The organism is Nocardia concava NBRC 100430 (genome assembly GCF_000308815.1).
Classification (GTDB): Bacteria; Actinomycetota; Actinomycetes; order Mycobacteriales; family Mycobacteriaceae; genus Nocardia; species Nocardia concava.
This window is the reverse complement of record NZ_BAFX01000198.1, coordinates 1-56,133: the sequence shown is the minus strand read 5'-3', so window position 1 is coordinate 56,133 and position 56,133 is coordinate 1. Positions and strand designations below refer to the sequence as shown.

The following is a 56,133-nucleotide window of genomic DNA, read 5'->3' as shown; positions in this document are numbered from 1 at the left end:
GTCAGGAACCAGCCGATCGTCATCACCGGGACGACGACCACGACCATCGCGATCAGTGCGCCACGCTGGGTGTCGTCCTTGCCGAAGGCCATCAACCCGAGCACGCCCACCAGGAAGAGCAGTGCCGCCCAGTTGGTGTAGGGCGCGCCCGGCATCCGGAACTTCGGTCGTACGGCCTTGCCTTCGCGGGCCCAGCGCCACAGCTTCAGCTGGCAGATCAGGATGGCCGCCCAGGCCGTGATGGTGCCCAGCGCCGACATGTTCAGCACGATCTCGAAGGCCTTCGCCGGGACGAGCGCGTTGAGACCGACACCGCCCAGGGCGACGGTCGCGGTGGCGAGAATTCCCACGTACGGCACGCCGCCGCGGCTCATCCGGGCCGCCACGGACGGCGCGCTGCCGTTGACGGCCATCGAGCGCAGGATGCGCCCGGTCGAGTACAGCCCGGCGTTGAGGCTGGAGAAGGCGGCGGTCAGCACGATCAGGTTCATCACCGAGCCCGCGCCGTTGATGCCGAGCTTGCTGAAGAACGTCACGAACGGACTGGTGCCGGCCTTGAAGGCGGTGTACGGCAACAGCATCGACAGCAGCACCAGCGAGCCGACGTAGAACAGCGCGATGCGGGCGATGACGGAGTTGATCGCCCGGGGCATGATCTTCTCCGGATTCTCGGCCTCGCCCGCCGCCGTGCCGACGAGTTCCACTGCCGCATAAGCGAATACGACACCGGTAGTGGTCAAGACCAAGGGCAGTGTCCCGGTCGGGAACAATCCGCCGTGGCTGGAGATCACGCTCGGCCCGGTGACCTCACCCGCGACCTTGAACCGGCCGAGCAGGAAGACCAGACCGACGACCAGGAAGCTGACCAACGCCACCACCTTGATCAGGGCGGCCCAGAACTCCATCTCACCGAACCACTTGACCGACACCATGTTCAGCGCGACCACGAACAACAGCGCGATCAGCGCGATCGTCCATTGCGGAATCACCTTCGTCGCGCCCCAGTAGTGCACATACGTGGCGATGGCGGTGATGTCGACGATGCCGGTCATACACCAGTGGAAGAAGTACATCCAGCCGACGCCGAAGGCCAGCTTCTCCCCGTAGAACTCACGGGAGTAGGAGACGAACGATCCCGACGACGGCCGGTGCATCACCAGTTCGCCGAGCGCGCGCAGGATGAAGAACACGAATATCCCGCACACCGCGTAAGCGATGAACAGCCCCGGCCCGGCGACCTTGAGCCGTCCGGCGGCGCCGAGGAACAGCCCGGTGCCGATCGCGCCGCCGATGGCGATCATCTGCAACTGCCGCGGGCGCAGGGCCTTGTGATAGCCCGCATCCTCAGCCTCGATGCCGAGCGCGGACGCCGGCGCGTCCGTCCGGCTTTCAACGGTGGCCATAGTGGAGACCTCTCATGTGCTGGAAGATGGTGTCCTCGATCACACCATCGTGCGGTGAACCATATACATCGTTTGATGGCACATGCAATGCTGTGATGACAGGTTTACGAACCTGAAACTTGGCAACGCGAGGCAAGCCATGCGGGACGCGAAGCATCCACGGTCGGATGTGGTTTCCTGGAGGCGTGGCCGAGACGGAATTCACGATCGACGAGCTGGCGCGCGAGACCGGCATGACGGTGCGCAGCCTGCGCGCCTACCACGAGCGCGGAGTGCTGCCGCCGCCATACCTGAAGGGCCGCACCGGTTTCTACAGCCAGGAGCATGTGAACCGGCTGCAGATGATCAGCCGCCTGCTCGACCGCGGCATCAAACTGCACGGCATCCGCGAATTGCTCGAGGCCTGGGATCGCGGCGAGGACCTCGGCGATGTGCTCGGAGTAGAGGAGACGCCCGAACCCGGCGCCGAGCAGACCGCCCGCCTGGCCGGCCGCGAAGGCACTCCGGCCCGGCGCATTCCGGCCACCCACCTGGCCGAACGCTACAGCGAGGTGCCCAACGGCCTGGCCCGCATCGTCGCCGCCGGCCTCTACGAGCCCGTCGACGTGGCCACCTACCGGGAACGCAATCCGCGCCTGGTCGCGCTGACCGAACAACTCGTCGGCGCGGGGGTCCCGCGCGCCCGCGCACTCGACGAGGTCGAGCGGATGCGCGCGGCCTGCGAGCACATCGCCCGCCGGTTCGCCGACCTGGCGGAATCGACACCGGTGGCGATCCGAGCCCTGCCGGGCCAGGCCGCGGCCGAACTGGTCGACGAATTCATCACGCGATATCTGGATTCGGCCCCGCGCTAGCTGTCACGATCCTATGAGTCACCACATGTTTATAGACCATCAAATGGTGGCACATAAGTCAATGGCACCTACGATCTTCACCTCAACCCGCGATCGGGTTCCGGGTCGGCACCGTTCGCCAACTGGGTCTGCGGCCGTTGGTGATCCATCGCAGTAGCCACTCGGCGGGGCCGTATCGATACCGGCGCAACCAGATCGCGCTCGCGCAGAGTTGCAGCGCGAAGATCAACACCGCCAGGGCCATGGTCTGCACCGGCGACAGGCTGCCCGCCGCCCCGAATCCGATCCCGGTGAAAATCAGCAGGCCGAGGGCGGATTGGGCCAGGTAATTGGTCAAGGCGATGCGCCCGGCGGGTGCGAGTGCCGAGCGGACCCAGGTGGTGCGCGGGCTGTGCATCACCCGCAGGAGTGTCGCGATATAGGCGGCGGTGAGCAGCGGTGCGGTGGCGACGCTGACCGCGACGGCGAGGGCGTGCCCGGTCCCGCCGCCGAGGGCGTACACCGTGCTGCCCGTCAACCCGATCGGGAAGCCGAACCATTGGATGCGCCGCAGGACCGGTTCATCGCCGCGCACACCCACGAGTAGCCGACGGCGGCCCGCGACCAGACCGAGCAGGAACATGGCCAGCGCGGTCGGGCCCTGCAAGGTGACGGCTTGGAGAATCAGCAGCGACAGTCCGTCGAGGTGCTGGCCGACGATCTCGCCCCAGCCGCCCAGCATCGCCGCGGTCGACTGTTCGGCATTGGCGACCGCGGTCTCGTGCGCGGGCAGTACGGCCGCCGGGTCCAGGAACAATCCGCTCAGCAGCAGACTCGCCAGCACGACGCCGTACAGCACGGCGGCCACCCGCAACGCCGTTCGGTCCCGGCAGCGCCGCATCCAGAACAGCACCAGGCAGGCGAGCGCATAGGTGGTCAGCACATCCCCCGCGTACAGAAACACGATATGCAGCACGCCGATTGCGAACAGACCCGCGATCCGGCGCAGCATGCGCGGTGCGAAAGCGGCCCCGGCCGCGGCCGCGGAGTCCATCTGCAACGTGAAGCTGTAGCCGAAGAGGAACGAGAACAGCAGATAGAACTTCATATCGACGAACACCGACGACAAGCCGCGCACGATCTCGTCGAAGGTCGAGGTGTAGGCCGGGTCGACGACCAGATTGCCCGGGTATCCGGAGCTCATGAAGGTGATGTTGACGAGGAAGATGCCCAGCAGCGCGAAGCCGCGCAGGGCGTCGACGTCGTGCACCCGGGGCGCCGGGGCAACCAGTTGATCGGTCATGAAGAGTGCCAATCTTTTTCAACTGCGACTATTTAATATCCGTCGGATACTATCCCAAAGACACTATACGCGCGGCTAGCATGGGCGAGCAGCCGCCCGGTGCTGCCGAGATCAGAGGAGGCGCCACCCGCGATGGCCGACGAGACGGTACCCGCCGATCTGAGCAGGCTGTGGCGACTAACGGCCGAGACGCGGCTCGGGCGCCCGGCGGAGCTCGACGTCGAACGGGTCGTGCGCACCGCGGTCGAGCTGGCCGACCGAGACGGATTGAGCGCGGTGTCGCTGGCGAAAGTCGCTGCGGCCCTGGGCTTCACGAAGATGGCGCTGTACCGCCACGTCGGCTCGAAGGCCGAACTGTTCGAGCTGATGTCCGACCACGCCATCGGACCCGCCCCGGATCTGACCACCACTCCCGGGCAGTGGCGTGACGGATTGCGGCAATGGGCCCGCGCCCTGCGAGCGGTCTATACCACGCACCCATGGTTGCCGCAGCTACCGATCACCGGCCCGCCCCGCGGACCCCATTCGATCGCCTGGATGGACGCCGCACTGCGCCCCCTCGCAGCCACCGACCTCGACTGGGCGACAAAGGTCGGCATCGTCATGCTGATCAACATGCACGTCCGCCAATCGATCCTGCTCACACAGCAATTGGCGGACGCGAGACAACACACCGGCCTGAACGCGGCCCAGGTCAACCAGAACTACGGCACAGCGCTGGCAGCACTAGTCGACCAGAACCGATTCCCGGAAGCGGCAAAACTGTTCGCTGCCCAACTCTTCCAATCCCCGCCCGACGAGGCCGAAGACAGCGATTTCACCTTCGGCCTCGAAGTAATCCTCAACGGCGTCGCCGCGGAGCTGCCGACTACCTGACCGACGCCGAGGCGACGAATGGTGGACGACCACAGGTGTTCTACCCGGCCTTGGTTCAGGAGGACCGCCACGAAGCGCGATAAGGCGACCACGCTGGATGCGGCGTCGACCTAATGGGTGGCAACGGATGTCGCGAGCAGGCGAACACCGCAGCGCCTCAGCGCTCGATCTCATCATCGCCGCGACTGCCGCGCACCTCGGATTGGCTGTGCTGTACGACGACAGCGCCTTCGCGACCGTCGCACGCCATGCACCCGAGTTGCGGCGGCACAACATTCACGACATCGCGTCAACACCCTGCCTGCTCGCCTCGGTGCCCCCCCGATCCAGAAGATCCAAGAATCGTTCCTGCGGCTGTTCGGGGCAGGTACAGAAAAGTGACGGTTAGCCTGTGGCCTCGCTGTTTTGAAGTTCCAACCACGTCACCGCGTACGTTCATCTGACCTACCGTCAGACAGGCGAGTGATGCGGCGCAGAACCGCACGCAACGAGTCTCGGTTGCCGGGCTCGACTGTTCGGGCATCGAAGTGAGCGTAGGCCAGATCAACGGCGGCCGAATGCGAACGCGACGTCCGCATACCGATCAACCGAGACAGCGCCCGCGCCACAGCGTCATCGCCCATCTTGCTCAAGCTGTGGACGGTACTTTCCCGGTACTCGGATACCAGAGCATCGGCGAGTACGGGAACCGCTGAAGGATCGCCGATTTGGCCCAGAATCCCGACGGCGCTATCGGCGAGCGCCTTGTCCGGACCGGCCGCTATCGTCATCAATGCGGGCAGGCACGTCCTGTCGGCAATCTGGCCGAGGAACATAGCGGCTGAGAATCGAACTCTGGTATCGAGGTCAGCGAGCGCAGTAACGAGCTCGGGTATCAGTGCCGGATCGCGTTGTGCGCCAAGCGCCTGCACCAACTCGTTGCGAATCGTCGGATCCTCATCGCTCGACACTGTTTGCAGTGCGGCGATCGCCATCGGAGTGCCGATCCGAGCGAGGGCTTCAATGGCTCCCAACCGGGTGGCCGACGGATGGTTCGCAGTAAGTAGGGGCGTCAAGAGACCAACAACCTCCGAACCGCCGATCCGGCCCAGTGCGCGCACTCCGCGCGCACGGACGTGCAGACTTTCGTCGGACAGAGTCGCGATAATCGCGGGAGCCGCGGCGGCGAAGCCTACTTCGCCGAGGGCATCGGCGGCGCTCCATCTGACGCCTTCATCAGCCGCCGTCAGCTTCGCCATGAGATCGTCGGCCACTACCGTCGCCTTGATCTTGCCGAGCGCTTGCACGGCCTTGCGTTGCACTCGTGGATCAGCATCACTCAGGGCGGCTCGTAGTGCCGGGACGCTTGCTTTCTCGGCGATATTACCGAGCCCCCAGGCGGCGTTGTATCGAACGTACACACTTGGATCAGTCAACGAGTCTCGAAGCACCGGCTCACTCTCACGACGTCCGGCTTCAGCCAACACCTTCACCGCGATCCGTCGAACGTCAGCCGGACACCAGGACAAGCAGTCTCCCAAGACGGCTGCCGCGAAAGGTGTTTCGAGCCGGCCGAGCGACCACACCGCTTGACGGCGGACAGCCCGATCGGAGCTGTCCAACAGTGCGGTCAGTTTGATCAGCGCGAGGGGGCTCCGGGTATCACCGAGGGCTCGGACCAGCGCGCAGCGGTCGACATCCGGTCGTTTCAGCGCATCCATCAGCGGCAAGACTGCCTCTTCACCGAACCTGTGGAAGGCGTTGACCACAGCCTCTCGTATTCCGATGGCGCTATCCGTAATGGCCCTCAGCAGGATCGGCAAGGCGACGGGATCTCCGATGAGTCCCAACGCACGGACAACTTCGCGGCGGATGTCCTGATCAGGATCATCGGCTGCTTCGAGCAAGGCGGGCACCGCCAACGGATCGCTGATCCGCCCGAGAACATCCAATGCCGGACCACGCCGCGCTGGATCTTGCCGTACGGCGCGTAGCAGTGCAGGTACCGCGGGGGCGCCGATCTGGATGAGTTCGGTCTGGGCCGCTGCTCCTACGGTCACGTCGAACGCGAGAGGCTCGTCGCTGCTTATCACATCCAGCAGCTCCGCGATCGCGAATTCGCCGAGCAGTCCCAGAATATCGATCGACAAGCCACGCACACGGGGGTGCGTGGCCCTCGACTTCAACAGCCGCGCAGCGATCTCCAAGGTACGAGTGATGTGTGGCTCGATCGCCGATTTCTGCAATGGGGACAATTCGGCAATGGCTGCCGCCGATGTCGCCAACCCGATATGGAGGAGGTCGGGCCGCTGATTCGCCAGCACATCCAGGGTCTGCGCCGGCGCGAGACCGACCGCAAGTATCCACACCTCATGCCAATCCGCGGCTAGGTGCAGGTGCGTACGCGCGGACGTCTTCATCAATTCGGGATCGGCCGAGATGTGTTCGGCGACGAGATATTCCATCAAGGTCCGGTGAATGAACAGATAGGGCGGCTGCCGCCCGTCACGGAGATCGCCGTCCGGAACCAAGATTCCGGTTTCCACCGCGAGTACCCGCAGGGTCTCGGCCGGGCTGAGTCCGGCAGGGCGGTCGAGCTCCGCGAGGTGCCGCTGGAGTACGGACTCCGGCACCCGATCCAGCCAGCCGTCGGCGCTCGCCGCGATCCTGAAGGCCAACGGCCGCAACAATCCCAGCAACTCGTGCTCACGTGCAACAGGATCGCGAGGCAGCCGGCTGCCTTCCGCCGTCTCACCCAATCGATGTTCCCCACGCAGGAACCGACGCAATATCCGGCCGTACAATAACGTCCGGGTTTCGGGCAACGGTTCATCCGGGTCGGCGGCGAGATGACAGAGAAAGGCCAGCAGCAGCGGAATCCGCGCCATTTTCGCAATCGCGGTGTGCTTGAGTCGTTCTTCCAGAAGCCGCCGACGATCCTCGGGTAGCTGCCACGAATCGAGGTACGCACCTGTGTGTCCGAACGGCAGTACCTCGGCCTCCTTGCGCTCATGGAAACCGAAGACCCCGAGAGTGAAGCCGGAAAGGCGGCATGCGACGACGATCCGATCGTGCGCGGCGTCGTGCTCGTTCAACGGCCGCTCGACATTGCCGCGATCGATGTCCGGCGTCTCGTCAAGCGCGTCGAACAGGTAGACCACTTCGCCTGCACGGCAATGTTCTTCGAGCCAAGCCCAGAACTGGGACGAACGAGCCGAGCCATATCGCCGGAGCGCGACGGTGGCAACCTTCCACAGGTTCGTCTCGGTAGCGTGCTCGCCGAGTCTGCGGTACTCGGCCGCCAATGCGTCACATCGGACATGAACGGGTAGGACGAGCTCCTCCAGAGCGACTGACGGATCCGCAACGCGAGCCGCCGCTTCGGAGGCGAGCCGGATGGCATTCATGCGCAGTAGCCAGGACTTGCCCATCCCTGGATCGCCCACCAGAAGGATGCGTCGGTGAGCGGCAACGAGTTCCCGATAGCCGACACCCTCACGGGAGTCCGGCTCCCGATCGGCCGGAATCAGATATTCGCTGACGGCATACGGTGTCGACTTCCGCACCCGTAGCCTGGTGACGGCGTCCAGATCAAATCCGGTCGGATCGGGATGTCCCACCAAGTAGGGAAGCAGAGCGACTGCCCGCCGATGTCGGGAAGCCTCGCCGAGACACCACTGTTGAATTTCGTCTCGCAGGTCCGCTGCTACCGGTTCCTCGACACCCTTGGACAATGGATCCGCATTGCATCCAGACGGTTCGGTTTCCCATGATCGATCGGCATTCTTCCAGTGGAGCGCAACATCTTCGATCCATTCATCCGACTTATCGAGCGCCTTCGCCATCTTCTCGACGAGCTCCCACGAAACCGGCCGCTCGGCGTTCAGCAGGGCCGACACGCTCGATTTGCTGCAAAAAGAAGCCTTGGCCAACTCGGCTTGATTGCGAACGTCGGACTGGCGCAACTTCTCACGAAACAGGCCGCCTAGTACGCGGGCAGCCGTCGGTCGCGCATCCTCGCGCGCAGGATTCAAACCTGTCATTCGGCCTCTGCTCCCGCATTCTCCCGAGATCGTCCCGCAACGGTCGGGAGCCTCCATCATCCCCGACCGTTGAGACCATGACCACTAATCAGCTCCTCGGCCTCCTGCTCGCGCTGTCGTTGGCCTGCAACCTCGCGTTCGTCGTTGCGGCCCTGGCGAAGTCGAGCGGCCATTCGCTCCCGACCTCGGCACTCATCGCCCTCGGCACTGTCGTTCCCGCCCTCGGCCTCTACTTCGCCGCCGTCGCCGCCTACCACTGACCCTTTCCGATCCCCCGAGTCCGAGCCTCGAACCTTGGACGCCAACCGAGCATTGTTCGAGCGGTTCCAGGCCACGGGCGATTAATGATGGACAACCATGAACCCAGCCGTCCAGGACCTGTCGGCACGTGGCGAGCGATAAGGCTCCGACGGTTCGCTCACGACAGGGCGACGATGATCCCTGATGCGGTCAGCACCGCGAGGTAGAGCAGTACCAGGCGTACGTCGCGCAGCCAGCATCTGCTGTGGCGCAGTCCTTTTCGCCAGGCTCGGGTATAGCCGACCAGGCCGAGGAGCCCGAAGGCGGCTACCGCCCACGGGCCGATCAACCAGGTCAGCAGGGCGACGGTCGCGAATACACAAAGGTTGAGCGGGTCGTAGGGCCGCGCGGCGTCAGCGGCCTGGCGGCGCGCGGCCTCGTCGTAGTAGACGCCGCGCGATTCACTCATCGCACCTCCACCGGGAGCAGGGTGCGTTCGGCGGGGACTGCCAGGGACAGGCGTTGGCGGGCCAGGGCGGGCCAGGCTTGGACGGCGCAGAAGGGGGCGCACTGGTCGGCCTGGTCGGCACGGGTGCCGACGTGGACGCAGCACTGGGTGAGGCGTTCCTCGATCATGGTCGACATATCCATGAAGGGTTTGATCGTCACGCGGACCACCCGCTCGCCCAGCAGGGTTCGCAGTTTTCGTTTGCGTCCCGGCAGGGCGGAGGAGGCCAGGGTCAGCAGGGTGGACATGCCCAGGTCGCAGTTTTCGCAGATGCTCGACCACACCCGGCCGATCTCGGGGTGCGACAGGGAGGACTGTTCCGAGAGCAGCCCCATCAGCGATTCCTTGACGGCCAGGCGCAATTCGGCGGGGATCTGCGAGTCGGCGATCCGATTGGAGACCAGGCCCAGGTGGTCCTTCATGCGGTCGTGCCCGATGAGCGAGACCAAGGAACGCCACTGTCCGGCATCGTCGCGCAGCAGATATCCGACCGAGCAGCAGTGCGGATGGGAGCACGGCAGGGCGGTCAGATCACGCCAGGTGACCAGACCGTCGGTCTGCGGGCCCAGCCGGCGCAGCACGCCGGTGTGCGTGAGGCGGTCCATAGGGTCGATGAGTCCGGAACGGCCCGAACCGAATTGGGGCTGGATGGAGACGCCGCCCACGAACGGGGTGTCGAGGGCTACCCGCAGGACGTCGCCGATCTCGCCGTCGTTGACGCCGAGGGCGGTGGTCATGACCAGCGTCGTGAAGATCTCGGCGGTGGACAGGCGGCGCAGCGCGTCGGCCTTGAGCCGTCGCAGGTCACCGCCGCGGTGGTGGCGGGATGCGTCCTCGGAGAGGCCGTCGAATTGCAGATACACCTCCACACGTTCGCGATGCCGGGTCAGCAGTTCCAGCAGTGCGTCATCGCGGGCGATGCGAATACCGTTGGTATTGATCAGAATCCGAGTGATCGGCCGCGCGGTGAGCTCGCCGAGGAGCCGTTCCAGGTCCGGATGCAGTGTCGGTTCGCCGCCGCTGAGCATGAGTACGTCCAGTCGCCCGTTCTCGCGGGCGAGGCGCTGGTCGACATTGGCCAGGACCTCCTCGACCGCTACCACGCCGCGCAGATCCGGCGCGGAATCGGCGAAGCAGGTGGGGCAGCGCAGGTTGCAGATATCGGCGATATCGGCGAGCAGGATGCAGGTGTGCTGGGTTTGCATCTCCGGCAGTCCGTGCAGGTACGCGGCGGGCACCGGTTCGAAATTGCCGGCCAGGTCGGGTATGTGCGCCTTGGTGGGGGCGGTCCATTCCTCCAGGTAGGCAAGGATTTCCGGATCCTCGTCGTAGAGGGTGCGGACCATGCCGTGGTGGCCGCAGCCGCGCTCGAGATAGACCCGTCCGTCACGTTCGGCCAGCCAGCCCGAGAGCCGCTGCACCTCGTGCAGCGGCCGCTCCGGGGATTCGTCGTGGCAGTGTGGGCAGAATGCATTGACATAGCGCAGGATTCGATCCCCGCGCAGCGGCATACCGTTCACGAACTCCCCTACTTGTACAGTGCCGGATTGACTCCGGTGCAGAACCCCACCGTGCACACCGTGACCAGCGCCCAGCCGATCATCAAGCCGATGCCCAATCCGCGGACCACCGCGTTCTTACTGCGGGCCATGAGAATCCCACCGATGAAGGCCGACGCCGCACTCGCCACGGCACCGGTTGCCAACACCGCCGCCTGACCCCCGGAACCGGACGACCCGGCCGAGCTCGCCAGGAGCACCACCACGACACCGAGTATCGCGTTGAGGACAATGAACACCAGCGAGCCGACAATAGCCATGCCGACGACCGTGCCGCCATTGCCGCCGCTGGGTGGCGGCGGCGGATAAGGCTGATACGGCGGCGGATTCATACTCATACGGCAACCTTTCGTCCCAGGATCCCGTCATAGGTGCCGCGCCGGTAGCCGATCCCGAGCCGCACCGCCGCCAGCACCAGACCCGGCAGCAGAAACCATTGCGGCCGAGTCAGATCCAGCAGCACGGTCTCATTGGCGCGCGTGAACTCGACCGCGAACCGGAAATAGGCGTAAGCCGCAACATACAGGGTGAACAGTTCGCCGGGGGCGGTGACACGAGTGCGCAACCACAGCAGCGCGACGAAAGCCAGCAATTGGAAGACGATCTCGTAGATGAAGCTGGGATGCATGGCCACCCCACTCACACAGCCCGGACATTGCGGAATGGTCGCGGGCGCGTGCACACCCCACGGCAGCCTCGTCGGCCGCCCCGGAGCCTCGGTCAGATGACATCCAATGCGCCCCACCGCCATCCCCAACGCCACCGCCGGCGCGAACAAATCCCCCGTGCGCTCCTTGTACCCAATGATCCTCTTGGCGACCAACACCCCGACATACGCACCCAACAGCCCGCCGAGCACACTGCGAGCCCCGAACATCCAACTCTCATACGGATCCAGGGTCTCGGTGATACTCGACAACCGCATCCCGATCGCCCCACCGACCAGCGCCCCGGTCACCGCAACCAGCGACTGCTCAGCCGGAGCATTCCGCCGCCGACATTCCAAAAAGAACACCACCGCCGCCACCGAAACCCCGAGCGCAACGAAGAACCCATGCGTCGGTATCCCGAAGGCCAACTCTGGCAGCATGGCCCCGAGCGTAACCAGCCCACCTCACGATCGTCCCGCGACCGCGCCGATCAACTACACGCGGCAAACAAGTAACCCGAACCGCCCCGGTTCACTCGGCGATCTTGGTCCGTTCGAACCACTGATAGACGGGCAGTGGGCCTTCCGCGGTCTCCGCCTGCCGCGGTGTAAGCGCGAAGTGCTCGTACCCATTGCGGTAGGCAATCTTGATCTCGGGGCCCGGCGGCTCTACCGGAACGATGCGGCTGGGCAGATCCTCGGGGCCGCCTTCGAGAAACGCTTTCACTGACATGACCACATCATCACTCGAGGTGTCCTCGCCGACCGGGTATTCACCGGATCATGCGACGACACCCTGCCTACGACGCGGTGACCCTGACGCGGACCTCGGCACAGAGTTCAATGCCGAACGTGTGGCTCTGGAACGGCTCCAGGATGGCCTCCTCACCACAGTGAAGCCGCAGGCCTTCCGGCCTGCGGCTTCGCTGTGTTGTGGACCTAGCTGGGCGTTATTCAAAACGCGCTGACCTGCAGAAACTCGAAACCACCCAGGCCAGAATCGAAGCCCGAAAGCCCTCAGCACTCCCCCGCCAACGCCAAAAGCCGCGGGCAGACCGCCCTCCAACGCCTCGCAGAATCGAACGGCGCCTCGGCCCGGCCACCGTCGACGAGCTCATTAGCGCGTACCGCAAAGGCACCTCCACCGCACAGCTCGCGACACGCTTCGGCATCGCCAAGACGGCAGTCCTCGGACTACTGAACAAGCGCGACGTCCCAAGACGGTTCCAGTCGATGCCCGCCAACGACATCGACAATGCCGAACGGCTCTACCTCGTCGGCCACTCACTGGCCAGCTGCAGCCGCCTCACCGGATTCCCCGCCAGCACCATCCGCGACGCACTCCGCGAACGGGGCACACCCATGCGCGCACCCGGTGGCCGTCACCAAGGACCGCAGTAACCACTCACCGAGTCAGCGTGTCGACACGCCGAGTCGTGAATCGAATTTCGCGCCAGAGCAATCTCATGGCAACCGCTAGTGGTCAGTCGCCACTCGAAACCGCCCGTGTGCGAACACCATGGTCGGCAACGGTCCGGAGTTCGGAGCGTGCGGACGGTAGGCGCGCACGAAGGCGATCAAATCGGGTTCGTTCAAACGACGACACCTTTCTCGGGGCTCGAGCGCGAATATCTTTGTGGAATACACGTTTTCGGCGGAACGGGATGTCTCAGGAATCCGAGCTCTCGGTGTCGCGGCGGGTGGGCGCTTTGCCGGCCTTGATCGGAGCTGTGGTCGGCGGGGGCAGAAAGAGGTTTCCCTGGATCCCGCCCATGGTGGTTCGGGCCGTGACCAGGCACCAGGTGAACAGCAGGCCCGCGAACGCGGCGACGGCGGCGACCCGGAACGCGGGCAGGTCGGTGTGTACGGCCAATTGCGCGGTGCCGGTCACGAAGGTGCCGACGGGGAAGGTCAGGCTCCACCAGGTCAGCGCGAAAGGCATTCCCGCTCTGACGGTTCGGAGAGTGAGCGCGGTCGCAAGAGCGATCCACAGGACCGCGAATCCCCAGACCGGAGTTCCGAAAACAACGGCGAACACCCGCATTCCGTCGGCGACGTCGGGCGTGGCCGCGAGGTGTGCGTTGTTCCCGAGTAAGCCTGCGGCCGTGATGGATTGGCCGAGGGGGCCGAGCACGATCCAGAGTGTGGGCACGCGTGCGGTTCCGGAGCTCCCGAAGTGCGTGAGGCGACTCCAGATCATCGTGATGATGATGATCGAGGCGAACAACGACAGTCCGAACATCGCATAGCAACCGTACAGCAGTGTCGCGCGGCCGGAGCCAGGCTTCAGATGAGGGATCAGCAGCGCACCCGTCGCGGCCGACACCATCGGCGGCACAACCGGCATCAGCCACCCACCGAACGCACCGTCGGACTCGACACTGTGCTGGGTGAACATCACGTACGGGACCATGACCGCCGTGAACAGGCCCCCCGCGGTGCCCGCGGTCCACAGTATCCAGTCGAGCACCACCGCCATGTCCGCACCGAGGATCGGTTGCCCGACCAGCAACCCACCGGCACCGACGGTGAGTAGCGCCATGGGCGCGGCACCATAGAAATGCGCCATCTGCGGATTGTGCAGATGGCCGCGCGCCACCGCCGAATGTCGGATCCAATGCACCGCCACCGCGAAGACGACCGCCGCCAACATCACCGTGGCGAGCATCCACACCACTCGAGCGAACACCAGCAATCCCGGGATTCGCACCGGCAGTGTGGCTGCCGCGTTCGCGATGATGCCGGTTCCCATGACGGGCGCGAACCAGTTGGGGCCCAGATGACCGAACACCTGCCCTGGCGACTCCAGCGCAGACAACAACCGACGCCGCGTTGTCGGGCCGCTCTCGCGAGTGCTGTCCATGGTGCCAGTCAAGCAGCCGAACCGGGGAGAACCGGTGAGCGAACGCGCGAGCCCGCGACGTGTTCACCTTCCCGAGTCGATCCTCCAGGTGTCGGGGATGCCATGAACGTCGTGTCCGACCGCCACCAAGCGTCGACCTGTGAAGCTGCACCGGCGCCACGGTCCGCACGTCAGGTGCTTCGGTGCTCGCGGCGGCGCCGGTGCGGCTCTGGCGGCGCATCCGGGGACTTGGACGATGCACCGCCGACCTGCGCTCGCCGTGGGCGCCGAGTGCAGGAAGCGGCCCGTGAGCCGTCGCTCGGTCACGGACAGGACCACCGCCTGACCGGAAGCATCGTTGCAGTGACCGGACTGACGGTGAATTCCATTCTGCGGCAGCCGATTCACACCCTGAAAGGAGTTGGGCGAGAGTGTTTCGCTATCCGGCCCTCCACTTCGCGGAGTGGATACCATGGGATGCACGGACAGCACATGCCGACTCCACCGGAGCCGACTACCGAGGGAGATGCTGTGGTCGGCTCAGGGGTTGTACCGATCGAGCGGCTCGACATGAGAACCACGGAAACCGAGGACGCGGTGCTCGTGGTCAAGAGCCTCGTGGTCGACCATCACGCGAAGATCACCGTGACCTCACCCGAACGAATTCACGTCGAGGTTCGATCGGTGACTGCGGAGGGTCTCGGCGCGGATCTGCTGCGGTTCTCGGGTATCGGCTACCAGGCCGACGGAGAGCCGTCCGATTCCTTGCTCGCGGCACAGCTCGTCGTCGGTCGAGGGCGCATCAACGTTGCCGGTCAGGATCTGCCGGTCGTCTCCGGGAATCCCATTCTGGTGCCGGCGCATTCGACATGGTCCGCCGACATGCACGACATGGTGTACGCGTTGGTTCGGCTCCCCTTGGCACAACTCGGTGAACACGCCGCGGACCTGTGCGATATGAGCGGCGGCCGCTTACGCTTTCACGCTCTGACACCGGTGGCCGGGACACAAACCTTCTGGAACAACCACTGCGCCTACTTACACCGGCAGCTGGTCGCCTCCGGCGTGAAGGCCATCAATCCACTTGTCTTGCAGGGACTCAAGCGATTGACCGCCGCAACGCTACTGACCACTTTCCCGAACACCACGATGACCGTGGCATATCTGTCCGAGCCCGCCCCCGCCGCACCCGCAGTGGTGCGTCGCGCGGTGGATTTCATCGATGGTCACGCGGCGGAGCCGGTCACACTGGCCCGGATCGCCGAGCACGCGCGCGTGACCCCCAGAGCATTGCAAGCGGCGTTCCGCCGCCACCTCCACACCACCCCGCTGGCCTATCTGCGCCGGGTCAGACTCGAGAACGCCCACCGTGACCTGCAAACGAGCGACCCCACCCAAGGGGCCACCGTGCGGTCGATCGCAGAGCAATGGGGCTTCACCCACCAGGCTCGCTTCGCGGCGTGGTACCGCGAGGTCTACGGCGTCCAACCGAGCCGCACTCTCCGGACCTGAGCATCGATGATTCGTCAGCACGAGTTCCCCCTGGCGCGGCGGGAGCGCACCGCCGAATTCCGTTTCCGCCGGGTTGATTGCCTCGACTCGGGTGGACTGGAAAGTGTTCGCATGGGCAGAGACTCGCAATCCCGCTCGCAGGAAGGGCGAGTCGAAAGGCTCAGCGCTTGCCGACCCTACCCACCCCGATCGGCATGTGGCCGGGTCAGCGGGTGCACGCCGGTCCCGGGCCCGGGTAGGACGGATCGTGCGCTTGTTCGACGATGTACGCGACTGCGGGCGACTGCGGCAGTTTGCCGTGTTCGAAGGTGTCGTTCGCGCAAATGTCCTGAACCCAAAGGTTCTTCACAATCGATCCGGGCCCCTGCTCGAGGAATGTCGCCTCCGGAGGCGTCGAGGTCTTGTCCACGCGTGTCGCGACCACCGTGTGGTCGATTCCGGGCATGGTATCGCCGTCGGCGTTCAATCGGGTGATGAAGTCGCTGCCATTCAGTTGCTGCACGGCGGCCAGTCCGACCACCCAGGCGGCGGGAGCACCGGCGGAACCCGAGGAGCCCGCGGAACCGGACGAGCTCCCGGCCGAACCGGAGGAGCTGCCCGCCGAACCCGAGGAGCTACCGGCCGCGAGCGCACCCAGTCCGTCCATGGTCGTGCCGTGGTTGGTGGCGGCGATGGTCACGAGTTCGCCGACCGCGCTCGATCCACCCTCGAACTTCAGAAACTGCCGAGCCATGGTGCCGCCCTGGGAATGTCCGACGATATCGACCTGGGCCGAGCCCGTGGCGGCGCACGCGGTCGACGAACGTCGCGAGTTCCTTGGCGGACCTTCGAATGTCACCGTTGCCGAACGAACCCGGCCGGGCGCCCATCAGGCTCGAGGTGTCCTTGCCGTAGTTGAGTGAGAAGACGCAGTAGCCGAGGGCCTTCAGCCGCGGCGACAGATCGTTCCAGGAGTTCTGGTTGCCCCAGGTGCCGTGCTCTTTCGCAAAGATGGGGCCGAGGACATCGATGGTGAACCCGAATGTGGCGGTGAGTTCGGTGTAGTAGCCGGTGACTTCGCCACGGTCGGCGAGGCCGGGCATGCAGATTCGGTGGCCGACCAGCTGCGTCGGTGTGACGGTGCGGGCGTTGGCGAGCGGGTGGCGGGGACCGAGGAGCAGTTGGTGCGGTTCGTCGATCACTCGGGCAGCGCGGATCGCCGTGGGGGGATGTCGCTGCGGGGGGACGGCGTGAAAGGTCGCATCGATTGTTCCCGCGTCGACAGCGGCGATCGCGGCGTCGACGTCGGCTTCGAGGGTGACGAGGTCCAACTCGATGTCGGGATGCGCGCGGTGGAACTCCTGTAGTACCACGGCTGTTACGACGCGCCGGGCGACGATGTCGACACGTAGTGCGCGGCGGCCAGGGCGCACGGAAGCGCCGACGCGCTCTGCGACCCGGACCAGCTCCCTGGCACGAGGTGGAAATGCCTGGCCATCGATTGTGAGCTGGGAGCCGCGGGCGGGCGAACAAACACACATCCAAATATCTCTCCAGCGTCGCGATGCGCTTGGAGACCGCCTGCTGCGTGATCGACAGCGCTGCGGCAGCTTCCTGGGACTGGCCTTCGTCGACGGCGGTGACGAAGGTGCGTACAGCGTTCAGGTCCATGCGAAACCCTCACTCGCACAACGTATCGTTGTGGCTCGCCGACGGTTCAGTTGTTTGATCCGGGTCTCTCGGGCTTGCTTTGATCACCTCGATCAACAGTGAGTTGTTCGAGGCGGGAGGTATGGATCTTGGTTTTCAGACGATCGCTGGGCCGACAGTTCGGATGGCTGTGGGCGTCCTACGCGGTCAGTGCCTATGGTTCTGGGTTGGGGTTCGGTGCGTTGCCGCTGATCGCGGTGCTGGTGTTGGATGCCAATGCCGTTCAGGTGTCCACACTGTCGTCGGTGGGACCGGCGGTGGGCGCGCTGATCGCGGTGCCGCTCGGGCCGTGGGTGGAGTTTCGCCGCAAGCGGTCGGTGATGATCTCGATGGACCTGGCCCGGTTCGCGGTCATGATGACGATCCCCGTCGCGTACGCCCTCGGGATGCTCAGCTTCGTTCAGTTGCTGGTCGTCTCGGTCGTGGTCGCCGCGGCCAAGATCGCCTTCGGGGCGGCGAGCGGGGCCTATCTCAAGGCCCTGGTCCGGCCGGACGATCTGCTCGTGGCCAATGCGCGGTTCGAGTCGACGAACTGGAGTTCCATCGCCATCGGGCCGCCACTGGGCGGCGCGGCGATCGGCCTGTTCGGGCCAGTGGTCACGGTGGTGGCCGACGCGCTGAGCTACCTGCTCTCCGCGTTGGGAGTCGCGGCGATTGGAGGCCGCGAAGAACCTGCGCAACCCGCCGACAGGCTCCGGATTCGAGCGAACGACCTGCTAGCGGGCTGGCGACACCTACTGGCCCACAACGACTTACGGGCGCTTTATCTCAACCAGCTGCTCGTCAGCGGACTGATCATGGCCACCGAGCCGCTGTTGGCGGTGCTACTGCTGCGCCAGCTCGGATTCGCACCCTGGCAGTACGGACTCGCCTTCGCCGCCCCCTGCCTGGGCGGGCTCATCGGCTCACGCCTGGCCGGGCGTGCCGTGGCGCGATATGGCCAATTCCGGATCTTGCGTACGGTCGGCGCGCTGCGCGGGGTGTGGTTGATCGGCCTCGCCTTCGTGCGGCCTGGGACGGTCGGCCTCGTGACGGTGATCGCCGTCGAGCTCGTGATCATCATCAGCATGAGCCTGTACACCCCGGTGCTCGCCACCTACCGACTCGAGCACACCCCCAAACAGCTGGTGGCCCGAACCCTTTCGGCCTGGTCCATCGGCAGCAGCGCCGCCATCGCCGTCCTCAGCGCGCTCGGCGGACTGCTCGCCTACGCGACCAGCCTACGCACCGCCATCGCGATCGTCGGGCTGCTGATCCTCGCCAGCCCTCTACTGCTACCCCGCCGCCAAGATTTTTCACCGACACCCGAACTTGTCGCGGCCGAGCCGCGGACGCCCGAAAGGCACAACTCATGACTGTCACCGCACTGGACGCGGCGAGCGCGTTGGTCATCGTCGACCTGCAGAACGCCACCATCCACGCTCCCACGGTCCCCAACACCGGGCCCGAGGTGGTGGCCCGGGCGGTCGAGCTGGCTCGCGCCTTCCGCGAACACAATGCCCCGGTCGTCCTGGTGCGAGTCACGGCCCGCGCGGACGGATCGGATGTCACTCCGGGGCGCAACGAGGTCCCGACCCGATCGGGTTCCTTGCCCGAAGGCTGGGATGTCATCGTCGATGACCTCGCCGGTCACCCGGAGGACATCACCGTGACCAAGCGGGCCTGGAATGCCTTCTACGGAACAGATCTCGATCTGCAACTGCGCCGCCGCGGCATCACTCAGATCGTGCTGGCCGGACTCACCACCAGCATCGGCGTGGAGTCGACCGCTCGTGCCGCCTACGAACACGGCTACCACGTCACGCTGGCGACCGATGCCATGGCTGATCTTGACGCGGAGGCGCACCGCAACAGCATCGAACGGATCTTCCCGCTCCTCGGTGAGACCGGTCGCACCCAGGAGATCGTCGAAATGCTCGCCGCGGGTTCAGATTCCGCGGTCGAGCATGTCCAGTAGCCGGTGGGTGAGGTCGTCGAGTTGGGCCGGTTCGAGGAAGCGCAGTGGGCCGTCGGCGGCGAGGTAGGCCAGTCCGTGCACGGTGGGCCAGGCGAGAAACTCTGCGCCGGACCGTCTTTCGGGCGGCAGCAGTCCGGCGTCGACCAGGCCGTTGAGAGCGTCGGTGAGCAGTTCGATCGCCGATCGGCCGGTGGGGCCCGCGGCGGCGGGTTCGGCGACCGCGGACACATCGTGCTGGGTCGCGAACGCCGTGCGGAACAGTCCGGGTTCCTCGCGGGCGAAGCGGATGTAGCCCGCGCCGACGGCACGGAAGCGCGCCCGGGCGGCGACGGCCGCGTCCTCGGTGTCCGCAATCGCTTCCTGTTCCGCGGTCATGGTCGCGGCCAGCCGCGCCAGCGCGAAGCGAGCGACGGCCTGCACCAACGCTTCTCGATCCTTGAAGTGCGTGTATGCCGCGTTCGGTGCGACACCGGCCCGGCGCGAGGCCTCCCGCAGGACGATCGCCTGCGGTCCACCACCTTCGCGCGCCATCGCCACTCCCGCCTCGAGCAGGGCTTCCCGTAGTGCGCCGTGCCGATAGGTGCTGCGGTGCGCCGGTTTCGCCGAAGTCTCGCTCATTTTTCAGTACCTGCCCTGGTCAGCCGGTTTTCTGGACGTTGTTCAGATTATAACTGGACAACGTCCAGAAGTCGTGTGTATCTTCACTTCTGTACAGCGTTCAGATACGAGAAACACCACCCACACAGGAGATTCACCATGCGCACTCTGATCAGCTCGGCCTTCGTTTCCCTCGATGGCGTCGTGGAGGCTCCCGGCGGCGAACCCGGCTACCGCAACTCCGGATGGACCTTCAAGCACACCGAATTCGTGCCGGATGCCTTCGAGATCAAGGGCCGCGAACAGCAGGAAGCCACCGCGATCCTGCTGGGCCGCACCAGCTACGAGGCATTCAGCCCGGTATGGCCGGACATGGCGGACTTCGCCGAATACAAGGAGATGCCCAAGTACGTCGTCTCCACCACCCTCACCGACGACGACCTGGTCACCAACTGGGGCGAAACCACCATCCTGCGCTCACTCGACGAGGTCGCCGCGCTCAAGCAGACCGAGGGTGGCCCGATCATCGTGCACGGCAGCGCGTCCCTCAACCAGGCGCTCTCGGACGCGGGCCTGATCGACCGCTACCACCTGCTGGTCTTCCCGCTGCTGCTCGGCGCGGGCAAGCGCCTGTTCTCCGCCACCGACAAGGACGCCCAGAAGCTGCAACTCGTCGAATCCCAGGCCTACGCAAACGGCTTGCAGCTCAACGTCTTCGACGTCATCCACTGACCATCGGCCCCACCCCGCGAACCCGGACCCACCCGCGCACGCATGGGGAGGGCGCGTCCGCTGCCCTCCCCGAATGACCACCCGATATCGAAGGAACCACGGTGAAGATCACCGCACTACTCGCCACCGCGACCGCCCTGGCCGCGGCCGTGCTCCTCACCGGATGCACCACCGACACCTCCCCGGCCGCACCGACCCCCGGTGCGTATGCCGACGTGAACGGCCTGCACATGTATTACGAGATCCACGGAACACCCTCCAGCGCACCACCATTGGTGCTGCTGCACGGCGCGCTGTCCGGGATCGGCACCGACTTCGGCCAACTCATCCCGGAACTGGCCAAGACCCGCCAGGTCATCGCCATCGAGCAGCAAGCCCACGGACACACCGCCGATACCGACCGGCCCCTGCGCGAGGAATGGATGGCCGCCGACACCGTCGCGCTGCTGCACTCGATCGGCGTGCGGCGCGCCGACCTGCTCGGCTACAGCATGGGCGCGGGCATCGCCCTGCAGATCACCCTCACCCACCCCGACCTGGTGCGCAAACAGATCCTCGCCGCCGGCAGCCTCAACGAGAACGGGCTCCGGCCCGGCCTGCTCGACGGCATCGCCGGACTACAACCGGAAATGCTGCACGGCACCACTTTCCACACCGACTACCTCAAGAACGCACCACGCCCCCAGGACTTCCCACAACTGGTGTCCCGCATCCGCGAACACGACACCAATGCGATGCCCCGATTCCCGATCACCGCCGTGCGCACGGCCACCGCGCCGACTCTGACCGTCATCGGCGACTCCGACGTCATCCGCCTCGACCACGCCGTCGAGATGTTCCGCGCGTTCGGCGGCGATATCCAGGGCGACACGCCCGCCGGACTACCCAAGGCCCAACTGGCCATTCTGCCCGGCACCTCCCACATCAGCCTCGTCCACCGCCCCGACCTTCTCCTGCCAGTCATATCCGCCTTCCTCACCGATGCCCCTGCCCGGCCGACCGCCTGAAGGATCACAGTTCGGTAGTACACCTGGTCGGAGGCCACGCAAATCGACGGCTGGGGTGGTCGGAACAGAGCGTCGCGGACGTGGCGGGTCGGTAGTCAGCGGGTCCGAGTTGGGCGAGTTCAGCGTCGATGTCGGCCTCAATGGTCAACCGCGGCAGGTCTCCGTAGTCCCCCTGCCGCTCCGTGCCGGCACCGAATTGTCCCGAAGCCAATTTTCGATGGGCGTTGCGGCACAGGAGTGCGAAAGACTTGAGCTACTTCGAAATCGATGATCTCGCGAGGTCCGAAACCGGTGGAGATGCTCACCGCGATGTGTCCGTGCATCAGATCCTGCTCCTGATGAGCACCCACCCTGCACGGTCGTGGACCATCGCCGAACTGGCTGTGCGAGTTCATCTATCCCGGGCGGCATTCACGCGGAGGTTCACCAAGACGTACGGCAAGGCCCCGATCTCCATGCTGACCTCGATCCGCCTGGAAATGGCGGCCGAAATGCTTTGCAGCACAAACAAACCACTGGATCTCATCGCGAATCACGTCGGCTATGGCAGTGCCTTCGCCCTGAGTAGGGCGTTCAAGCGAGAATACGGACTGAGTCCACGCGACTACCGACAAAACTCGTCGTCGGAAAGACCCGAGCAGAGGGTCGACGCCGGTACCGGCCGGAGCCTTGGTCCCGCCCTGTCAGCGACTCACAAAGACTGACCCCCGGCAAGTTGGTCCGAGCGGTCGGATTCGGCGAGTCGCGGACACAACCTCGGTGGCGATCGAATACCACCATTGTTCTTCATTTCATCGGTCGGCCCGGCTGGCGCTCGCCTCCACCCGGTCGGCGAGGAGCACTTGGGCCTCAAGTGTCCGGTGTAGCGCCTCCAAGCCATTGAAGCCGCCGACCCCTTTGGCCGCAGTTGACTGGAATGCCCGGTTTGAGGACTTACCTTGACTAAACATCACGTAGGTGCGCCAGCCTCGTCCGATGCGTCTGACCCCTGAACCGATTGTGGTGGACAGCTGCCAGAGCGCCATGGCGACCTTCTTATGTAGATGCGCCTCACATTCCCGGCATGGATCGTCTCGTTGATCCGAGGCGAAAGCGTGTCTCGCTACGGCTGAGGCAGCCCTCGCGGTGGCTCTGTTCGGTAGCGGCCGAGGAAGGTGGCGACCGCCTCTCGGGCGACGAGCGACAGGTCGTCGTCGTGAATCCGGTCGCCACACAACGAAAGCCGGTTGAGCGGAGCGCCGATCGCCAGCCACACGAACTGCTCGGCCGCGACGCTGGGGTGTTCGATGCGCAACTCGCCGCGCTCGGTGAGCTCGGCGAGCACCTCGGCAAGGGTGTTGACGTTGCGATCCCAGCTCCGGGCGACGTAGTCCCGAGCGACGTCGGGAAGGGATGCCGCCTGGGTGGCGACCAAGGTGCGCATCTGCATCACCTCGACACTGAGGATTCCCGCCTGCAGCGCAGAGGCCAGCCGATAGAGGTCCTCGACGAAATCGGTCGAGTTCAGCAGGGCGATGGCGTACGGCCGCAACGCGTCGTACCCCTGATCCACCCAGTCGCGGACTACGGCCGCGAAGAGCAGGTCCTTGGATCGGTAGGTGCGATACAGCGTCTGCTTGGACACGCCGGAATGCGCCGCGACGGCGTCCATGGTCGCTCTATCGAACCCATGTCTGACGAACTCGTTTCGAGCGATGGTCAACAACTCCGCACCACTACTTCCTCCGGGACGGCCCCGACCGCGCGCACTAGACATGACGCCATTTTAGTACTTGACAGTTCAAAAATGCACGAATACCGTACGAGTAAGTACTAAAACCGAGGAGTTCGAATGCTCGTCGTTGGAATCGCGGTAGCCGCGTTGGCGGCATTCGTAGCCAGTTCCGTCTACTACGCTGTCGTCACTCCGCTGGAGCGGCGAGTGCTCGGTGCTGCGGCAATGGACCGCGGCGGGCGGCCCGCACCATGGAAGGTGGCATCCGAGCTGCTGCGGACCGTGGTCGTGGCAGCGATGTTCCATTGGGTCTCATCACGCTCGGGCATGCAATCGGTATCCGGAGGCCTACTGCTCGCGGTCGTACTCTGGATCGGCTTGCCGGTCATCCTGCTGACCGGGTCGATCATGTGGGAGCGTGTCGCGCCGGTCACTGCGGGCATGCACGCAGGCGATTGGCTGCTCAAACTGACATTGCTGGGAGTTGTTCTCGGCCTTGTTCATTGAGGCCGACCCGTGCCGAAAGGACACAATCCATGACACCCACTCCCCACCGACGGAGCCCCATCGACGTCGAGTTCACCGCAGTCCTACAACGCAGCCCCGCCCCAAGCGGTTGGACCTACGTCGTCATGCCCGGCTCCGCCGAATACTTCGGCACCCGCGGCTTGGTAAAAGTACGTGGCACCATGGACGGCAAACCATTCCGCAGCTCATTCATGGCACTCGGCGACGGAACCCACAAACTGCCGGTAAAGGCAGATCTCCTCCGTGCCCTGGGCAAGTCGCCCGGCGACACCATCACGGTACGACTTGACGAACGGATCGCCTGACCGAGACGCCTGCCCTCTGCTGGAGTCGATCTCCAGTACCGCAACGTGAATGCGCTCGTGCCGCCGAAAGCAGCATTGGCAGTCGCCACACCACCGGCCCTCGCCGCCATACGAACGGACCAACCGTAACCATCCGTCTCGCCGACATGAGGTCGATTCGCCAGGTACCTCAGATCAACGAGACTGCGTCAGCCTCAACGAGAGTCGGCGCCGAGGCAGTCGCCCACCACCTGCACGCCGCCGTGCCCGCCACGTGGGTCGGCGGGCGCGGCCTGGTGCTGCGAGCGATGTAATGGGACGGTACGAAGCCCGCTCACGCCATCGTCACGAAGACACCGATGGCCCGCACCGAATCACGCATCAAATCGTCCGACATAACTGTTCATTGGTCCGAAGTCGACGCCGCGTACCTAGCGAAATCCGACCGATACCTCGGCATCGCGCATTACGACCAGTCATCATCGCTCGCCGCCATCGATGGCCCGATAGCGGAGAACCGCCGCCAAACCAGAAGCCACTCGAGGGGACAGTTTGGAGTTTCTTCGTAAAGAGCGGCAGATTGGGAACCGAGTGGGGCATCGTTGGCATCTTGATTCGCGCGATCCTCATCGGCGGAATCGGTGTGGGTTCGGCGACCACGGCCCGGCAGGTCGCTTCCGCGGAGGATGACCCGTCGCAGGTCCACAGCTCCCAAGCGCGAGCGAAAACCCTGCACCGCAACAGATCCGAGTCCCTTCGACCGCCGCGTTGCCCCGGGGCCAACGTCAATGATTACCTACCAGCGACGCCAGCACCTACGTAACTAAGTGCGGCTGGATTACTGGTACTGGCGGTCGGCCATACAACTAGGAACGCGGCGCCGACATCCACCACGGATTTCTCAGCCTCGCCGCAACGCTGATCGGCTGGCGATGACTCAGCAATCGGACCCGCTCGCAGCTCTAATGTCACGACGCCGAAATCGGTCCACCGCGTCCGCGATGGACCGATCGATCCAGTGGACCTAGCTGGACGTTATTCAAACCGCGCTGACCTGCGGAAACTCGAATCCAGCTGTGCCAAAATCGACGCCGGACGGCCCTCAACGCTCCCCCGCCGACGCCAGATGCCTCTCGCGGACCGTCCACGCCAGCCTCGCAGAATCGAGCGGCGTCTCAGCTCGGCCGCGGTGGACGAGCTCATCCACGCGTATCGCGACGGCACCGCCACCGCACAGCTCGCAGCGCGCTTCGGCATCTCCAAGACCGCGGTCCTGTCTCTCCTGAGCAGCCGTGAAGTCCCCAGGCGCTTCCAGTCGATGAACACAGACGACATCGACAACGTCGAGCGGCTCTACCTCGCTGGCCACTCACTAGCCAGCTGCAGCCGCCTAACCGGATTCCCTGCGAGCACCATCCGCGACGCACTCCGCCAACGCGGCACACCCATGCGCGCACCAGGCGGTCGCCGAGAAGCACCGCAATAGCGCAGACGCTGACTCGGCGTGTCGACACGCCGAGGCCTGCATCGAATTTCTTGCCACAGCAATCGATCGGCAATCGATCGCATCGCTAGTCGCGACCCGATATCGCCCGAGGACCATCATGCCCATCGACACCGATCTCGCAGACGATCCGCCACAATCGCCCACCTCTGATCCCCCTGCGGCAGATGAACCGGGCGGCGGCGCACAAGCGAACCGGCGTGCGCACGCCTTCTTCTGGTGTGAACTCGCCACCGCCGCAACCATCAGCATCACCGGCAACGCCACCCACGCAGTACTGCACGCCCAGACGCTCACCGCGCTGGCCGCAGCAGTCGCGATCGTGCCGCCGATCGCATTACTCGCGGCGGTACACGGCGTCACGATCCTGCTGCGTGCGCACGTCCATACCCGCCTGATCCACACACTCGCAACCCTGATGACAGCCCTGATCGCGGTCGGCGCGTTCAGACTGTCGTTCACCGCGTTGCGTGACCTCGCCGGAGTAGCCGGAATTCCGGGCATGGATGCCTGGCTGTGGCCACTGATCATCGAAAGATCCATGACACAGGCAACTGTCGCGATACTCGCGCTCGCCCATTCACCGCGTGCGCAGAAACAGGCATCGCCCGCACCACGCACCCTGTCAGCACCGAGTGCACGTCTGATCGAGGAGTTCAATCTGGGTGCGGACGCCGAAGTTGCTCATGTGCACGGCTATAACGAGCCCGCCCACACAATCACCAGCCCAGAAGGTCCGCACGAACCACTCGGCGGTGAACCACCAGCCGGAGGTTGGTCGCGGGTCGCCACCACGATCTGTGACCGCGATCCAGCCCGCCGCCGCGACCCGACCGAAGTCGCCATTGTCTTGTCGAAACACTTCGACCAGGGTCGGACTCCCACCCAGATCTCCCGCGAGATTCGACGCAGCCGGTCCACTGTCAGCAGGATCATCAGCGACGCCGCTCAATTCGGGGCGGTTGCCCGCAGCCCGAAGGTCCGAACGGATAGACGGCAAATCAACAGCCCTACGCAACTTTGACCGTCTGTCGATGTGACACCACCCGGTTACGGGCTCGTCGAGCTGCAGTACGCATACCGACCCGACTGCCGTTGCAACCAGGGAGGACCAGTCCTTCTTCATCATCTCGTAGAACCCCCAAGATCGTGCGCTGACCGGGCGAGATCGGGGGTTCTCCTATTCTGACCTGCAATTTCACGATCCCGAGACCTCCCATCATGTCCGCCCGAAACCCTTGGGTTCCCACCATTCGGGCCGCAAAATGGCACGCAAAATGGCACTGGAATTCCCATCGCATCCCACTGGTTCCGTCCCTCGGCCGTTCCGGGGTGCACCAGGATTCAGACCTGGCTGCCGAGCTCATGCCGATCGATACCCCGTGTGCCGACGAGACGGGTTCACCGGGGGCAAGTCCAACGTTCGGCAGCGCAGGCACCGCACCGCAGGCTTCACCTCTCCTGCACCGGCGACTTCCATCCTAGAGTTGTCCCATGGCTCGTACGTACCAGGAGAAGACGATCAAGCTGTTGTTCGGTGGGGCTCGCAAATGCGCGTTTCCAGGCTGCAATACCGCGCTGATCTTCGAGGACAGAGGCGCGTTCTCCGTAATTGCCGAGATTGCACACATCCGTTCGGAAAAGCCCAACGGACCGCGATTCGATCCCACGTTCCCGCTAGACGCCATCAACCTGCCCGAGAATCTCCTGCTCCTCTGTGGAATCCACCACAAGCCGGTCGACGAGCACGCTTCACGTTATCCAGTTGAGGAGTTACTGCTCTGGAAGGCCCGCCAAATATCAGATGGAACCAAGCGAGACCTATCAGATGGGCAAGTGGCACAGATCTTTCAGCACTACGAGCTGACCGCGCTTGGTCCCGAGGGATTCCAGAAGACCTGCCAGGCCCTAGCCGTCCACACGCTGGGGCCGAAGACTGATGTCAGCAAGAGAATGTGGTCACGCCCTGGTGGATTCGACGCCACACTCGATGGACGTGCAATCGGGTACCCCAGCTCCGCCGCACCATGGGACGGGTTCATTGTGCTGGAAGCGCTGTACTTCATCCGCACCGACGAGGTCCGGCGAACTCTACCGATGTTGCGGCAGAGGATCGATGATCGCTTCGACCGTTGGCGGGACGAGGAAAAGTACAGGCACCCTGACTACGTCATCTTTGCCACCAACCTCTCGCTTGTCCCCACGTCCAATCAACACGGCGGACCCTTGGACGAGTTTCACCACCGGCTCGGAATGTCTTCTGAACGCTTCGGTTTGAAGGACATCGTGATCTGGGACGAAGCTGCGATCGCCGATCTACTCGAAACCTACGCAGAAGTTCGACTTGTCGTCAGCACCCTAACCGCATCCAATGAGTTGCTGAATAGCGTACTAGGGCAGGTAATCACAAGGACCCCGTAGTTCGTCGAGGCCACGACCCGTGGTACTTCCGCCTGCATGCGTTTGGCAAGTCCGGGTCCGAGAGACGTTCACGATGCCTGCAGAGCACCGAAAATCGCTGTGATCCTGTCGGTCTCACCGGCTACCGTGGGCGCATGGACTTCGATCTGCCGTGGCCTCACGGTGATCACACGCTCGACGCCAACGGCGCGCCCCCGGATCAGCGGCCTTCTTCGCCGCCAGTCAAGGGACGTTCTACGGACGGATCAGAGGCTTCCGAACAGCAGCCGAACTCGCCTATACCCAGATGATGAATGACTTTGCCGACCGGGACTTTCTGGTGTTTCCGTTCGTCAACAACTGGCGCCACGCCATCCAGCTGCAGCTGAAAGACACACTTACTCTTGGCTATCGGCTGCACCGGCTCACGCCGAACGAGAAGTTGAAGCGTACGCACAACCTGTCCCAGCTCTGGGAGCAGACGAAGGCGATGGTCGCTTCGACAGCGGCTGGCGCTGTCAGCTCGGCCGAGCTGACTGTGCTAACCCGGATTATCGGGCAGCTGACCACCATGGACCACGACGGCCAGGAACTGAGGTACCACCTGCGGACCAATGGGACGCCCACGCTGCCGAATCACGAGTACATCAACCTGCCGACGTTTCACGAGGTACTGCAGTCAGTCTCGGCTTTCGTGGAGGCCGCGGCGACGTGCCTGCACGAGTCCATCGAATTCGAGCGTGAGATCGCTGAGGAGTTCTCCGAGTGACAACAGCCAGTGCGCCGGTGAAGATCCCTGTCTTCGATCCGATGATGACTAAAGCCATTGCGAATGTGTTTGGGCAGACCGACCATCGGCGGCTCGATGGCAGCCACCTGTAGCGCCCACTCCCGCCTGCAGGTCTCCTACGATGCGAACCAGACGACACCGCCCAATTGGCTCAGGTAGTCGGACAACCGCTTTAGCATGATCCTCCCGTCAGTTGGCCAATCGGCCAGAGGTTTGAGACAGGAATCGGCTTGTGCGATAGCTCTTCAAGCCGAGCGGCCTCGCTGCGGCGACCTTCGTCGGCGCAACACGCGGTCCTTCTCCTCATCGACGCAGAGCTGATCGAGGCGAGTTTGGATGTAGTTCTGGTTGTAGCCTTGTAACACCAGCTTTCGGCGGTTGGCTTCGAGCCAGCACCAGAGGGCTTCCGCGTACACCTTCCCGCGTTGATGCCTACGCAGGGACCCGCGCGCGGTCTTGATCACAGCATCCGTCTCTGCGGCCACTAACCGAGTCAGCTCCGGCTCGACAACACCTTTCAGCCTCATCCGCCAAAAGCATGCGGCCTCCCAAACGGCAAAAACTTGCGACCACTCCTGCGGGGCAAGGTGAATCGCGCCCATCCTGGTGATGCACCGCTGGGCTTGCTTACGTGCCCGACCGATCAGGAACTGTACGCATTCGGGGTCAATTGGACGCAGGGTGGAAAGGAATGCTTGATGCTGCGCCAACCGCGTCGGGTCAGGATCCGCGATCATCGCATCGAGTATCCCGATGCCCTCTGCGGTAGCCGGCAATCCCTCGAAACCCAGTGCGGCGTTCACGACCATTGCATTGGCCCAGGCATCCTCGGCGGCGTCGCGCAGGAGCAGCTTGTTCCCGATACCCCATTCGCGATGCGCCATGGCGCGCAGCCGCGCGTCCTCGGCGCTGATCAATTCGAGTCGCACAACAACGTCCTGAAGGCGTGCCCCGGGCTCGGGTCCCTCGACCGTCCATGGGTCGCGTCCGAACAGTTCCGACCACAGTTGTTCAGTCGGTGAAGTGTGCGGACGCTTCCAGTAGCAGTAATGGCGCGCGACCGCGTATCCGTCAACCCATCGGCAGTCGAGCGGCGCGCCACCAGCAAGACCTACCAAAGTGCCGAGGAGATTCTGGTCGTATCGCGCGTTGTAGGCGGTGAACACCTTGCCTACCAGTTGCGGCCTGAGTTGTGCCCACACGCTGTCAAACGTCTCCGGAGTCGGCTGACGAAACTCGGCCTGCGGGAATGGATCTGGCAAAGGTGAGGACCCGAAGAGTCTAGCGTGGTGCGAAATATCGTCACTGAGGTCCCACCGTCCCTGAAGGCGTTCTCGCTCAGTGGGCGTCCGCATCGAATGGGCTTGTTCCACCTCGTCTTCCTGTCGATCGACCCATTCGTTCCATGACATCGAGCAGAGCGGACTGAGAAATCTGATCAACGTGGCCTGCTCAACTTGCTCGGCGCTGAGCTCACAAATACCTAGATATCCGACAGGTGTTCGAAAACCGCCAGGCTCTACGTCGACCGAGACGATCTCACCCATGAATCCCCCAGATCCCAATGCTCGAATACTGCTGACAGCGGGATCTTCTCAGGCACAACCGACACATCCGCCGTCCACGACCTAGCCGATCAGTGGCCTACCGGCTGGTCGAGTCGAGGGAACTGCCGGTGACGCGTATCGGCGACCTCGCACGCCATGGCGCGGGCACGGTGCGCTGGCCCCTGCACCCCGACGCCACCGCCGGTATGGACCTCACCAGCGACCTGCGCGAACTGCGCAGCTATCGAATTGGCGGTTTTCCCCGAACGCTTTCACCGGGCGTCGGCGATGGTGCGACAGATCTTTGCGACTTCCGTGAAGGTCGACAGTGCGCTGTCGTGGTGTTCAAGGTTCGCCTGAGTAAGTCCGAGGTTGTATAGGGAGCAAGTGAGAAGGGGTAGATAGGTGGGATTTTCGGCGGCCAGCGTTCGGCAGAGGGCGACGGATTCGTCGAAGGTCGAGACGGCGGCGTGCGGGCGACCGGAATTGTCGTAGACGGTGCCGAGGTTGTTCAGCGCGGCCGCGAGGCCGGCTTGCTGGTCGGGGAGATTCCGGTAGATGCCGACCGCTTCCTCGTGGTTGAAGATCGCGAGGTCGTGGTGCCCGAGGTTGCTATTGCGCACTCCGAGGTTGGTTACGGCGCTGGCCAATGCCGGTAGGTCTTTGAGGGTTTCGTGCGGGTGATCTCTAAGCCCTTTGACCGCTTCGTCGGCGGCTTTCTGTGCTGATCGATGTTCGGCGTTTTCGCCGTATTGGATGCTGAGGTTGTGGAGGACCAGGGCGAGATTCGATCGGTAGGCGGGGTTGTCTGTGACCAGCTCGCGGAAGGTTGCGGCGGCTTGTTCGTAGGCGGGGATGGCGCGGTGGGGGCTATCGGAGACGGCGAGTTGCTTACCGAGCTCGAAGAGCACGCTGGCGAGACGGAACCGGTACTCAGGGCTGTCTCCGGCGAGTCCGCGGTAGAGGGCGAGGGCTTCCTGCAGCGCTGATACAGCATCGCGTTGTTGATCCAGGGCGGCGTGTCTGAGGCCGAGAATGGCTAGCATGCCGGCGAGCTGGCCGCGGTGTTCGGAGTTGCGTGCTGCCAGCGTTCGGAAGCAATCTATGGCCTCTACACATGCGGTGATCGCCTGGCTGTGCCGGCCTTCCTCGGAATGTGCATCGCCGAGCGTCGACCAAGCAAGCGCGAGTTCGTGGAGGTGGTTGGGGTTTCGGTCGGCGATGGCACGCCACTTCGCGACGGCTTGCGTAGCGCTGGAAACGGAAGGGTCCGCAGTCACGTTGTCGCGGCGCGGATTCGACATCCGGGTATCGGTAGCTGTATTCCATTCGATGGTGATGGCACGGGTGGGCCGCAGATCCAGGACTCGGAGAAAGTCCGCGGCGACCGAACGGATCTCTGCGACGGCGGCAACGGTGTCGCCTGCGGCGACGAGCAGGCTCGCGAGGTCGGCACGACTGGCGAGAGAGGCGGGGTGGTCGGGGCCAAAGACACGTGTATCGGATTCGAGCAGTTCTGTGAGGATTGCCCGGGCGGCGCTGGTGTCTTCGGCGTTTCTGTGGCAGAGCCCTAACGCCCGCGGTGATCCGCGGATGTGTGGGTGGTCGGGCTCGAGGGTGCGGCGTTGGGCGGACAGCAGATCGGCGTAAGCGAGGGCAGCTGCGGCCCAGTCGGCAGACTGTGTCAGGTAAATGGCCAGCTGCAGACGCGAGGCGAGGACGTCGGGGTTCTCGGGTCCGAGTAGGTGCATCTGCTCGGCTAGCAGGTCTTGCTGAAGTGCGATGGCCTCGGCGGGACGGCCACCGTACGCTAGTGCGTGCGCAATGTTGCCACGCGCGGCGAAGAGGGCATTCGGGTCGGGGTCCGTGCTTTCAGCTAGGTGTGTGAGCACATCGTTGCAGGCAGCGAGCGCGCCGTCCCAGTCCTGCGCCTCGCGTAAGCAGGAGGCGAGTCGTATCTTGCAGTGCACGATTTCGGCATCTGCCATCTCGATTCCGGCGCGATGGTCGGCGAGCAGGTCGATGTAGATCTGCGCGGCTTCTGGCCAGTGCGTCAGTTTCTCGTGACAGATGGCGAGGGCGCGGCGGATGTCGCGTGTTTCGGGGTCGTTCGGGCCGAAGATTCGCAGCCGGTCGGCTGCGACAACCTGGTAGTCGGCTGCGGCCGCAGGCCAGTCGCCCAGACGGGCGTGGCACAAGGCGATTCTGCCTCGGACGTCGAGAACGTCAGGATTGTCTGGTGCCAGGTCTCTGAGCTGATCGGTGAGCACCTCGGTGTAGGCGTTGAGAGCGGCGCTCCAGTGCTGACCCGCTTGTAGTGCGTCGGCCAGTCTTCGGCGGAGGACGACTGTGCGAGGGTCCTGATCGCCATAGTGGTGGCGCATCTCGTGCACCAGGTTGGTGAGTTCAGTTGCCGCAGACTCCCAATCACCGGCCTTCCCGCAGGCGATCGCGTGGTTGGTACGCAATTGGAACAACGCCACAGGGCCGAGGTGGGCAGCATGCTCGCAGGCGGTCAGTGATGCTTCGAGCATGGCCACGGCTTCTGCTGGACGACCGGTATTCAGCAGTGCGTGGGCGATCCAGTCCCTGGTGGTGAGCACCTCGGTGCTGTCCGGGGGGAGAACCTTCAGTTGATGGCCGAGGGCGTCGTGTCCTGCGGACACCAATCGCGCGAAATCATCAGTGTTCCAGAGACATTGCGCGATCGACACGCGGGTTTGCAGGACGGCGAGGTCGTCGTGATCGTCTCTGTCAAGCTGTAGGGCGAGCAGCTCTTCGAAATTCGGCAGTGCGCCGGCCCAGTCGTTGCATTGTGTCCGGCAATGGGCCAGGCTGCTCAGGACGACAAGCACAGCGTGGTGGTCGATATCCGGGGCGGACCGGATGTTCTCGAGTAGCCCGGAAAAGGCGTCGACCGCACTCGGCCAGTCGGCGGCCGCCGCGAGGGCACGTGCCAGCGAGAATCGGATTCCGACAATGAGCTCCTCAGCCGTACCGGTTTCGAGTTCGACTTCGCCGAGGAGTTCGCGGTACGCGATTGCGGCGGCACCCCAGTTGCCGGACTGTTCGTAGGAGGTTGCCAGCGCACTGCGGGTCAGTATGCGCTCGGATGCGCCGGGGGCCAGCAGGGATGTCTGCTCAGCCAAGAGTTCTGCGTATATCCGGCCGGCTCCCTCCCAGTTGCCCGTGTTCTCATGGCATCGGGCCATCGCTGAACGGGTCACCCAGGTGGCCGGGACCGATGTTGGCTCAAGTCGGCGCTGATCCAGCAGGAGTTGATGATAGGCGCGCAACGCATCCCGCCAATTGCCCTTGCGCTCATGCAAAAGTGCGAGGGCTTCGCGGGTTGTCCGTACCTCGAGGTGGTCGGCACCAAAAACTCGGATAGTTCCAGCGAGAAGACCCAGACACGCGGCAGCGGCATCGGACCAGTACTGCACTGATGCCGCGCTGTTCACCAGGGCCGACAGTCCGGCCAGCGATCGTTGATCACTCCACGACATCTCCGAGTCCTGTGCGGGCATTTCGTTGATGGCATGCAGAATCGCGATGTCGGAATCGGCCAGGGTGGCCTCGTCACTGGCGGGTCCATGGACCCGATACACCTCGACACCGTATTGCGAGTAGGCATCCAGAGCGCCCGTCCAGTCTGCGGCGGCTAGCAGGGCTAGCGTCAGATGCTTTCGGGCTTTAAGAGTTTCGACGTCATCGGCCCCGACAGCGCGCAGTCGTCGGTCGAGAAGTTCGCGGTATGCGGTAACTGCGCCAGCGATGTCGCCGACTTCCATGCTCGCCACCGCGAGGCTTTGCACAATATCGATTAAGCCGGGGTCCTCCGGTCCGTTGATGCGGGTGAGCTCGGCGCGGAGGATTGCGTGCGCGTCGATCGAGGCTGCGTGATCGACAGTCATCAGATTGACGACGACGTTCTGATGGATACCCAACGTGAGCGGGTCGTCCGGGCCAAGGACGCGTCGCGTATCGTCGAGCAGCTCGCCCAGCAGAGCGAGTCCCTGCAGTGTGTCGCCCATCCTGATCCGCGTCATCGCGTACTGATTCCTGGTCGCCAGCGAACGACGGTTGTCGGGACCGAACGCGCAGATTTCAGCCTGGAGCAGTTCGTCGTAGGCTGCTGCGGCTGCCTGGAACTGCTTCGCGTTGTAGCATGCCGCAGCAAGGGTGTCGAGGATTATGCGGTCGTCGCTGTGGTCGGGATCGAGTGGGCGTATCTCGTCGACGAGCTGGGTGAGCATGGCGGCGGCGGTCTCGCTGTCAGCGTCCTCGACGATCCATTGCGCGAGGAGTGGCCGGAGCCCTCGGACCCGTGAACTACTGCGTCCCAGCACACGTTCGCATTCGAGCAGTAGCGCGCGCAACGCTCCCACGCTCGCCACGGGGCGTTCGAGTTTTCGCTCGTTGAGCAGTAGATTCTCCTGAGCCAACAAAGTGTACGGATGTGAAAGACCAAGGTGGGTGCGGCATTCGGCTGCGACCGAGGCGAGTTCGGCGATCGCGGTGGATGCTGGAGCGTCGTTGTCTGTCTGTATCGATGCGATGTTGATGCGGGCCAGAAGCGTCGACGGGTGGTGGGGGCCCAGGATCGTTTCCTGGTCGGCTCGCAGCGCGGCATACTCTTCGAGCGCTCGAGTCAAATCACCCATTTCGAATAGCGCGTGGGCGAGATTGTGTCGGGTCTGAAGGAGCACGGGATGTTCGGGTCCGACGACGCGAATCCTGTCGGCGAGAATGTCGCTGAGTTCGGTGACCGCATGTTCGGCGTCGCCGCCGGCTTGGCGGGCGATGGCGAGATTCTCACGTGTCATCAGGGTGTCGGGGTGGTCGGGGCCAAGTATGCGGCAGCGATCAGCGAGTAGGTCGGTGTAGGCGGCGACGGCCTCGGTGGAACGGCCTGCGTGAATCAGTTGCCACGCGAGGTTATGACGGGCTGTGAGGGTGAGTGGATGCTCAGCGCCGGCCACGCGCAGCAACGTCGTCACGAGTCGCTGGTTGTCCGTGATGGTCTCGACGTTTTCCGATCGTGCGCGCATGGAACCGCGTGATGTCTGCACCATGAGCGCGAGTGGGTGATTGGTAGCGACTATCTGTGCGAGGCGCTTCTCCAGGTCGGCCAGTTCGGTTGCTGCGCCCGCGGGGTCACCCGCCAGTCCTCTCCAATGGGCGGCGTGTGCTCGAGCGTGCAGGACCTCAATGGAATTAGTTCCGCCGACGAGCAGTGCCTGCTTGGTTTCCAGGTCGTTGAGGAGCTCGCGGAATTCGGCGTAGGCACCTGCTGGGTCGCCGGCGAATCCTCGGGAGTTAGCTGCCTTGGTGAGCAGCCTGTGCGGCAACATCCACTGGGGCAGAAACGATCTCAGTGTGGCCGTGTTTGCCCGCAACGCAGAGCCAATGAGTAGATCCGGGTCCGGCCACGTCGAGGCGAGGACGTCTGCGGCGCGCCGGGCGATCTCGTAGAGCGCGAGAGCGCCGAGACGCTCGCGCGTCACCGCTTGAACGAGGTTGTGTACTTCGACAACTGTGCTGATGGTGACCAGGTTCAGCAGCCGCAGACAGTGCAGGCCATCGGCGATGGATTCGGCGGTGATTTCCAGGTCGTGGGAGATTGGTTGTCCGGCAGCGGATTGCGCTGGGAGCCACTGCGCATCAGCGGGTGCACGGCGGGCGCGTGTCCGTTGGGTTTCGACCCAATCACGCAGTTCCTCGGCCTCGAACACGCCGGGCGGTATCGCGGATCCATGCAGGACGCTGACGAATTCGAGCAGTGGACCCGCAATGCCGGGGGGCGATAACGAATTCGCGGCGTCGACGGCCATCGATACCGTGGTCGCCAGGGTGTGCTGGTATTCGTCGGGGAGCGCGTCCGCTGCTGTCGGCAGGACTTCGGTGAGACTCCTGCGCTGGGCGAAGCGTTGTCGGTATCTGCTGCACGGAATCCTTTTGTTCTTGATGAACGCGGCAGCGTGGCTCAGAGCGAGCGGGAGATTTCCGAGGTCGGCGGCGACGCCGGCAAGGTCGTCGGACAGCGCAGCATCGACGACCTCGAGCGACTGGCACAGGTACGCCAGTCCTTCTTCGTCGGTGAAGACGCCGATCGGAAGTATCACGCGCGCTTGCTCGCCGAACACTGCATCGCTGCGCCGGGTGGTGACCAGAGTGTGCCCATTGTCAGTGGGTGGCCACAAACCTCGTAGGTGATTCGGATCGACGAGGTTGTCGAGGACGATCAACCAGCGTTTTCTGGTGTGGCTCAGCCACACCAGAAACTGTTCGGCGACTTGGTCGTTGGTTGCCGGTTCGACGGCGATATCCATGGCGGACGCGGCTGCGACGTATCGATCGACAATGCTCGATCTAGTCGATGCGTTGATCCACACAAGCAGGTCGACCTGTCGGTCACGCACCACCCGGTGTGCGGCGTGTGCGGCGATTTGCGTTTTGCCGACCCCGCCCATTCCGGTGATGACCTGTGAGCGAATCTCGGGCGGGTGGCCCTCGCGGGCTGGGGTGAGTTCTGCTTGCTCGCTTCGTGTTTGGAACCACTCTGCTATCGGCGGTATTCGACCGATCTGCACGATGGCGCGCCGCCGACGTTCTGGACGGTTCTGATGCAGGTCTTCCCACCAGTCAGTGTCGGTCCAGAGTGGATCGAGGGGGTAGCCGGAATCGGTGACGATGTCGAGGCAACCGTGGACGAATGCCTCCACGGTATTCCACGCGGGTTGTGCGACACCGCTGTGGGAGGGGCTGACGAGCTTGTCGTAGAGGTCATAGAGGGTGCTGCGACCAACCTTGAGTCCCAGACGTTCGATACGGCGCAGCAAGGCCGCCGCCGTCGGACTTCCTGCAGCCGAGTGCAATTCACGCAGGTGTGTGAGCAGGCTGGCGGCAGATCCGGAGGTCTGGGCAGCGGCATTCGGCGGCTCGGAAGCTGTCGACACGAGTGGTCCTTCGTCCGCAAACGCGGTCGTTCATCCGTACACGAATAGGCACTGGCTATCGTACGGCGGCCGCTGAATCTCCGGATCCGGATCGGACATCGGACACCACGCCGGAATCGATCGTGGACATGACCGAAATACGAGGTCCCACGAAAGGTTTGATCATGACTCCCGATCCCACCCCCCACTCGGCGCCCAGGGCAACCCCACGATTGGCCGCGCTGCTGCACGGTGGGCCGCTCGCGCTGGACTTGGCCGGTGCGACGCTCACCCTGTCCGGTCACGACCATCTCGCCACCGCGGCGAAGGTTCTCGCGATCGCGTTACGCATGCTCGAACGTCGCCTCACCTCGACACCCCGCAACGAGATGCAGCCGCCGATGGAACGCACCTAGGTTCTGTCTCCCAATGATGTGAATGGATCGGCCCCGTGTTCGAGGTCGATCGTGGATCATGTCCGCGGTGACGTCCGCGATATGCGCGCTGGAAGCGACGGCGTCGGCAGCGATTACGAGGCACCGACCGACTTGCGCAAGCCGCCGACGGTGCCAGCGAACTCGGTCAAGGCGTCGTCAAACCAGGTGTCGCGGCCTTCGACTACCTGTCCGGGAAACTCGCGGACTCGGTGACCGGCATGTCTGCGGTGCCAGGCACCTACACCGCCTCCACCGATCGCGAAAGCCAACTGGCCACCGATCTCACCGGCATAACTCCGCAACAGTTTGACGATGACCCGGTTCGCGCCTTGGGGGAGTTCGGAACGGAGGTTGGGATCGGGGTCGGCCTCGGTCGACTGATCGGCGGCGGTCGAGGGCCCGAGATCGGCGAGGGAGAGCTCGTGCAACCGGGCAAGAAGCCTGGTACCGGTGAGAATGGCGTGCCGACAGGTGATGCCCCTGCGTCACTTCCATCTATACCGGACAAAGTCCCGGGCACCGATTTCACGATTCCACGCTTCAATTACCAAGATCCCTCGCAGCCACCGCTCGACCCTGGATGGGAGTGGCGTGGCAAAAATCCCCCAGGTGGAGAATTTGGTGGCTGGTTCAACCCTGATCAACCGATCAGTCTTCATCCCGACCTGAACCACCCTCCTCCCATCGGTCCACACTATGACTTCACACCAAGCGGAACACCAGGGTGGCGGATTTTCCCTGATGGGCGCGTGGAACCGAAACCCGAATGACGAGAGGCGAAGACGTGAAGTGGTCAGCACTGCCTTCCGAACAGGCCCAGAGGTATATCGAAGCGAGCCTGCGAGACGGTTTGGAGCTGTCCAAAGAAGTGCTCGAGACGCTTGAGCTCAGTCGCTACGATCTGTGCGCTGGAACCTCGGAAGCGCTCGATTCCGGCGACCTCACGCAGTTCGCTGTGGGCACAGCTCGACCGACCGTCATCGGAGCGCGTTTGGCGGCCGAGTTGTGCGCTCGGTTTCCTACACGATGGCTCGTGTTGGAGATGCCACTCGCACACCCAACCGATCGTTTCGTCGAGAACTCCGAAGACGAGGGACTGGTCGTCTGGCACGAGAGCGTGTACGCGGTCTGCCGCCTTGAGGAAGGGCCGGAGCGGGCGCGATGGATACTGCTGCAACATGATTCGTCGTTCTCATATCGCGCGTTCTTGACAGATCATGAGTTTCCGCCACTGTCGGCCGATGGTCAGAGCATCGGTGTCGAGGCGATCGTTGTCGGGGCCTACGACGGTGAAGGCGTCGTCGCAGCCGTCCGCAGGTGAGCCGAAGGCGGGGTCGGCCGCAGTCGGGCCGCCGACCCGTCAAAACGGCACCAAACTGGCATTTTACGCCCCACTCAGCAGTGCACAATCGCCCTGACCAGCAGAAACAGTCAGTCCTTCGTCATCCACTCACCGATGAAGTAGGACTCGGCCGTCGAGGACCCCTCTCGAACCAGCTCAAAGTGGCACCCAAAGTGGCACTTCACAGCCACAAAACGCCCACCGAGCGGGCGAAATGCCTGGTCCTAGTGCATCACTTTTTCATCATCTCGTAGAACCCCCAAGATCATGCGCTGACCTGGCGATCTTGGGGGTTCTACCCATTCTGACCTGGTATTTCATTGGCCCACCGCATCCCACCAGTTCCGACCGTAACCCTTGGATTCCCACCATTCCGGCCGCAAAATGGCACTGGAATTCCCACCGCATCCCACCGGTTCCGCCGCATCAACCACGCGAACGTGCACCAGGATTGCGACCCGCAGCCGGGATGACGCGTGACCTGCGACTTCTGGGTTATGAGACAAGAACTCCACCCACTGCAGACATCGACCGAGAGGCGCCAGTCGAACTGTGGGGCTACTCCGGCGACGCAGCACCTGGGGGCCACGCTGAAACAGCATCGCCGTCACCGCCCAGGCGTTTAACAAGATACGGCCGTTCTCCTCGGCGATCAGCTAACGCTTTTCGCGCAGGGCCTTCACCGCCGCGTCCGGGTCAGCGGTCACGTCGAGCTGAGCGGTCTTGGAGTCCTCGACGGCAGTGAAGTCCACTTCGATGTCTGGGACCGAGCCTGCTACCGCGGGTTTGGTGGAGTCGCCGGATGCGTCTGTCATCTCTTCCTCCTGAAGGGGTCGCTGGTCTACCCGACCCTATTTTCCTCGCTCTCCCGTGCTCGGATGCGGAAATCGAGAATCCTCGAGCTGGACCGATGTACGACCCCAGGATGAATGTCGTTCGGCCCCAACGGTGTTCCACACCGGCTGCACCAGGTGAACCGGATCTGCCGCGAGCTATCGGCCGATCGGCCGATAGCCCACGGTAGATCCGCCGATCGGCTGATGCCCCACCGTGATCGAGGCCCATACCGTTGGAGCGCACACCCCTCCTCCGACGAAAGTGCTGGTCCGATATGCGAAGAACCGTGGCCGTAGTAACCGCGGTGGTCCTGGGCGTCGGTGTCGGTGGGATTGTGCACGCTGAACTTCACGCGGAATCGGTGTTGGCCGAGGAGGTGACGATGTCGGTGGAGACGCTGATCCCGGGCATCACCGTGCAGAGCACCTCGGTACACGGGCGACCGTTCACTGTGAGTCGCCTGACGGACACGGTGACAACGGCGTATCTGCACGTGACGGCTCCCGGCATGGCGGATTCCCGCCTGCTGGTCCAGAATCTGCGTCTGCACACGCATCGCGCCGGCGCCATCACAGCCTTTGTCGACGTGCCCTATCCGGCCGACGAGCACGTCATCCCCGAGCTCGGCCCCGACGGCGAATACACCGCTCGGGGTTGCGTGGACGGTCATTCGTACACCTTCGGCGCGAAGCTCGCGGCGAATCAACTGGTGGCCGCGGCGATCGGAGTTCGGCAGGGTCCGGTGTTCTCCCCGACGACGGTGCCGCACATCGACGGTAGCCAGGTCGCGAAGCTGTCGGTCACCGAGGAGGGACTCATGATCGAGCTGCGCAGCCGGAATGTCGAGATGCGGTCGCCTCGCACCTGACGCCTACCCTGACAACGTGATCAATGCGATGGCGGTGGTGATTCCACTGCTGCTGGCGGTGCTGCTGGATGTGGACAACCTGCACACCACCGCGGCGGTGTCGTCAGTGGTGGCCGTGATCGTGTGTGTGGTCGCGGTCCGGACCGGGCGGGCGGACCGGTCGCCCGGCTGGACGGTGCTCGCGGCGCTCGGGGCCTGCGCCGCAACCACTGTCTTCGTGGCCGAGCAAGTCGACTACGGCTGGCCGGTGGCGATGTCGTGGTCGCTGGTTGTGCTGGCCGGGGCGTGCGCGGCGCAATCGAGGACACGGCGCGATCTATTGCTGACCGGGCTGGTGGCGCTGGCCGCCGTCGTCTCTCCTTGGAGCGCCGAACCCGCCTCGGCGACCAATCCGGACAACGGCAATCGGATTCTGTACGTCCTGGTCATGTTCATCGTGACCGTCACCTCGGTCGGGATCGGGCTCCTGGCACGTTCACATCGATTGCGGCTGCGGGAGACTCGTCAGACCGCGCTCGCCGCCGAACGCCGTGACATGGCTCGCGAACTGCACGATGTGATCGCCCACGAGGTGACCGGCATCGTCGTGCTGTCGGAGGCGGCGGCCGCGGTCACCGATGATCCCGTCGCCCGTCAAGCGCTGGAACGGATTCAGGCGTCGAGTCTGCGCGCGCTGGACGAGATCCGGGCCATGGTGTCGACGTTGCGCGCCGATCTCGACGAGGATGGGCCGCCGCTTGCGCCTCAGATCGCGGGTGCGGCCGGATTGCGTTCTCTCGTGGACGAATTCGCTCGATCGGCCCAGCCCACCGCGGTCATCGCGCGGATCGAGGAGATCGACCTGCCGGTGCCGGTAGCGATGGCCGCGCATCGCATCCTCGGCGAGGCCTTCACCAATGTGCGCCGGCACGCCAGCGATGCCCGCACTGTCGAGGTGGTCGTCACCGCAGACGACTCCGCGGTGACGATTCGGGTCAGCGACGACGGCAGCGGCCTGGCGGGGATCGGCGGCGGCAGCGGTTACGGTTTGCTGGGAGTCGGTGAACGCGCGGCCGCGTTGGGCGGCAGCGCCCACGCCGGACGCGATGAGGACGGGCGGTGGACCGTGACGGCGACGCTGCCACGCACCCTCGGATAGCAGGAGGACAACGGTGACGATCCGCGTGGTGCTGGCCGACGACCAGGAAATGGTGCGCATGGGATTCGCCATGATCCTCAATGCCGCCGAGGATATCGAGGTCGTCGCCGAATGTGCGGACGGCGTGGACGCCGTCGAGGCCATCCGCACCCACCGCCCCGATGTCGCGCTGCTGGATATCCGGATGCCGAAGCTGGACGGTCTGGCGGTCACCAAGGCGGTCGCCCATCTGACGAAGGTCGTCATCGTCACCACCTTCGACCACGACGAATACGTCGATACCGCACTGGCACACGGCGCATCCGGATTTCTGCTGAAGGGCTCCGGCGCGGCCTTGCTGCTCGCGGGCGTGAGGGCCGCCGCCTCCGGAGACGCGCTGATCAGCCCCGAGCTGACCGTCCGGCTGCTCGAGCGGACCCGTGGCGCGGGCCGCCCCGAGGCCGGTCCGGTGACCGACCCCGGTGTCGGCGAGCTGACCGATCGCGAGGCGGAGGTGGCGCGGCTGGTCGCGCGCGGCCGCACCAATACCGAGATCGCCGAGGAGCTGGTGATCGCCCTCGGCACGGTGAAATCCCATCTGGCGAACATCCAAACCCGCCTCGGCGTCCGCAACCGCGTCGAAATCGCCGCCCGTGTCTGGGAATCCGGCCTCATGAACTGATCCGGCCACGATCGGCCGAATGGCCGAGACCCGGTCGCAAGACCGGCCTTATGGCAGATGCCCAGCGGTAGCGGAACCCCGAGACTGGAACCTGTCAGCGAGTTCGAGCACAAGCAGGGTTGGCCCGAACTCGCTGGCACCACACAGATTCCAGCATCGGATGCGATATCCGCGGCCCGACATCAAGGGTGAATGCCATGACAACAGCGACCTTTCAGCGAACTACACCCGCCGCTGTGCGGCTCTCCTACTTCGTGTGGACCGCGCTCGCGGTGGTCTCCCTGCTGAGCGGAATCGCGGTGCTCATCGGCGGAGGCGCCGCCAAGGCCGCCGGAATCGACACCGCCGCAGGCGAATCGACGACCGTACTCGCCGCCACCGGCGGGCTGGTGATCTCGCTGGCCGTCGCTCAGTACTGGGTCGCACGCCGCATGCACCGCGGCGCCGCGTGGGCCCGCGTCACGCTGACTGTCCTCGGGCTGCTGTCGCTGGCGTCGGTCTGGAACACCACCGGCCGCGCGCTGCCCGACTGGCTGGAACTGGCCGCCACCGTGTCGGCCGTGGCCCTCATGTGGTGGACCGCCACCGGCGCGCACTTCCGACGCATCCACGCCTGATCCGAACTCTTCTCCGTCACTTCACCTTTAAGGAACTTCGCAATGAAACTCGTGCATGCCGCCGGCGTTCTCGCCGCCGCAATCCTCACCGCCGCCGCCGTGACCGGCTGCAGCGATATGGACGGATCCCCGATCGCCGTCCCGACGACCACCCACGCCGCACCGCAGACCACAATCAAGGCCCCGCAGCCGACGCATCCGGCCGCCGCGCCCGTCCAGCCCGCGCACACCCCCAAGCCGGTGAGCCAGCCCAAGGCACCGGCCCCGGCCAACAAGCCGCAGGCCACCGCTACACCCACCCGGCCCGCCGACGTGAGCTGCGGCATCGTCGCCGACGCGGGCGGGGACGGCCGCCACGTCATCGCCTACGGCACCGACGCCGGTGTCGTCGGCTGCACCGAAGCCCTGACCGTCGCAACCGATTACGCCAACACCATCAGCGACTCCGACGCGGTCGATGTCGACGGCTGGTCCTGCAACGCCCAGCCCGACGCCCAGACCCCGTCCATCTGTGCCAAGAACGGCCTGCTCATCGGCCTCGGAGCGCACTGACCTCCAGCCTGGCACCGAGCCGTCAAGACTTCCGAACTCGAGCTGCTCGTCGACGATGACGGGCTCCGCCCGCAGCGGATCTCCCTCGATGTTCGGAGTACAACGGGCCGGATCGTTCACCCGGCCCGACAACCGAGAGGAAATGAATCACCATGAGCAGCAATGTCATCCTGGGCCTGATGCGACTCCTGTGGACCGGCAGTGGCGGCCACGGGATTCCGTGGGGCTGGGGCGGCGCCTCGCCCGACGGCAGCATCGGCTGAATCCCTGATCTACGCCCCGGGGAATGATCGCTTGCCGCTTGTCAGCGAGTGATCGAATGACGAACGGCCGCATTAATTTCCATGCGGCCGTTCGGTCGTTCAGTTACCCGCGCCGTTGTTCGGGTTCGTGCAGATCGTGCCCTCGCAGGGGACCGTGGAGCCGTCACCGTTCGGATTCGGCATCACCGCACCACCATTCTCCTTCGGGTCCGTGCCCGCACCGTTGTTCGGGTTCGTGCAGATGGTGCCCTCGCACGGGACGGCGCTTCCGTCACCGTTCGGGTTCGGCATCACCGCACCACCGTTGTCCTTCGGGTCCGTGCCCGCACCATGATCGGGATTGGTGCAGATCGTTCCCTCACACGGGGTGGTCGGCGCGGGAACCGGAGTGGTCCGCACCGGCGCGGGGGCAGGGGCGGGCGAACGCGGCTGCACGGCAGGCGTAGTCGGAGCGGGCGGCGGAGCGGGGGTGGTCGATGTGGCCGACGGCTTGACCGTCGTCGAGGTCACCGCTGTCGTGGTGGTGGTGCTGGTCGATCCCTTGTCGCTGCCGCAGCCCGCGAGCAGGAATACAGAGGCCACCGCGGTGGCGAAGATGATTCCGCGCTTCAATTGTTTCCCTCTTCCTCGACACGACAGCAATGCTGTCGCAAACACAGTCGGAGCATAAGGGACAACGCCTCGTCATCAGTCACGACAAGCGGTAATCATATTTCGACAGGTTCCGAACATGGCCACGACCGGGGGTATCCGCTACTTGTCGGCACCGGTGAGCGCCGACGCCGGTCCAAGCGGCACGGTGAGGAAAGAGGCATCCCGCGCGTTGCGCTCGATGTCGTAGGCGCTGCCGAGTAGTGCGGGGTAGTCCTTCGGGTTGAGGATGTGGGTGGGCATGTCGCCGGTGCCGATGGTGATCTGCAGGCGATGCCCCGGCTGCAAGACATGGAAAGCCGGGCGCACCTTGATGTTGTATTCGGTCACCTCGCCGGGGATGACCGGCAGCAGAGACTCCCGGGTGCCTGGATGGAACGCGCCCTGCACACTGCCGTCGGCAGCCAGCCAGGTCCGGTCCGGGTCCAATGCGCGGTAGTTACCGGCCAATTGGCCGTCGGTGAGCGCCGTGACCGAGCCGTCCGGGGCGATATCCTGCACGGTCACATTGAACGCCGAGGCGGGCTTGTTCGAGATCGCGTACAGGGTCGCACCGATGGGACCGGCCAGCACCGTGGGCTCGGTGAAGGCATCGGTCGTGTAGGTCGGATTGTCCAGCAGACCCGGCACGCTCGGGTTGGCGGGGAACCGTGCGCACGGGTCGTCGACGCCGATGAGGCTGGTCAGCAGTTGGAAGACGCCGGAGAAGTTCCGTGAGTAGGAAGCGTTGCAGATGGTGCCCGCATTGAGGGGCGTGAAGTTCACTCGATCGGAGCCGGTATCCGCGCCCGGCCGGTCGGGCGAAAGCCGTCCTCCCCCATCCAGATACAACCGTTGCGCCGGAATTCCGCGTACCGGGTAGCTGGCGCTCTCGAGGACATTGCCGTTGACGTCGATGGCGTGCAGTGGGGTCTTGGTCTCGTCGATGCCGTTGTGGTCGTTTTTGAGCCAGCGGTCGAACCAGGCCAGTTGGATGGCGTGCATGTCCAGGTCGGCAGTATTGCGCTGCACCCCGGGTTGGATGTGGAACCAAGGGCCGGTCAGCATTTGGAAGCGTCCGCTGCCCTGGGCGTCCGCAGGCATCGGGCCGTTGTGCGAGCGCCCGGCGTAGGCGTTCTGCAATCCGGCGAAGGTGCGCGGAGTGCCGTCCTGCAACAGGTCGTACTGGCCGCCGATGAGGTAGGTCGGAATGTCGTTGGCGGCAATCTTTTCCACCACATTGTCGATGGCGCGCGATTCCCAGTACGGGCTGTTGTAGAGCTTGTCGCCGTCGAGCAGCGCGTTGATGATCGACGGCCAGGTGCCGTCGTCGCGGAAGTGGGTGAGCAGGTGGTCGACGAAGACACTGACCATTTTGTCGGGCTGCTGATACAGCCCGAGGATCGGGTCGATCTGCGGCAGCGCGGTGACCGGCCCCGCCAGGATGGACGACAGGAAGGCGATATTGAAGAACCCGTCGTGATCGAGCAGATCCTGGAACATGTGGTTGCCCGGCATGAGCGGGAACAGGGCCTTGATCGGCGAGCCGGGTTCCATCACCCCGGCGGTGAGCAGTTCGCTCATACCGAGGTACGACAGCCCCCACAGCCCGATCTCACCCGTCGAATTCGGCAGTCCCGCAGCCCATTCCACGACACGCTTGGAGTCTTCGCGTTCTTGCGGCTGCAGGATGCTCCACTGCCCGCCGGAGGCTCCGGTGCCGCGGATGTCGACGATGACGCTGATGTAGCCGCGTTTGACGAAATAGTCGCCGTATCCGGCGGCGTCGGTGAGCTGCTTGGCGGTGTCGATGACGGTCGGCAGCGCGTTCTGCAGCAGCGGCCCGAGGCCGTCGTAGGACAGCAGGCGCAGGAATCCGGCGCTGTCCTTGCCGTAGGCGGTCTGGGTCATGACGATCGGGAACGGTCCGGGCGCGGGTGCGCCGGACGCGTCGGTGGGGTAGCGGACGTCGGCGCGCAGCACCACGCCGTCGGCCATCGGGAGTTCGACGTTCTTGTGTTCGCCGACGCCGTAGATCTCCGGGCCGGGATTCCAGCCGTCGGGTAATCCGGTGCGGGAGTCGGCCTTCGAGAACAACCCCTGGTCTGACGATGGCATCGCGCCCGCGGGCAGTGCCGTGGGCAGCGCTGCCGTAACGACCAGCGCGCCGATCACTGCGGCGCTACGCGCGAGTCGGTATCCCCTACGGGTCAGCGTGTTTCGATACTTCACGGGCCTGCTGCCGAATGCTTTGGCGGTCATCGTCTTTGATCACCTATCGATCGTCGCGAGCCACCGGCCCGCTGAGTGTTTCCGGGAAAGTTCAGTCGTTCACGAGGTCGCGGCGCAGCAGCTTGCCAGTGCTGGTACGCGGCAGCTCGTCGACGAAGGTGACGTCGCGCGGCACCTTGAAGCGCGCCAGGTTGGCCTTCACATACGCCCGCACCGCGTCGCCGTCGAGCGTCGCGCCGGGTTGTGTAACAACGAAAGCCGCCAGCCGCTGGCCGAATTCGTCATCGGGTACGGCGATGATGGCCGCCTCGGCGATGTCGGGATGCGCGTAGAGCAGTTCTTCCACTTCGCCGGGGAAGACGTTCTCGCCGCCGGAGACGATCATGTCATCGTCGCGTCCGTCGATGAACAATCGACCGCCGACATCCCAGTGCCCGACGTCGCCGGAGGACAGCAGGCCGTCGATCTCGTTCTTGTGGCCGCCGCCCGAGTAGCCGGTGAACGACAGCAAGCTGCGTACGTAAATCGTTCCACGCCTGCCGGGTTCGGTGATCAGTGCACCGTCCTCGTCGTACAGCCGGACGGTGCAGACCGTGGGCGGCTTGCCGACGGTGCCGGACGCGGCCCGCCAATCCGCGGGCGTGGAGATGGTCGCCACGCCGACCTCGGTGGAGCCGTAGAAGTTGTAGAGCACCTCGCCGAAGGCCGCGGTGGCGGCGTCGCCGAGGGCCGCGGGCAGGGCCGAACCGGCGCTGAACATCACGCGCAGCGCGGAGGTGTCGTAGCGACCCAGTGTCTCCGGCCCCAGCTCCAGCATGCGGCGCAGCATGGTCGGCACCAGGACCAGCACCTGCGCCCGGTGTGCAGCGACGGCCGCCATGGTGGCCTCGGCGTCGAATCGCCTGCGCAGCACCACGGTCGAGGCCAGCGACATCGCCATGATGAACTGGTTGAGCGCGGTGCCGTGGAACAGCGGCGCGGCCAGCACCAGGGTCTGGTTGCGGCGCAGGGGAATCCGCTCCAGCAGCGCGGCGGCCGCCAGCGGCGAACGCACCTCGCGTGGCACGCCTTTCGGGGTACCGGTAGTACCGCCGGTGAGTAGCACGAACCCGCCCTGGCGGGCCGGCGGCGGCAGGTCGTCGCCGGAATTGGCGGCAATCAACCCGTCCACGGTGGGGATGTTCCCCGCATCGTCGTGCGCGGCCAGCACCCGCGGAATCCCGGACGGCAGCACGGCCAGCAGGGCACTGAATTCTTGGTCGTGGACAAGGACGTCCACGCCCTCGCGAGTCGAGACGTCAGCAAGTTGCGGTCCGGCGAACCCGGTATTGAGCAACACCAGTCGCGCGCCCACCTTGGCCGCCGCGAGCATGGTGTCGACCAGTTCCCGCCGGTCACGCACCAGCGAGCCGACGGTGCTGCCCACCCCGATGCCCATCGCCGCGAAGCCCCGGGCGAGGGCGTTGCCGCGCTGTTCGAGCTCCCGATAGGTGAGCGGTCCCAGCTCGTCGATCACCGCCACCCGGTCGGGTTCGCGGCGCGCAGACATGTGGACCGGACCCGCGATACCCCCGTACTGCCGGACCGCACGCGAGGCGCGCACGACACTCACCGGATCCAGCAGGTTGATCATGCCCGCGCGCTGCAGCACGCCCACCGAGTGGGCATTGACCGCCAAGGCACGAATCGTGCTTCCTGGAAACGACATTCGCATTCCGTTCCGAGTCATGGCCGAGGCGCTACTTCTGCTGTCCGATGGCCTGGCCGACGAGGGCCTGTGCCATGGGCGGCAGGATGTCGGTGAGCGCCTGTCCGAACTGGGGATCGGTCAGTGTGCTGACCGGGCTGGTGATGGTGCACCCGGCCGGGGCGGGAACGCCGTTGAGCCGATCGCGCAGCCAGTAGTACGCGCCGGGCAGATGCGAGAGCACCCCAGAGATGTGCTCGGCGGCGAATTCCCGCACATAGGTGACGCTGGGCGCACCGGCGGCGCAGTACTTGTCGACTACCCCGTCGGTCCCGGCGATGGGCAGTAGTTCATCGTTCTGCGCGTGATAGAAGTACACCGGCACCGACGGAATGTGCTGTCCCAGTGAGTTGTCCGCGATCGCCGACTTGATCTCCGGCATCGACAGCGGATCCGATCCGCCGAAGGTGCCCAGGTAGTTGAATCCCGGGAACAGCACCGCGCCCTGCGGATGGCACAGCACCTTCTTCGACCCGAGTACCAGCTGACCGAGCACATCCACGCGCTCACGCATCACCCGCTCCATGTCCGGGTATTCGGTGGCGAGACCGACGAACGCGGCCGAGATCAGACCCGCGTAGACGCCGTTGTTGTTGTGCCGCACCACTTCCGCGTAGTCGCCCGGCGCGGTGCCGCCGGAGGCCGCGCCGACGATATTCAATTCCGGTGCGTAGCTGTCCTTGATTTCCGGGACGAACGAGGTCGGAATGGTGCCACCCGAGTATCCCCACAACGCCACCGGTGTAGCGGTACCACTCAATTGTGCGGGTTCGAAATTCTCCACCGCCCGAATACCGTCGAGGGTGGCCTGCGCATTCATCCGGGAAGCGCCGTACGCCGAATTCTGGCCCTCATAGTCGGGCATCGCGACGGTCCAGCCCTGGCCCACACCCGCGGCCAGCGGGATGAGCGTTTCCGCGGCATTGACGTAATCGGCCGGAATGGCACCGGATTGGGCGACATACGACGGTGCGCAATACTGCGCCCCGCTGTCCTCGGCGATCTGATACGACAGCAGCTTGCGCCCGCCCGCGGGTGCCGCACCGCGCGGCTTCAGCACGGTCGTGACGGTGGCGATGGCCTCGCCGTGGCTGTTGGTGGTGCGGTACAGCAGTTGCCACGCATCGACATTCAGCTGCAGGATCCCCATGAAGGCGGGATTGATGCTGCGTACGCGTAGGATCTCCCCCGGCTGCGCGGCCGCGACGACGCCGGCCGCCGGGCGGTAGAAGTCGTCGAGTTCCGGCGGCAGGGTCAGCGCGGGCGCTGGTTCGATCCGTATCTCGGTGTCCCCCGGTGCGGCCTGCGCCGATATCGCTGTCGTCCCCGCCGTCATCGCCGCGATGACGGCGCTCAGGACCAGGACGCGCCCCACACTGCGCACGCTCATCCTCCGCCTTTCCACATCGAATGGAGAAATTCGAGTTGCGCGGAGAAATCCGCGCACCATCGTGGCAGCGACCATAAACACCGATCACGGTCCGAAACCAGACGTTCTCCGAATCTTTTCGAATCGAGCGCTGCGGTCACGAAAGACGAGTGATGCGGTCCTTCCGCCGGACCGATGCGGTTCCTATCGTCGGAGATTCCCCGAGCATCAGATTGGATTATCACCGACCATGGGACCGCTACAGGGCGTCAAGGTACTCGAAATGGCCGGGTTGGCCCCGTCACCGTTCGGCTGCATGATTCTCGCCGATCTCGGCGCGGAGGTGCTGCAGGTCAAGCGCGGCGGAGGCGGAGGCGGGCTGATGCAGCCCGACGGCCCGTTCGATCGCGGCAAGCGCATGATCACCGTCGACCTGAAGAACCCGGACGGCAAGGCGCTGCTTCTCGAATTGGCCGGGCAGTCGGACGTTTTCGTCGAAGGCTTCCGGCCGGGCGTGGCCGAGCGGCTCGGCATCGGGCCCGACGACCTGCTCGCCGCGCACCCGCGCCTGATCTACGGCCGGATGACCGGTTGGGGCCAAGACGGCCCACTGGCCACGCGTGCCGGGCACGACATCAACTACATCGCGCTCGCCGGAGCACTCGAGCCGCTCGGCCGCGCCGGGGAACGCCCGCACGCCCCGCTCAACCTGCTTGGCGACTTCGCGGGCGGCGGAATGCTTTTGGCCATGGGTGTGATGGCGGCCCTCTTCGAGCGGGAACGCTCCGGCCGCGGCCAGGTCATCGACGCGGCGATGATCGACGGTGCGAACCTGCTCATGTCCTGGCTGCACGGCTTCCACGCGACCGGCGCCTGGTCGAACGGCCGCGGGGAGAACATGCTCGACGGCGGCGCGGCGTTCTACGACACCTACGAATGCGCCGACGGCAAATACGTCGCGGTCGGCTGTGTGGAGCCGCACTTCTATCAGGAACTGCTCACCCGCCTCGAAATCGACGAGCGTGCAGCGGAACTGGCATTCCAGTTCGATCCGACCGGTTGGGGCCACGCCCGGGGCGTGCTGGCCGCCAAATTCAAGGAACGCACCCGCGACCAGTGGGCCGAGGTATTCGCCGACTCGGATGCCTGCGTGTCTCCGGTGCTCTCTCCCTGGGAGGCACACGAACACCCGCACAACCGGGCCCGCAAAGCCTTCATCGAGGTCGACGGACTCCGCCAGCCCGCCCCCGCACCCCGCTTCAGCCGCACCGCCGCAGATCTGCCCACCGGCAGGATCGAGGGCGATCCGGTCGGCTCTCTGACAGCCTGGGGCATCACGCCCGGCCACGCCGCGGCACTCTGCGCCGACGGCGCTGTGTGCTGATCCCGCACAGCGGCAATCGTTTTCAGAACAAGGAGATTCCTATGCGGACCGTGTCGTGCGCCGGCCAGGTCGTCGTCGTCACAGGTGGAGCGCGCGGGATCGGTCGCGCCACCGCGGCCGCCTTTCTCGCGGCGGGCGCGAAGGTGGTCATCGGCGATATCGACACCGAGTTGGTGGCGCGCACCGCCATCGAGCTCGGTGCGCGGCCCAGCGCGCAGGTCATCGGCCTGCCGGTGGACGTCACCGACCCCGGTTCCCTCGAGCTCCTGTTCGACAGTGCGGAGGCGTCGTTTGGTCCGGTGGATGTTCTGGTCAACAACGCGGGAATCATGCCGACCGGACTGTTCGCCGAAGAAGGTCCGGAGATGACCCGCCGCATCATCGACATCAATGTGCACGGTGTCATCAACGGCTCGCGCCTGGCAGTCGAGCGGTTCCGGCGGCGCGGGCGCGGGCATCTGGTGAACCTGGCGTCACTGGCGGGCGTTCAAGGCTTTCCCGGTCTGGCCACCTACTGTGCCAGCAAGCACGCGGTGGTCGGATTCACCGAATCCCTCTATCTGGAGTTGGCCGAATCAGGCATCCACGTCACCGCGATTCTGCCCGGCGTAGTGCGCACGGAACTGTCCGCGGGCGGCCGGCTTCCGCACTGGATGGCCGCATTGTCGACCGTCGATCCGGAGGACGTTGCCGACGCCATCGTCGCCGCCATCGGTACCGGCAGACTGACGGTGACGGTCCCCGGGCGGCTCGCCGCCATTATCGGTGGCACCCGCCTGCTGCCATTGCCCGCCCGGATTCTGGTCGGCAGGCTGACCGGCGCGACCACGCTGTGGACTCGGCCGGACGCCGACGCCCGCGAGCACTATCACCGCCGAATCCGCGGTGAATGACGACTACTGTCCGGCGGTGAGCATCACCAAACTCGGCAGGCCGACGGCCAACGCCGCACACGCCACCGCATAGAACCATTTGTGTTCGAACAGGATCCCCACAAACTCGCGCAGGATCGCGCTGGGCAGGTAGTAGAAGGCGGTCGGTGCACCGACCACCGCGGCGTCCAATCCCAGGTGCCGAGCGAGGATCGCCGTGCGCAAAGCATGAAAGTTGCTGGTGACCAGCACCATTCGGGTGGCTACCCCGCGTTCGGCCAGCATATCCTTTGTGAACAGCAGGTTTTCACGTGTCGTGGTGGAGCGGTCCTCGCGCAGGACCGCGACCTCGGGCAGCCCCTTGTCGATGAGATAACCCGCCATCGCGTCGGCCTCGGCCATCTCCTCATCGGCACCCTGACCGCCACTGGTGACCACGAGCGGGTCGCCTCCCGCGGCGACCTCGGCCTCGTACACGCCCAGCGCCCGATCCAGGCGGCTCGCTAACAACGGCGGCACCCGCGCGCCGATCAGGCCCGAGCCGTGCACCACGATCGCGCCCATGCCGCGCCGGTACGGCAGCCGCAGATAGATGAACGAGTACGCCAGGAACGCCACCAACAGGAAGCCGATGAAGCTGATGACCAAGGTCACCGAGGCGAACACAGCCGCGAACCACACCTTGCGTTTCATCAGTGCCACCACGAACATCGCGTACGGCACGAGCAGGGCGAGACCGGATCCGAGAGACAGCAGGTTCGCGAACCGCCGTCCCTCCCTGCGCAACATCTGCACGCCATTGACGATCAGCAGTCCCGACAGCACCAGCACGAGCAGCGGCGACAGTACGACGAACAGCGACGCCAGGTGCCGCAGAATCCGGTCGGTATCCACTCCCATCAGCGCGACCAAGCTGAGAATCAGCGCGATCAACAGCACCACCCCGTTGGCCAGCCTCCGAGGCTCACGCTTGACCATCACGACGAACAGACCCAGCAGAACCGGGCCGACCACGAGCGCTATCACGTAGCCAAGGTAACCGGTGACGCTGCTACGGCCGACACTCGCCGCGCCGGAGGTGGTGATCAGCACAGAACGCCGCGCTTGCCACGGAATTGCCTGGGACCCGCAGCGCCGCGCCGCCGCGTGAAATCACCCGCCTGCCAACGTCATCGGGTCAAGCCGTACTCGTGAGCGAAGACCACGATCTGCACACGGTCGCGCAGGCCCAGCTTCCGCAGAATCGAACCCACATGCGTCTTGACCGTGGACTCCCCGGCGAAGACGAGCGCGGCGATCTCGAGGTTGGAGTGGCCTGCGGCGACCGCGGCGAACACCTCGCGCTCTTTCTCGGTCAGGGTGGTGTACGCCTCCGGAACCGGTGTGCGCGGACGGAATCGGCCGTCGAGCAGGACCGCGAGGTCGTTCGGGGCGAGCACGGCGTTGCCGCTGTACACGGTCCGGATCGCGTCGACCAGCAGGGGCGGCGTGGTGTCCTTGAGCAGAAAGCCGCTGGCGCCGTGGCGAATCGCGGTCGCGGCGCGGTCGTCGAGGTTGAAGGTGGTCAGGACCAGCACGCGCAGCGGTTTGGTGCGCCTGGCGACGCGTTCTGGGGCGAACAGCTGCCGGGTGGCCTCGACGCCGTCGAGTTCCGGCATGCGGATGTCCATCAGCACGACGTCCGGCTCGAGTTCGTCGACGCGGTCGAGCGCCTCGAATCCGTCGGCCGCGTGGCCGACCACTCGCATCCCCGGCTGGGCGTCGATGATCACCGCGACGCCGGTGCGGAAGAGCTCCTGGTCGTCGACCATGAGTACCCGGATGTCCTCGCTCACGGGAGGAGCCTACGCACAGGGAGCCAGGCGGTGACGGTCATCGTGGCATCGGCCCGCTCGGTGTCGCGGTGCACGTCGAGACGGCCGCCGACCGACTCCAGCCGCTGCCGCATCCCGTCCAGTCCCCGACCACCCGGCCCGGCCGACACCTCCTCAGCGACGAGCCCGTTGACCGTCTCGATCCGCAATTCGTCAGCCGCCCACCGTAGTTCGACAGCGATCGGGATGTCCCGATCCCCGTGCCGGACTGCGTTGGTCAGCATCTCCTGCACCACCCGATACGCGACCGTGGCCAGTTCCGGAGCTAGAGTCCGCGCGTCACCGATCTGCTCGAACGTGACCTCCCGGCCGCTGGCGCGCACGCCCTCGACGAGCGTGAGCAGCTCACCCGGTCCGGACTCGGACGGCGTGGCCGCACTGAGGACCTGGCGGACATCCCGCAGCGAGGAGCGGGCCACGGTCGCGATATCGGCCATCGACGCGTGCAGCGCATCGGTGTCCGGAACGTACTGGGCGGATTCGGCCTGTGCCAGAATCACGGCCAGCGAATGCCCGACCACGTCGTGCACGTCGAGCGCCAATTGCGCCTGCTGTTCGCGCAGCCGCGCGATCTCGTTGGCCTGCACGCTCTCTCGATGCGCCCGGGCGGCGTCCGCCTCAGCCGCGTGCTGCGAGGCCAGCGAGCGGGTCGCACGATCGGCGAAGCGCCGCAGCGCCAGTCCCGCCATCCAGCACACACCGAGAAGCGTGACTATGAGGAACGTGCCGTACACGCCCGAACTTCCGGAAAGCGCCGCGGCCACTCCAATGATCGGAACGGTCAAGGCACCCGCGGTCACGCTGGCGCTGGCGCCCCAGCGAGCGGTTCCGAAGACAACCAGCGCTGCCGCTGCGGCCTGGGTCAACAACACGGGTGCGCCCGTGATGATCTGCAATCCGTAGGTCAGCCACACCACGGCAAGGGCGACCGGGGGCCACCGCCGAGCGAGGCCGACCTGCGCCGCGACGGCAACCACAATTGGGGCGACGGACCCGCGGTTGGGAAATACGTTGTAGCGGATGCTGATCGCCGCCTCGGCGGCCCCGGCGATCAGCACGACCATCGCGACCACGCCCTCGGTAATCCAGCCGCGGGAGTCGATACGGATTGCACTCACCTCGTCTCCTGGTGGGACCGACGTCCGGACACCACCACTCAGTTCTCCTGGTCGACGCCGCGCGAAACCGACTTCATGACGCCGAACCGGACCAACAGACCGACGATCACGAGGGTCGAACCGAAGAGCAGCGCGATCAGCCCCAGCAGGCCTGCGACCTGACCGGTCTGCCCCGCCGCCGTGTTGGCGGTGAAGGCCCCGATCAGCAGCACCAATGCTGCGGCGATGCCGAGCCCGCCGATCACCCAGACAGCACGAAACATGCCGATCTGCGCTGGGGAGGCGATATCCCGCCAGTGCGGGCGAAGAGCGGCATTCTCGTTGGCATTCATGGTTTTCCTTCTACGGTCGTGGGATCGATCATTCGTTGATCTGTACCGTCACCACAGAAAGACTCGACGACGGCCATGTCCCACTGTCGCTGCCGAACCCACGCCACCACCTCCATCTCAGGTACCGATCGCCTGGCCGGAGGTACCGTACTGCAATACCTGCACGAAAATCCTTCTCAGAGGAAATCGCTGTCCGGGGCCGACCTCGCAGCAATGCTGTCGGTGTAGCCATCTTAATTGGATGCCTGCGCGCCTATTGAAACTGAGCGTCGGTCGGCGTGAATTGCAGCGGCAGCATATCCAAACCATGGAACAGAGTTCTCGCGCTCCATGACGGAGTTGCAGAGCCCGCCGCGAATCGCACATCCCGAAGACGGGTGAGCAGGGCCGGAAACGCGATCCTCCCCTCCATTCGCGCGAGTCGTG

Annotated in this window: 48 protein-coding genes and 2 pseudogenes; 25 read left to right on the top strand and 25 right to left on the bottom strand. The window is 64.9% G+C overall.

Annotation, left to right across the window (positions count from 1 at the left end; translation table 11 throughout):
• Positions 1 to 1,403: amino acid permease (locus ON43_RS38930; protein WP_040815726.1), on the bottom strand; the 1,403-nt coding region annotated here is incomplete at its 3' end.
• A 185-nt stretch (positions 1,404 to 1,588) separates the two neighbouring features.
• On the opposite strand from ON43_RS38930, the gene ON43_RS38925 reads away from it, so the two are divergent.
• Positions 1,589 to 2,257: a MerR family transcriptional regulator gene (locus ON43_RS38925; RefSeq protein WP_245569000.1), complete on the top strand. Its 669-nt coding sequence runs from the start codon at positions 1,589 to 1,591 to the stop codon at positions 2,255 to 2,257.
• Positions 2,258 to 2,339: 82 nt separating this feature from the next.
• On the opposite strand, the gene ON43_RS38920 is transcribed toward ON43_RS38925, so the two are convergent.
• Entirely contained in the window at positions 2,340 to 3,539 is a 1,200-nt protein-coding gene (locus tag ON43_RS38920; RefSeq protein ID WP_040815756.1) for a DUF418 domain-containing protein, read from the bottom strand.
• 132 nt (positions 3,540 to 3,671) lie between these two features.
• Here ON43_RS38920 and ON43_RS38915 point away from each other — a divergent pair, with 132 nt between their 5' ends.
• Positions 3,672 to 4,415, top strand: a complete 744-nt coding sequence (locus tag ON43_RS38915) for a TetR/AcrR family transcriptional regulator (protein WP_040815724.1) — start codon at positions 3,672 to 3,674, stop codon at positions 4,413 to 4,415.
• 422 nt (positions 4,416 to 4,837) lie between these two features.
• Here ON43_RS38915 and ON43_RS38910 read toward each other — a convergent pair whose 3' ends face one another.
• A complete protein-coding gene (locus ON43_RS38910; protein WP_167333500.1) occupies positions 4,838 to 8,437 on the bottom strand; it encodes a HEAT repeat domain-containing protein in 3,600 nt (1,199 codons plus the stop codon).
• A gap of 77 nt (positions 8,438 to 8,514) precedes the next feature.
• On the opposite strand from ON43_RS38910, the gene ON43_RS38905 reads away from it, so the two are divergent.
• Complete coding sequence (locus ON43_RS38905) at positions 8,515 to 8,697, top strand: hypothetical protein (protein ID WP_040815722.1); 183 nt, start codon at positions 8,515 to 8,517, stop codon at positions 8,695 to 8,697.
• 158 nt (positions 8,698 to 8,855) lie between these two features.
• On the opposite strand, the gene ON43_RS38900 is transcribed toward ON43_RS38905, so the two are convergent.
• The 5 genes from ON43_RS38900 to ON43_RS38880 form a co-directional block, all read right to left on the bottom strand.
• Positions 8,856 to 9,146 (bottom strand): hypothetical protein, encoded by a 291-nt coding sequence (locus ON43_RS38900; protein ID WP_040815721.1) that lies wholly within the window; start codon positions 9,144 to 9,146, stop codon positions 8,856 to 8,858.
• Positions 9,143 to 10,696, bottom strand: coding sequence for a radical SAM protein (locus ON43_RS38895; protein ID WP_040815720.1), 1,554 nt, complete (start codon positions 10,694 to 10,696; stop codon positions 9,143 to 9,145). Before ON43_RS38895 ends, ON43_RS38900 begins: the two co-directional genes overlap by 4 nt.
• A 17-nt stretch (positions 10,697 to 10,713) precedes the next feature.
• Positions 10,714 to 11,082 (bottom strand): hypothetical protein, encoded by a 369-nt coding sequence (locus ON43_RS38890; RefSeq protein ID WP_157514387.1) that lies wholly within the window; start codon positions 11,080 to 11,082, stop codon positions 10,714 to 10,716.
• The gene (locus ON43_RS38885) at positions 11,079 to 11,834 is read right to left on the bottom strand and encodes a prolipoprotein diacylglyceryl transferase (RefSeq protein WP_040815719.1); all 756 of its coding nucleotides are present in this window, start codon (positions 11,832 to 11,834) and stop codon (positions 11,079 to 11,081) included. Before ON43_RS38885 ends, ON43_RS38890 begins: the two co-directional genes overlap by 4 nt.
• Positions 11,835 to 11,925: 91 nt before the next feature.
• A complete protein-coding gene (locus ON43_RS38880) occupies positions 11,926 to 12,126 on the bottom strand; it encodes a DUF5988 family protein (RefSeq protein ID WP_040815718.1) in 201 nt (66 codons plus the stop codon).
• Positions 12,127 to 12,626: 500 nt separating this feature from the next.
• On the opposite strand from ON43_RS38880, the gene ON43_RS45335 reads away from it, so the two are divergent.
• Positions 12,627 to 12,794: a hypothetical protein gene (locus tag ON43_RS45335; protein WP_157514386.1), complete on the top strand. Its 168-nt coding sequence runs from the start codon at positions 12,627 to 12,629 to the stop codon at positions 12,792 to 12,794.
• Between the two features lie 268 nt (positions 12,795 to 13,062).
• Here the strand turns inward: ON43_RS45335 and ON43_RS38875 are convergent, their stop codons facing one another.
• Positions 13,063 to 14,256 (bottom strand): TDT family transporter, encoded by a 1,194-nt coding sequence (locus ON43_RS38875; protein ID WP_083914190.1) that lies wholly within the window; start codon positions 14,254 to 14,256, stop codon positions 13,063 to 13,065.
• A 549-nt stretch (positions 14,257 to 14,805) separates the two neighbouring features.
• Between ON43_RS38875 and ON43_RS45330 the strand changes: the two genes are divergently transcribed.
• The gene (locus ON43_RS45330; RefSeq protein WP_051179957.1) at positions 14,806 to 15,747 is read left to right on the top strand and encodes a helix-turn-helix transcriptional regulator; all 942 of its coding nucleotides are present in this window, start codon (positions 14,806 to 14,808) and stop codon (positions 15,745 to 15,747) included.
• A 205-nt stretch (positions 15,748 to 15,952) separates the two neighbouring features.
• Here the strand turns inward: ON43_RS45330 and ON43_RS38865 are convergent, their stop codons facing one another.
• The 3 genes and pseudogenes from ON43_RS38865 to ON43_RS46595 all read right to left on the bottom strand — a co-directional run.
• Complete coding sequence (locus tag ON43_RS38865) at positions 15,953 to 16,585, bottom strand: esterase/lipase family protein (RefSeq protein ID WP_157514385.1); 633 nt, start codon at positions 16,583 to 16,585, stop codon at positions 15,953 to 15,955.
• Between the two features lie 298 nt (positions 16,586 to 16,883).
• Positions 16,884 to 17,267 (bottom strand): annotated as a pseudogene (locus ON43_RS47270) (LysR substrate-binding domain-containing protein); the annotation flags it as partial.
• 40 nt (positions 17,268 to 17,307) lie between these two features.
• Positions 17,308 to 17,397, bottom strand: a pseudogene (locus tag ON43_RS46595) (hypothetical protein); the annotation flags it as partial.
• Positions 17,398 to 17,525: 128 nt separating this feature from the next.
• Here ON43_RS46595 and ON43_RS38860 point away from each other — a divergent pair.
• Together ON43_RS38860 and ON43_RS38855 are read left to right on the top strand one after the other, a co-directional pair.
• The gene (locus ON43_RS38860) at positions 17,526 to 18,791 is read left to right on the top strand and encodes an MFS transporter (RefSeq protein WP_245568994.1); all 1,266 of its coding nucleotides are present in this window, start codon (positions 17,526 to 17,528) and stop codon (positions 18,789 to 18,791) included.
• Positions 18,788 to 19,393 carry an isochorismatase family protein gene (locus ON43_RS38855; RefSeq protein ID WP_040815716.1) on the top strand — a complete coding sequence of 202 codons (606 nt, stop codon included), beginning with the start codon at positions 18,788 to 18,790 and terminating at the stop codon, positions 19,391 to 19,393. Before ON43_RS38860 ends, ON43_RS38855 begins: the two co-directional genes overlap by 4 nt.
• Here the strand turns inward: ON43_RS38855 and ON43_RS38850 are convergent.
• Positions 19,364 to 20,011, bottom strand: a complete 648-nt coding sequence (locus ON43_RS38850) for a TetR/AcrR family transcriptional regulator (protein WP_040815714.1) — start codon at positions 20,009 to 20,011, stop codon at positions 19,364 to 19,366. The genes ON43_RS38855 and ON43_RS38850 overlap by 30 nt on opposite strands.
• A 138-nt stretch (positions 20,012 to 20,149) precedes the next feature.
• On the opposite strand from ON43_RS38850, the gene ON43_RS38845 reads away from it, so the two are divergent.
• The 3 genes from ON43_RS38845 to ON43_RS38835 all read left to right on the top strand — a co-directional run bounded on the left by ON43_RS38845 (position 20,150) and on the right by ON43_RS38835 (position 22,433).
• The gene (locus ON43_RS38845; protein WP_040815712.1) at positions 20,150 to 20,722 is read left to right on the top strand and encodes a dihydrofolate reductase family protein; all 573 of its coding nucleotides are present in this window, start codon (positions 20,150 to 20,152) and stop codon (positions 20,720 to 20,722) included.
• 101 nt (positions 20,723 to 20,823) lie between these two features.
• Positions 20,824 to 21,729 carry an alpha/beta fold hydrolase gene (locus ON43_RS38840; RefSeq protein WP_040815710.1) on the top strand — a complete coding sequence of 302 codons (906 nt, stop codon included), beginning with the start codon at positions 20,824 to 20,826 and terminating at the stop codon, positions 21,727 to 21,729.
• A 248-nt stretch (positions 21,730 to 21,977) separates the two neighbouring features.
• On the top strand, positions 21,978 to 22,433 hold the full coding sequence (locus ON43_RS38835) for an AraC family transcriptional regulator (protein ID WP_051179951.1): 456 nt from the start codon (positions 21,978 to 21,980) through the stop codon (positions 22,431 to 22,433).
• A gap of 398 nt (positions 22,434 to 22,831) precedes the next feature.
• Here ON43_RS38835 and ON43_RS38830 read toward each other — a convergent pair whose 3' ends face one another.
• Positions 22,832 to 23,485 carry a TetR/AcrR family transcriptional regulator gene (locus ON43_RS38830; protein ID WP_083914187.1) on the bottom strand — a complete coding sequence of 218 codons (654 nt, stop codon included), beginning with the start codon at positions 23,483 to 23,485 and terminating at the stop codon, positions 22,832 to 22,834.
• Positions 23,486 to 23,560: 75 nt separating this feature from the next.
• Between ON43_RS38830 and ON43_RS38825 the strand changes: the two genes are divergently transcribed.
• The 5 genes from ON43_RS38825 to ON43_RS38800 all read left to right on the top strand — a co-directional run bounded on the left by ON43_RS38825 (position 23,561) and on the right by ON43_RS38800 (position 28,928).
• Complete coding sequence (locus ON43_RS38825) at positions 23,561 to 23,950, top strand: DUF1761 domain-containing protein (RefSeq protein WP_083914186.1); 390 nt, start codon at positions 23,561 to 23,563, stop codon at positions 23,948 to 23,950.
• A 29-nt stretch (positions 23,951 to 23,979) separates the two neighbouring features.
• A complete protein-coding gene (locus tag ON43_RS38820) occupies positions 23,980 to 24,276 on the top strand; it encodes a DUF1905 domain-containing protein (protein ID WP_040815705.1) in 297 nt (98 codons plus the stop codon).
• A 1,583-nt stretch (positions 24,277 to 25,859) separates the two neighbouring features.
• Positions 25,860 to 26,783 carry a DUF2637 domain-containing protein gene (locus ON43_RS43190; protein WP_051179947.1) on the top strand — a complete coding sequence of 308 codons (924 nt, stop codon included), beginning with the start codon at positions 25,860 to 25,862 and terminating at the stop codon, positions 26,781 to 26,783.
• 470 nt (positions 26,784 to 27,253) lie between these two features.
• Positions 27,254 to 28,180, top strand: coding sequence for a hypothetical protein (locus tag ON43_RS43185; RefSeq protein WP_051179946.1), 927 nt, complete (start codon positions 27,254 to 27,256; stop codon positions 28,178 to 28,180).
• 289 nt (positions 28,181 to 28,469) lie between these two features.
• Positions 28,470 to 28,928: a hypothetical protein gene (locus ON43_RS38800; protein WP_157514384.1), complete on the top strand. Its 459-nt coding sequence runs from the start codon at positions 28,470 to 28,472 to the stop codon at positions 28,926 to 28,928.
• Positions 28,929 to 29,194: 266 nt separating this feature from the next.
• Here ON43_RS38800 and ON43_RS45320 read toward each other — a convergent pair whose 3' ends face one another.
• Positions 29,195 to 30,496: a 3'-5' exonuclease family protein gene (locus ON43_RS45320; protein WP_157514383.1), complete on the bottom strand. Its 1,302-nt coding sequence runs from the start codon at positions 30,494 to 30,496 to the stop codon at positions 29,195 to 29,197.
• A gap of 272 nt (positions 30,497 to 30,768) precedes the next feature.
• Positions 30,769 to 37,455, bottom strand: coding sequence for a tetratricopeptide repeat protein (locus ON43_RS38790; protein ID WP_157514382.1), 6,687 nt, complete (start codon positions 37,453 to 37,455; stop codon positions 30,769 to 30,771).
• 164 nt (positions 37,456 to 37,619) lie between these two features.
• Between ON43_RS38790 and ON43_RS38785 the strand changes: the two genes are divergently transcribed.
• The 3 genes from ON43_RS38785 (at position 37,620) to ON43_RS38775 (ending at position 39,192) form a co-directional block, all read left to right on the top strand.
• Positions 37,620 to 37,850, top strand: coding sequence for a hypothetical protein (locus tag ON43_RS38785; protein WP_157514381.1), 231 nt, complete (start codon positions 37,620 to 37,622; stop codon positions 37,848 to 37,850).
• 230 nt (positions 37,851 to 38,080) lie between these two features.
• Complete coding sequence (locus tag ON43_RS44175) at positions 38,081 to 38,641, top strand: polymorphic toxin type 37 domain-containing protein (RefSeq protein ID WP_083914184.1); 561 nt, start codon at positions 38,081 to 38,083, stop codon at positions 38,639 to 38,641.
• Positions 38,642 to 38,655: 14 nt separating this feature from the next.
• Complete coding sequence (locus tag ON43_RS38775; RefSeq protein ID WP_157514380.1) at positions 38,656 to 39,192, top strand: hypothetical protein; 537 nt, start codon at positions 38,656 to 38,658, stop codon at positions 39,190 to 39,192.
• Between the two features lie 677 nt (positions 39,193 to 39,869).
• Here the strand turns inward: ON43_RS38775 and ON43_RS45315 are convergent.
• Positions 39,870 to 40,028, bottom strand: a complete 159-nt coding sequence (locus tag ON43_RS45315) for a hypothetical protein (RefSeq protein ID WP_157514379.1) — start codon at positions 40,026 to 40,028, stop codon at positions 39,870 to 39,872.
• 308 nt (positions 40,029 to 40,336) lie between these two features.
• On the opposite strand from ON43_RS45315, the gene ON43_RS38770 reads away from it, so the two are divergent.
• The 5 genes from ON43_RS38770 to ON43_RS44510 all read left to right on the top strand — a co-directional run bounded on the left by ON43_RS38770 (position 40,337) and on the right by ON43_RS44510 (position 43,886).
• Entirely contained in the window at positions 40,337 to 40,918 is a 582-nt protein-coding gene (locus ON43_RS38770) for a hypothetical protein (RefSeq protein ID WP_157514378.1), read from the top strand.
• Between the two features lie 16 nt (positions 40,919 to 40,934).
• On the top strand, positions 40,935 to 42,056 hold the full coding sequence (locus ON43_RS43180; protein WP_051179944.1) for a sensor histidine kinase: 1,122 nt from the start codon (positions 40,935 to 40,937) through the stop codon (positions 42,054 to 42,056).
• Between the two features lie 13 nt (positions 42,057 to 42,069).
• Positions 42,070 to 42,717, top strand: a complete 648-nt coding sequence (locus ON43_RS38760) for a response regulator (RefSeq protein WP_040815689.1) — start codon at positions 42,070 to 42,072, stop codon at positions 42,715 to 42,717.
• A gap of 197 nt (positions 42,718 to 42,914) precedes the next feature.
• On the top strand, positions 42,915 to 43,334 hold the full coding sequence (locus ON43_RS38755) for a hypothetical protein (RefSeq protein ID WP_157514377.1): 420 nt from the start codon (positions 42,915 to 42,917) through the stop codon (positions 43,332 to 43,334).
• Between the two features lie 42 nt (positions 43,335 to 43,376).
• Positions 43,377 to 43,886 (top strand): hypothetical protein, encoded by a 510-nt coding sequence (locus ON43_RS44510; protein ID WP_040815687.1) that lies wholly within the window; start codon positions 43,377 to 43,379, stop codon positions 43,884 to 43,886.
• A 362-nt stretch (positions 43,887 to 44,248) separates the two neighbouring features.
• Here ON43_RS44510 and ON43_RS46590 read toward each other — a convergent pair whose 3' ends face one another.
• The 4 genes from ON43_RS46590 to ON43_RS38725 form a co-directional block, all read right to left on the bottom strand.
• On the bottom strand, positions 44,249 to 44,761 hold the full coding sequence (locus ON43_RS46590) for a hypothetical protein (protein WP_245568991.1): 513 nt from the start codon (positions 44,759 to 44,761) through the stop codon (positions 44,249 to 44,251).
• Positions 44,762 to 44,902: 141 nt separating this feature from the next.
• Complete coding sequence (locus tag ON43_RS38735; protein ID WP_083914178.1) at positions 44,903 to 47,041, bottom strand: CocE/NonD family hydrolase; 2,139 nt, start codon at positions 47,039 to 47,041, stop codon at positions 44,903 to 44,905.
• Between the two features lie 61 nt (positions 47,042 to 47,102).
• The gene (locus tag ON43_RS38730) at positions 47,103 to 48,725 is read right to left on the bottom strand and encodes an AMP-binding protein (protein WP_051179963.1); all 1,623 of its coding nucleotides are present in this window, start codon (positions 48,723 to 48,725) and stop codon (positions 47,103 to 47,105) included.
• A gap of 25 nt (positions 48,726 to 48,750) precedes the next feature.
• Complete coding sequence (locus ON43_RS38725; RefSeq protein WP_051179942.1) at positions 48,751 to 50,148, bottom strand: lipase family protein; 1,398 nt, start codon at positions 50,146 to 50,148, stop codon at positions 48,751 to 48,753.
• Positions 50,149 to 50,377: 229 nt separating this feature from the next.
• Between ON43_RS38725 and ON43_RS38720 the strand changes: the two genes are divergently transcribed.
• Both ON43_RS38720 and ON43_RS38715 read left to right on the top strand, forming a co-directional pair.
• Positions 50,378 to 51,511 carry a CaiB/BaiF CoA transferase family protein gene (locus ON43_RS38720; RefSeq protein WP_051179940.1) on the top strand — a complete coding sequence of 378 codons (1,134 nt, stop codon included), beginning with the start codon at positions 50,378 to 50,380 and terminating at the stop codon, positions 51,509 to 51,511.
• Between the two features lie 41 nt (positions 51,512 to 51,552).
• On the top strand, positions 51,553 to 52,404 hold the full coding sequence (locus ON43_RS38715) for an SDR family oxidoreductase (RefSeq protein WP_040815732.1): 852 nt from the start codon (positions 51,553 to 51,555) through the stop codon (positions 52,402 to 52,404).
• 3 nt (positions 52,405 to 52,407) lie between these two features.
• Here the strand turns inward: ON43_RS38715 and ON43_RS38710 are convergent, their stop codons facing one another.
• The 4 genes from ON43_RS38710 to ON43_RS38695 all read right to left on the bottom strand — a co-directional run bounded on the left by ON43_RS38710 (position 52,408) and on the right by ON43_RS38695 (position 55,707).
• Positions 52,408 to 53,409: a YdcF family protein gene (locus tag ON43_RS38710; protein WP_040815731.1), complete on the bottom strand. Its 1,002-nt coding sequence runs from the start codon at positions 53,407 to 53,409 to the stop codon at positions 52,408 to 52,410.
• A 143-nt stretch (positions 53,410 to 53,552) separates the two neighbouring features.
• On the bottom strand, positions 53,553 to 54,194 hold the full coding sequence (locus ON43_RS38705) for a response regulator (RefSeq protein ID WP_040815729.1): 642 nt from the start codon (positions 54,192 to 54,194) through the stop codon (positions 53,553 to 53,555).
• A gap of 20 nt (positions 54,195 to 54,214) precedes the next feature.
• Complete coding sequence (locus ON43_RS43175) at positions 54,215 to 55,375, bottom strand: sensor histidine kinase (RefSeq protein ID WP_157514376.1); 1,161 nt, start codon at positions 55,373 to 55,375, stop codon at positions 54,215 to 54,217.
• 38 nt (positions 55,376 to 55,413) lie between these two features.
• Positions 55,414 to 55,707, bottom strand: coding sequence for a hypothetical protein (locus ON43_RS38695; protein ID WP_040815683.1), 294 nt, complete (start codon positions 55,705 to 55,707; stop codon positions 55,414 to 55,416).
• Between the last annotated feature and the right edge of the window lie 426 nt (positions 55,708 to 56,133).

Coding starts and splice junctions, on each gene's coding strand:
- ON43_RS45330 (WP_051179957.1), top strand. CDS start 14,806: ATGAGAACCACGGAAACCGAGGACGCGGTGCTCGTGGTCAAGAGCCTC.
- ON43_RS38905 (WP_040815722.1), top strand. CDS start 8,515: ATGACCACTAATCAGCTCCTCGGCCTCCTGCTCGCGCTGTCGTTGGCC.
- ON43_RS38850 (WP_040815714.1), bottom strand. CDS start 20,011: ATGAGCGAGACTTCGGCGAAACCGGCGCACCGCAGCACCTATCGGCAC.
- ON43_RS45315 (WP_157514379.1), bottom strand. CDS start 40,028: ATGACAGACGCATCCGGCGACTCCACCAAACCCGCGGTAGCAGGCTCG.
- ON43_RS45320 (WP_157514383.1), bottom strand. CDS start 30,496: ATGGGTGAGATCGTCTCGGTCGACGTAGAGCCTGGCGGTTTTCGAACA.
- ON43_RS38880 (WP_040815718.1), bottom strand. CDS start 12,126: ATGTCAGTGAAAGCGTTTCTCGAAGGCGGCCCCGAGGATCTGCCCAGC.
- ON43_RS38885 (WP_040815719.1), bottom strand. CDS start 11,834: ATGCTGCCAGAGTTGGCCTTCGGGATACCGACGCATGGGTTCTTCGTT.
- ON43_RS38785 (WP_157514381.1), top strand. CDS start 37,620: ATGACTCCCGATCCCACCCCCCACTCGGCGCCCAGGGCAACCCCACGA.
- ON43_RS43185 (WP_051179946.1), top strand. CDS start 27,254: ATGGCTCGTACGTACCAGGAGAAGACGATCAAGCTGTTGTTCGGTGGG.
- ON43_RS43190 (WP_051179947.1), top strand. CDS start 25,860: ATGCCCATCGACACCGATCTCGCAGACGATCCGCCACAATCGCCCACC.
- ON43_RS38755 (WP_157514377.1), top strand. CDS start 42,915: ATGACAACAGCGACCTTTCAGCGAACTACACCCGCCGCTGTGCGGCTC.
- ON43_RS38900 (WP_040815721.1), bottom strand. CDS start 9,146: ATGAGTGAATCGCGCGGCGTCTACTACGACGAGGCCGCGCGCCGCCAG.
- ON43_RS38695 (WP_040815683.1), bottom strand. CDS start 55,707: ATGAATGCCAACGAGAATGCCGCTCTTCGCCCGCACTGGCGGGATATC.
- ON43_RS44510 (WP_040815687.1), top strand. CDS start 43,377: ATGAAACTCGTGCATGCCGCCGGCGTTCTCGCCGCCGCAATCCTCACC.
- ON43_RS38875 (WP_083914190.1), bottom strand. CDS start 14,256: ATGGACAGCACTCGCGAGAGCGGCCCGACAACGCGGCGTCGGTTGTTG.
- ON43_RS38915 (WP_040815724.1), top strand. CDS start 3,672: ATGGCCGACGAGACGGTACCCGCCGATCTGAGCAGGCTGTGGCGACTA.
- ON43_RS45335 (WP_157514386.1), top strand. CDS start 12,627: ATGCCCGCCAACGACATCGACAATGCCGAACGGCTCTACCTCGTCGGC.
- ON43_RS38910 (WP_167333500.1), bottom strand. CDS start 8,437: ATGACAGGTTTGAATCCTGCGCGCGAGGATGCGCGACCGACGGCTGCC.
- ON43_RS38820 (WP_040815705.1), top strand. CDS start 23,980: ATGACACCCACTCCCCACCGACGGAGCCCCATCGACGTCGAGTTCACC.
- ON43_RS38730 (WP_051179963.1), bottom strand. CDS start 48,725: ATGCGAATGTCGTTTCCAGGAAGCACGATTCGTGCCTTGGCGGTCAAT.
- ON43_RS38920 (WP_040815756.1), bottom strand. CDS start 3,539: ATGACCGATCAACTGGTTGCCCCGGCGCCCCGGGTGCACGACGTCGAC.
- ON43_RS38890 (WP_157514387.1), bottom strand. CDS start 11,082: ATGAGTATGAATCCGCCGCCGTATCAGCCTTATCCGCCGCCGCCACCC.
- ON43_RS38725 (WP_051179942.1), bottom strand. CDS start 50,148: ATGAGCGTGCGCAGTGTGGGGCGCGTCCTGGTCCTGAGCGCCGTCATC.
- ON43_RS38800 (WP_157514384.1), top strand. CDS start 28,470: ATGAATGACTTTGCCGACCGGGACTTTCTGGTGTTTCCGTTCGTCAAC.
- ON43_RS38825 (WP_083914186.1), top strand. CDS start 23,561: ATGCTCGTCGTTGGAATCGCGGTAGCCGCGTTGGCGGCATTCGTAGCC.
- ON43_RS38895 (WP_040815720.1), bottom strand. CDS start 10,696: ATGCCGCTGCGCGGGGATCGAATCCTGCGCTATGTCAATGCATTCTGC.
- ON43_RS38720 (WP_051179940.1), top strand. CDS start 50,378: ATGGGACCGCTACAGGGCGTCAAGGTACTCGAAATGGCCGGGTTGGCC.
- ON43_RS38855 (WP_040815716.1), top strand. CDS start 18,788: ATGACTGTCACCGCACTGGACGCGGCGAGCGCGTTGGTCATCGTCGAC.
- ON43_RS38735 (WP_083914178.1), bottom strand. CDS start 47,041: ATGACCGCCAAAGCATTCGGCAGCAGGCCCGTGAAGTATCGAAACACG.
- ON43_RS38845 (WP_040815712.1), top strand. CDS start 20,150: ATGCGCACTCTGATCAGCTCGGCCTTCGTTTCCCTCGATGGCGTCGTG.
- ON43_RS38830 (WP_083914187.1), bottom strand. CDS start 23,485: ATGTCTAGTGCGCGCGGTCGGGGCCGTCCCGGAGGAAGTAGTGGTGCG.
- ON43_RS38715 (WP_040815732.1), top strand. CDS start 51,553: ATGCGGACCGTGTCGTGCGCCGGCCAGGTCGTCGTCGTCACAGGTGGA.
- ON43_RS38705 (WP_040815729.1), bottom strand. CDS start 54,194: ATGGTCGACGACCAGGAGCTCTTCCGCACCGGCGTCGCGGTGATCATC.